General features: G+C 71.1%; 49 protein-coding genes (2 of these 49 only partly in view). 21 read left to right on the forward strand and 28 right to left on the reverse strand.

Translation table 11 applies throughout. The features are described 5' to 3' along the window. Positions 1-125: the 5' portion of an aldehyde dehydrogenase family protein gene (locus tag FHX82_RS04745; RefSeq protein ID WP_145937960.1), read on the reverse strand. Its footprint begins 1321 nt before the window's first position; 125 of the gene's 1446 nt are visible here — the first part of the coding sequence; its start codon is at positions 123-125; the stop codon falls past the left edge of the window. 149 nt (positions 126-274) lie between these two features. On the opposite strand from FHX82_RS04745, the gene guaA reads away from it, so the two are divergent. Next, positions 275-1831: a glutamine-hydrolyzing GMP synthase gene (gene guaA / locus FHX82_RS04750; protein ID WP_145937961.1), complete on the forward strand. Its 1557-nt coding sequence runs from the start codon at positions 275-277 to the stop codon at positions 1829-1831. A gap of 46 nt (positions 1832-1877) precedes the next feature. Here guaA and FHX82_RS04755 read toward each other — a convergent pair whose 3' ends face one another. Beyond that, entirely contained in the window at positions 1878-2102 is a 225-nt protein-coding gene (locus tag FHX82_RS04755) for a hypothetical protein (protein ID WP_145937962.1), read from the reverse strand. Next, positions 2095-3330, reverse strand: a complete 1236-nt coding sequence (locus FHX82_RS04760) for a PspC domain-containing protein (protein ID WP_145937963.1) — start codon at positions 3328-3330, stop codon at positions 2095-2097. Before FHX82_RS04760 ends, FHX82_RS04755 begins: the two co-directional genes overlap by 8 nt. Before the next feature lie 115 nt (positions 3331-3445). Between FHX82_RS04760 and FHX82_RS04765 the strand changes: the two genes are divergently transcribed. Beyond that, positions 3446-4738 (forward strand): ATP-binding protein, encoded by a 1293-nt coding sequence (locus tag FHX82_RS04765; protein WP_145937964.1) that lies wholly within the window; start codon positions 3446-3448, stop codon positions 4736-4738. Beyond that, on the forward strand, positions 4735-5394 hold the full coding sequence (locus FHX82_RS04770) for a response regulator (RefSeq protein WP_145937965.1): 660 nt from the start codon (positions 4735-4737) through the stop codon (positions 5392-5394). Before FHX82_RS04765 ends, FHX82_RS04770 begins: the two co-directional genes overlap by 4 nt. Here FHX82_RS04770 and FHX82_RS04775 read toward each other — a convergent pair. Continuing rightward, the gene (locus tag FHX82_RS04775; protein ID WP_145937966.1) at positions 5294-6250 is read right to left on the reverse strand and encodes a DMT family transporter; all 957 of its coding nucleotides are present in this window, start codon (positions 6248-6250) and stop codon (positions 5294-5296) included. The two genes, FHX82_RS04770 and FHX82_RS04775, sit on opposite strands and share 101 nt — an antisense overlap. Before the next feature lie 138 nt (positions 6251-6388). On the opposite strand from FHX82_RS04775, the gene FHX82_RS04780 reads away from it, so the two are divergent. Beyond that, a complete protein-coding gene (locus tag FHX82_RS04780) occupies positions 6389-7285 on the forward strand; it encodes a LysR family transcriptional regulator (protein WP_145937967.1) in 897 nt (298 codons plus the stop codon). A gap of 4 nt (positions 7286-7289) precedes the next feature. On the opposite strand, the gene FHX82_RS04785 is transcribed toward FHX82_RS04780, so the two are convergent. From FHX82_RS04785 to FHX82_RS04815, 7 genes are all read right to left on the reverse strand, one after another. Next, positions 7290-8255: a serine/threonine-protein kinase gene (locus FHX82_RS04785; RefSeq protein ID WP_145937968.1), complete on the reverse strand. Its 966-nt coding sequence runs from the start codon at positions 8253-8255 to the stop codon at positions 7290-7292. A 46-nt stretch (positions 8256-8301) separates the two neighbouring features. Then, positions 8302-9798 carry a serine/threonine-protein kinase gene (locus FHX82_RS04790; protein ID WP_145937969.1) on the reverse strand — a complete coding sequence of 499 codons (1497 nt, stop codon included), beginning with the start codon at positions 9796-9798 and terminating at the stop codon, positions 8302-8304. Between the two features lie 188 nt (positions 9799-9986). Further along, positions 9987-10829, reverse strand: a complete 843-nt coding sequence (locus FHX82_RS04795) for a hypothetical protein (protein WP_145937970.1) — start codon at positions 10827-10829, stop codon at positions 9987-9989. A 152-nt stretch (positions 10830-10981) separates the two neighbouring features. Beyond that, positions 10982-12091 (reverse strand): hypothetical protein, encoded by a 1110-nt coding sequence (locus tag FHX82_RS04800; RefSeq protein WP_229881532.1) that lies wholly within the window; start codon positions 12089-12091, stop codon positions 10982-10984. A 308-nt stretch (positions 12092-12399) separates the two neighbouring features. Further along, positions 12400-12705, reverse strand: a complete 306-nt coding sequence (locus FHX82_RS04805) for a hypothetical protein (protein ID WP_145937971.1) — start codon at positions 12703-12705, stop codon at positions 12400-12402. 60 nt (positions 12706-12765) lie between these two features. After that, positions 12766-13062, reverse strand: coding sequence for a chorismate mutase (locus tag FHX82_RS04810; RefSeq protein ID WP_145937972.1), 297 nt, complete (start codon positions 13060-13062; stop codon positions 12766-12768). A gap of 163 nt (positions 13063-13225) precedes the next feature. Beyond that, a complete protein-coding gene (locus FHX82_RS04815) occupies positions 13226-13606 on the reverse strand; it encodes a DUF1707 SHOCT-like domain-containing protein (RefSeq protein ID WP_145937973.1) in 381 nt (126 codons plus the stop codon). Between the two features lie 110 nt (positions 13607-13716). On the opposite strand from FHX82_RS04815, the gene pcrA reads away from it, so the two are divergent. Further along, positions 13717-16098, forward strand: a complete 2382-nt coding sequence (pcrA, locus tag FHX82_RS04820; RefSeq protein ID WP_183176476.1) for a DNA helicase PcrA — start codon at positions 13717-13719, stop codon at positions 16096-16098. Positions 16099-17408: 1310 nt separating this feature from the next. Here the strand turns inward: pcrA and FHX82_RS04825 are convergent. Further along, on the reverse strand, positions 17409-18092 hold the full coding sequence (locus FHX82_RS04825) for a M23 family metallopeptidase (protein WP_145939355.1): 684 nt from the start codon (positions 18090-18092) through the stop codon (positions 17409-17411). A 473-nt stretch (positions 18093-18565) separates the two neighbouring features. Between FHX82_RS04825 and FHX82_RS04830 the strand changes: the two genes are divergently transcribed. From FHX82_RS04830 to sucD, 3 genes are all read left to right on the forward strand, one after another. Then, the gene (locus FHX82_RS04830) at positions 18566-20323 is read left to right on the forward strand and encodes a hypothetical protein (RefSeq protein ID WP_145939354.1); all 1758 of its coding nucleotides are present in this window, start codon (positions 18566-18568) and stop codon (positions 20321-20323) included. 146 nt (positions 20324-20469) lie between these two features. Then, entirely contained in the window at positions 20470-21639 is a 1170-nt protein-coding gene (gene sucC, locus FHX82_RS04835; RefSeq protein WP_183176478.1) for an ADP-forming succinate--CoA ligase subunit beta, read from the forward strand. A 4-nt stretch (positions 21640-21643) separates the two neighbouring features. Further along, on the forward strand, positions 21644-22573 hold the full coding sequence (gene sucD, locus FHX82_RS04840) for a succinate--CoA ligase subunit alpha (RefSeq protein WP_183176479.1): 930 nt from the start codon (positions 21644-21646) through the stop codon (positions 22571-22573). On the opposite strand, the gene FHX82_RS04845 is transcribed toward sucD, so the two are convergent. The 5 genes from FHX82_RS04845 to FHX82_RS04865 form a co-directional block, all read right to left on the reverse strand. Beyond that, complete coding sequence (locus tag FHX82_RS04845) at positions 22524-23714, reverse strand: MFS transporter (protein WP_229881502.1); 1191 nt, start codon at positions 23712-23714, stop codon at positions 22524-22526. The genes sucD and FHX82_RS04845 overlap by 50 nt on opposite strands. 541 nt (positions 23715-24255) lie before the next feature. Continuing rightward, positions 24256-24723 (reverse strand): Rv2732c family membrane protein, encoded by a 468-nt coding sequence (locus FHX82_RS04850; protein ID WP_145937478.1) that lies wholly within the window; start codon positions 24721-24723, stop codon positions 24256-24258. 237 nt (positions 24724-24960) lie between these two features. Continuing rightward, the gene (gene miaB / locus FHX82_RS04855; protein ID WP_145937477.1) at positions 24961-26454 is read right to left on the reverse strand and encodes a tRNA (N6-isopentenyl adenosine(37)-C2)-methylthiotransferase MiaB; all 1494 of its coding nucleotides are present in this window, start codon (positions 26452-26454) and stop codon (positions 24961-24963) included. A 606-nt stretch (positions 26455-27060) separates the two neighbouring features. Then, a complete protein-coding gene (locus tag FHX82_RS04860) occupies positions 27061-27408 on the reverse strand; it encodes a type II toxin-antitoxin system PemK/MazF family toxin (RefSeq protein ID WP_145937476.1) in 348 nt (115 codons plus the stop codon). Continuing rightward, a complete protein-coding gene (locus tag FHX82_RS04865) occupies positions 27408-27629 on the reverse strand; it encodes a DUF8778 family protein (protein ID WP_145937475.1) in 222 nt (73 codons plus the stop codon). Before FHX82_RS04865 ends, FHX82_RS04860 begins: the two co-directional genes overlap by 1 nt. A 216-nt stretch (positions 27630-27845) precedes the next feature. Between FHX82_RS04865 and FHX82_RS04870 the strand changes: the two genes are divergently transcribed. The 4 genes from FHX82_RS04870 to FHX82_RS04885 all read left to right on the forward strand — a co-directional run bounded on the left by FHX82_RS04870 (position 27846) and on the right by FHX82_RS04885 (position 31146). Continuing rightward, a complete protein-coding gene (locus FHX82_RS04870; protein ID WP_183176581.1) occupies positions 27846-28574 on the forward strand; it encodes an amino acid ABC transporter ATP-binding protein in 729 nt (242 codons plus the stop codon). A gap of 53 nt (positions 28575-28627) precedes the next feature. Next, positions 28628-29542, forward strand: a complete 915-nt coding sequence (locus FHX82_RS04875) for a glutamate ABC transporter substrate-binding protein (RefSeq protein ID WP_145937473.1) — start codon at positions 28628-28630, stop codon at positions 29540-29542. 87 nt (positions 29543-29629) lie between these two features. Continuing rightward, positions 29630-30277 (forward strand): amino acid ABC transporter permease, encoded by a 648-nt coding sequence (locus FHX82_RS04880; protein ID WP_145937472.1) that lies wholly within the window; start codon positions 29630-29632, stop codon positions 30275-30277. Then, a complete protein-coding gene (locus FHX82_RS04885; RefSeq protein WP_145937471.1) occupies positions 30274-31146 on the forward strand; it encodes an amino acid ABC transporter permease in 873 nt (290 codons plus the stop codon). The genes FHX82_RS04880 and FHX82_RS04885 overlap by 4 nt, the downstream gene beginning before the upstream one ends. Before the next feature lie 54 nt (positions 31147-31200). On the opposite strand, the gene ggh is transcribed toward FHX82_RS04885, so the two are convergent. Next, entirely contained in the window at positions 31201-32586 is a 1386-nt protein-coding gene (gene ggh / locus FHX82_RS04890) for a glucosylglycerate hydrolase (RefSeq protein ID WP_145937470.1), read from the reverse strand. A gap of 252 nt (positions 32587-32838) precedes the next feature. Here ggh and FHX82_RS04895 point away from each other — a divergent pair, with 252 nt between their 5' ends. From FHX82_RS04895 to FHX82_RS04905, 3 genes are all read left to right on the forward strand, one after another. Further along, a complete protein-coding gene (locus tag FHX82_RS04895; RefSeq protein ID WP_145937469.1) occupies positions 32839-33993 on the forward strand; it encodes an ROK family transcriptional regulator in 1155 nt (384 codons plus the stop codon). Between the two features lie 92 nt (positions 33994-34085). Further along, positions 34086-34742, forward strand: coding sequence for a glycoside hydrolase family 75 protein (locus tag FHX82_RS04900; RefSeq protein WP_145937468.1), 657 nt, complete (start codon positions 34086-34088; stop codon positions 34740-34742). A 32-nt stretch (positions 34743-34774) separates the two neighbouring features. Further along, positions 34775-36538 carry a P-loop NTPase fold protein gene (locus tag FHX82_RS04905; protein WP_145937467.1) on the forward strand — a complete coding sequence of 588 codons (1764 nt, stop codon included), beginning with the start codon at positions 34775-34777 and terminating at the stop codon, positions 36536-36538. On the opposite strand, the gene FHX82_RS04910 is transcribed toward FHX82_RS04905, so the two are convergent. The 4 genes from FHX82_RS04910 to FHX82_RS04925 are packed head-to-tail and all read right to left on the reverse strand — an operon-like array spanning position 36539 to position 40333. Continuing rightward, positions 36539-37294, reverse strand: a complete 756-nt coding sequence (locus FHX82_RS04910) for a succinate dehydrogenase/fumarate reductase iron-sulfur subunit (protein ID WP_145937466.1) — start codon at positions 37292-37294, stop codon at positions 36539-36541. Further along, positions 37291-39204 (reverse strand): fumarate reductase/succinate dehydrogenase flavoprotein subunit, encoded by a 1914-nt coding sequence (locus FHX82_RS04915; RefSeq protein ID WP_145937465.1) that lies wholly within the window; start codon positions 39202-39204, stop codon positions 37291-37293. Before FHX82_RS04915 ends, FHX82_RS04910 begins: the two co-directional genes overlap by 4 nt. 14 nt (positions 39205-39218) lie before the next feature. After that, on the reverse strand, positions 39219-40049 hold the full coding sequence (gene sdhC, locus FHX82_RS04920; protein WP_145937464.1) for a succinate dehydrogenase subunit SdhC: 831 nt from the start codon (positions 40047-40049) through the stop codon (positions 39219-39221). After that, positions 40046-40333, reverse strand: coding sequence for an Rv0250c family protein (locus tag FHX82_RS04925; protein ID WP_145937463.1), 288 nt, complete (start codon positions 40331-40333; stop codon positions 40046-40048). The genes sdhC and FHX82_RS04925 overlap by 4 nt, the downstream gene beginning before the upstream one ends. Before the next feature lie 233 nt (positions 40334-40566). Here FHX82_RS04925 and edd point away from each other — a divergent pair, with 233 nt between their 5' ends. The 3 genes from edd to FHX82_RS04940 all read left to right on the forward strand — a co-directional run bounded on the left by edd (position 40567) and on the right by FHX82_RS04940 (position 45197). Then, positions 40567-42411, forward strand: a complete 1845-nt coding sequence (gene edd / locus FHX82_RS04930) for a phosphogluconate dehydratase (RefSeq protein WP_145937462.1) — start codon at positions 40567-40569, stop codon at positions 42409-42411. 34 nt (positions 42412-42445) lie between these two features. Beyond that, entirely contained in the window at positions 42446-43069 is a 624-nt protein-coding gene (gene eda, locus FHX82_RS04935) for a bifunctional 4-hydroxy-2-oxoglutarate aldolase/2-dehydro-3-deoxy-phosphogluconate aldolase (protein ID WP_145937461.1), read from the forward strand. Between the two features lie 685 nt (positions 43070-43754). Next, a complete protein-coding gene (locus FHX82_RS04940) occupies positions 43755-45197 on the forward strand; it encodes a lipase maturation factor family protein (RefSeq protein ID WP_145937460.1) in 1443 nt (480 codons plus the stop codon). Positions 45198-45216: 19 nt separating this feature from the next. On the opposite strand, the gene FHX82_RS04945 is transcribed toward FHX82_RS04940, so the two are convergent. Together FHX82_RS04945 and FHX82_RS04950 are read right to left on the reverse strand one after the other, a co-directional pair. Further along, positions 45217-45948, reverse strand: a complete 732-nt coding sequence (locus tag FHX82_RS04945) for an SDR family NAD(P)-dependent oxidoreductase (RefSeq protein ID WP_145937459.1) — start codon at positions 45946-45948, stop codon at positions 45217-45219. Continuing rightward, the gene (locus FHX82_RS04950; protein ID WP_229881501.1) at positions 45945-47303 is read right to left on the reverse strand and encodes an MFS transporter; all 1359 of its coding nucleotides are present in this window, start codon (positions 47301-47303) and stop codon (positions 45945-45947) included. The genes FHX82_RS04945 and FHX82_RS04950 overlap by 4 nt, the downstream gene beginning before the upstream one ends. A 127-nt stretch (positions 47304-47430) precedes the next feature. Here FHX82_RS04950 and FHX82_RS04955 point away from each other — a divergent pair, with 127 nt between their 5' ends. Beyond that, positions 47431-48183, forward strand: a complete 753-nt coding sequence (locus FHX82_RS04955; protein ID WP_145937457.1) for a TetR/AcrR family transcriptional regulator — start codon at positions 47431-47433, stop codon at positions 48181-48183. Between the two features lie 101 nt (positions 48184-48284). Here the strand turns inward: FHX82_RS04955 and FHX82_RS04960 are convergent, their stop codons facing one another. The 4 genes from FHX82_RS04960 to FHX82_RS04975 all read right to left on the reverse strand — a co-directional run bounded on the left by FHX82_RS04960 (position 48285) and on the right by FHX82_RS04975 (position 52790). Next, positions 48285-48812: a regulatory protein RecX gene (locus FHX82_RS04960; protein WP_145937479.1), complete on the reverse strand. Its 528-nt coding sequence runs from the start codon at positions 48810-48812 to the stop codon at positions 48285-48287. Between the two features lie 621 nt (positions 48813-49433). Continuing rightward, positions 49434-50477, reverse strand: a complete 1044-nt coding sequence (gene recA / locus FHX82_RS04965; protein ID WP_145937456.1) for a recombinase RecA — start codon at positions 50475-50477, stop codon at positions 49434-49436. 207 nt (positions 50478-50684) lie between these two features. After that, a complete protein-coding gene (locus FHX82_RS04970; RefSeq protein WP_145937455.1) occupies positions 50685-50879 on the reverse strand; it encodes a DUF3046 domain-containing protein in 195 nt (64 codons plus the stop codon). 126 nt (positions 50880-51005) lie between these two features. Then, positions 51006-52790: an Hsp70 family protein gene (locus FHX82_RS04975; protein ID WP_145937454.1), complete on the reverse strand. Its 1785-nt coding sequence runs from the start codon at positions 52788-52790 to the stop codon at positions 51006-51008. Between the two features lie 101 nt (positions 52791-52891). Here FHX82_RS04975 and FHX82_RS04980 point away from each other — a divergent pair, with 101 nt between their 5' ends. Together FHX82_RS04980 and def are read left to right on the forward strand one after the other, a co-directional pair. Then, the gene (locus tag FHX82_RS04980; RefSeq protein WP_373308705.1) at positions 52892-57505 is read left to right on the forward strand and encodes an ATP-dependent helicase; all 4614 of its coding nucleotides are present in this window, start codon (positions 52892-52894) and stop codon (positions 57503-57505) included. A gap of 34 nt (positions 57506-57539) precedes the next feature. Beyond that, positions 57540-57671, forward strand: partial view of a peptide deformylase gene (def, locus tag FHX82_RS04985; RefSeq protein ID WP_145937452.1) — the start only. Its footprint extends 369 nt past the window's final position; only the first 132 of its 501 coding nucleotides appear in the window; its start codon is at positions 57540-57542; its stop codon lies beyond the right edge, outside the window.

Below are 57671 nucleotides of genomic sequence, written 5' to 3' on the forward strand. Positions count from 1 at the left end.
CCGGGCACGGCGACGGTCGCCACCTCGCTGCCGTCGAACGGGTGGGTGACTTCGAGCGTGCCGCTGCCCTGCTCCGCCCGGCCGGCGATCCACGCGGGCCGGGGCTCCGGAGTGATGGTGTCCATACCTCCCACGGTAGATCGTGGCGAAGCGCGGGGGCGCGCGGCGGCGCTCGGTTCACGCCGACGCCACCCGCTGCTGGCCCGGGGGCGGGGTGGCACAGCTCACCTGGGACGATAGGGGTGTCGTCTTGTCGCCCCCGAGGAGGTTCCGGGTGCCCAGTCCGAGCGGTCCGGTCATCGTCGTCGACTTCGGCGCGCAGTACGCGCAGCTGATCGCGCGGCGGGTCCGCGAGGCCCAGGTCTACTCCGAGGTCGTGCCGCACACGGCCGGCGTCGAGGAGATCATGGCGAAGGATCCCGCCGCGATCATCCTCTCCGGTGGCCCGGCCAGCGCCTACTCGCCCGACGCGCCGGGCATGGACCCCGAGCTGGCCAGGCAGGGTGTGCCGATCTTCGGCATCTGCTACGGCTTCCAGGTGCTCGCGCAGGTGCTCGGCGGCACGGTGGAGGCGACGGGTTCCCGCGAGTACGGCCGCACCGAGGTCGAGGTGGACGCCGACGGCGGGGTGCTGCACCGCGAGCTGCCCGCGAGGCACCAGGTGTGGATGAGCCACGGCGACAGCGTCACGAAGGCGCCGCCCGGGGCCACGGTCACCGCGTCGTCCGCCCGGACGCCCGTCGCCGCGTTCGAGAACCCGGACGAGCGGTACGCCGGCGTGCAGTACCACCCGGAGGTGTTGCACTCGCCGCACGGCCAGGAGGTCCTGCGCCGCTTCCTGCGCGACATCGCGGGCATCCGTCCCGAGTGGACGACGGCGTCCATTGTGGACGATCAGATCGCGAAGATCCGCGAGCAGATCGGTGACGGACGGGCCATCTGCGGCCTGTCCGGCGGCGTCGACTCGGCGGTCGCGGCGGCGCTGGTGCAGCGCGCGATCGGCGACCGGCTGACGTGCGTGTTCGTCGACCACGGCCTGCTGCGCGCGGGCGAGCGGACCCAGGTGGAGCGGGACTTCGTCGCCGCCACGGGGGTCAACCTGGTGACGGTCGACGCGCGGGAGCGGTTCCTCGACGCGCTGTCGGGCGTCACCGACCCGGAGCAGAAGCGCAAGATCATCGGCCGCGAGTTCATCCGCGTGTTCGAGCAGGCGGAGCGCGATCTCAAGGCCGAGGGCGACTACCGGTTCCTGGTGCAGGGCACGCTCTACCCGGACGTCGTCGAGTCCGGCGGCGGCTCGGGCGCGTCGAACATCAAGAGCCACCACAACGTCGGCGGCCTGCCGGAGGACCTGCAGTTCGAGCTGGTCGAGCCGCTGCGGCTGCTGTTCAAGGACGAGGTGCGCCGGGTCGGGCTGGAGCTGGGCCTGCCGGAGACGATCGTGCACCGGCAGCCGTTCCCCGGGCCGGGGCTGGGCATCCGGATCATCGGCGAGGTGACGGCCGACCGGCTGGAGACGCTGCGCGCGGCCGACGCGATCGCGCGGGAGGAGCTGACGGCGGCGGGCCTCGACCGCGACATCTGGCAGTGCCCGGTGGTGCTGCTCGCGGACGTCCGCAGCGTCGGCGTCCAAGGCGACGGGCGGACGTACGGTCACCCGGTGGTGCTGCGCCCGGTGTCCAGCGAGGACGCCATGACGGCCGACTGGACGCGCCTGCCGTACGACGTGCTGGAGCGGATCTCGACGCGGATCACGAACGAGGTGGCGGAGGTCAACCGCGTCGTGCTGGACGTGACGAGCAAGCCGCCGGGCACCATCGAGTGGGAGTGACGCACGAAGGGCCGGTCCACAGTGGACCGGCCCTTCGTGGTTCCCCCTAGTCCCTGCGTCCTCCACGCAGGGAAGCACCGAGCATGAGCACCCCGAACAGGATCGCGCCGCCCGCCAATACCCATCGCAGGTCGAACGACGGGAGCCACGTCGCGCCGTCCGTCAGGGTGTACGCCGACGCGAACAGCGTCGCGACTCCGATCAGCAGGGTGAACACGTCGACCCCGCGGCGGCGCGGCCGCTGGTCCGTCGTCTCGTCGTACTCAGCCACGGCGCACCTCGATGTCTCCCGCTCCCTGTGACACGTTCAGGTCGATCTGCGGCCCGCCGCGGCCGTCGGTGCCGAGGTCCTCGCCGCGCACCGGCCCGCGGTTGATCCCGTCGCTGCGGCCGCCGAGGCAGTCGACGTTCCCGGCGTCGATCTCGCACGTGTACCGCACGTCCGCGGTCTCCGGCACGACGACCGTCGTCCTCCCCGCACCGGCGCGGACGGTCGTGGTGACGGGCGTCCCCGCGGGCAGGCGCGTCAGGTCCAGTCGCATGTCGCCCGCGGTGTGCTCGTACACCGGCAGCACCTCGGCCGCCGTCGCGGGCGAGGCGTCGACGTCGCCGAACCCGCCCCGGTACTCCGTCACGGGCACCGACGTGAGCACCACCCCGGCGATGGACAGCGGCACCGCGAGCGCGATCAGCCCCCGCCCGCCGCGGACGAACGCGCCCGTCACCAGGCCGATCCCCAGCGTCCCGAGCACCAGGCCGACGATGTGCTGCACGGAGAACCAGTCCACGCCGAGTGCCGCCCCGGCCGCCCCGCCACCGGCCACCAGCAGCGCGGCACCGAACGTCGCGACACCGACCTTCGATCGCTCACGACGGCGGCGGCGTGGTCTGGGTGGCTCCGGCGGCGGGCTGTAGGCGGACTGGGGGTCCGGCAGGTCCCAGGCCAGCGGGGCCGCGCCCAGTGGGTCGGTCACCGCCGGGCCGGATGTGGACGTCGGGTAGGTCATGGTCTCCTCCACGGGTGCGACCGGCCGGTTGTCCTGGCCACGGCTTCGGTGCAGCAGGTAGAGCGCGGTGACCAGCAGGGCAAGGCCGATGATGCCGCCGCCGTCGAACCAGCCCCAGCTGCTGGAGAACGCCCAGCTGGCGAGCGGGAAGAACGCGATGATCAGCACGATCGCGAAGCCCCTCGACACGGAGCTGCGACCCCGGCCGATGAGCGACTCGAACGCCGAGACCTCGTCGCCCTCGCCGGCGAAGAACAGCCAGCCCAGCACGTACAGCACCAGTCCGATCCCGCCGAACACGCCCGCGGCCACGAACGCCACCCGCACGATCACCGGGTCGATGCCGTACCGGTTGCCGATCGCGGCCGCAACGCCGGCCACCTTGCGGCCCCGCGCCGGCCGCCGGGGCCTGCTGGCCCAGAAGTCCTTGATCGTCTCTTCGAAACCGCTCAGGCCGGAGACCTTGCCCTGCTGGTCCGTTCCGCCACTCATGGGAACGAGCATCGGCCATCGCCGGGCCCCGCACATCGGGGAACCTCCCGGATATCCGCGATCAGGGCTTTTCCCTGATGATTCCGGCCCGCTGTCGTGTGACCATGGGGAAACCATGGAAGACGTGCAGGAGAAGGCCGTGACGCGGGTGCCGCCGAGCGCGCTCGCGGAGCCGGAAGGGCCGCCGAAGCTGTACCGGCACCGGGCGAACCGCGCGGTCGCCGGGGTTGCGGCCGGGCTGGCCGAACACCTCGGCGTCCGGGTGCTGTGGGTCCGGGCGGTGTTCGCCGTGCTCGCCGCATTCGGCGGCGCGGGGCTGCTGGCCTACGGGCTGCTTTGGGTGTTCGTGCCGCAGAAGTCCGGTGAGGACGCGTCGCGCCCGAGCTCGCCGAAGGAACGCCAGCAGGCGATCGGCCTGCTCGTGCTGGGCATCGGGCTCGCCGTCGGCGGCAGCACCTTCTCCGGCGCGATCAGCGGCTGGGTCGCCGTGCCGCTGGCCGTCGCGCTGGTCGGTGCCGCGGTGGTGTGGCGTGAGGCCGACGAGTCGCAGCGGCGCCGCTGGCGGGCGGGGGCCCGCTCCGGTGTCGCGGAGGTGGTGCTCGGCGGCGGTGGCTGGTCCGCGGTGGTGCGCATCCTGGCCGGGGTGGCGCTGGTCATCACCGGCATCGGTGTGGTGGTGCTCCGCAGCGGCAGCTTCGACCAGGTGCAGTTCGCGCTCATCGCGGTGGTCGCGACGCTGGTCGGGGTCGCCGTGCTGACGATCCCGTTCTGGCTGCGCATGGTCCGCGACCTCGGCGAGGAGCGCCGCGCCCGCATCCGGACGGAGGAACGCGCGGAGATCGCCGCCCACCTGCACGACTCGGTGCTGCAGACGCTCGCGTTGATCCAGAAGCAGTCCGACGCGCCGAAGGAGGTCGCGCGGCTGGCGCGTGGGCAGGAACGGGAGCTGCGTGGCTGGCTGTACGGGCCTTCGGGGTACGGCGGGAAGAAGGCGCTCACCGAGGACGGCGGCCGCCTGTCCGCGGCGATCGCCACCGCGTGCGGTGAGGTCGAGGACGCCTTCGCGATCTCGGTGTCGCAGGTCGTCGTGGGGGACGCGGACCTGGACGAGCCGCTGTTGGCGCTGGTGCAGGCGGCGCGGGAGGCGATCGTGAACGCGGCCAAGCACGCGGGCGTCGAGGAGGTCAGCGTGTACGCCGAGGCGGAGCCCACAGCGGTCACGGTGTTCGTGCGCGACCGGGGCAAGGGCTTCGACCCGGAGGAGGTGTCGGAGGACCGGCATGGCCTCGCGGACTCGATCCGGGGCAGGATGGAGCGCAACGGCGGTACGGTCCGGCTGCGCACGGCGCCGGGGGACGGAACGGAAGTGCAGCTGGAAATGCCGATCAAGACGGGAAGCAACGCATGACTGAGACACCGGTGACCGTCTTCCTGGTCGACGACCACGCGTTGTTCCGCGCCGGGGTGCGCACGGAGCTGGAGTCGATCACCGACGAGGTGCGCGTGGTCGGCGAGGCGGGCTCGGTGGCCGAGTCGGTCGCGGGCATCGTCCGCACCAAGCCGCAGGTCGTGCTGCTGGACGTGCACATGCCTGACGGCGGTGGCGCGGAGGTGCTGCGGCGGGTGCGACCCGAGCTGCCGGACGTCGTGTTCCTGGCGCTTTCGGTGTCCGACGCCGCGGAGGACGTCATCGCCGTCATCCGTGCCGGCGCCCGTGGTTACGTCACCAAGACGATCTCGTCGAAGGAGCTCGTCCGCGCCATCACGCGGGTCGCCGACGGGGACGCGGTGTTCTCGCCGCGGCTGGCCGGGTTCGTGCTCGACGCGTTCGCCGACCGGCCCGGCTCGGCGCCGATCAGCGACCCCGAGCTGGACCTGCTCACCCCACGCGAGCGGGACGTCCTGCGGCTGCTGGCGCGCGGGTACGCGTACAAGGAGATCGCCTCGGAGCTGTTCATCTCGGTCAAGACGGTTGAGACACACGTGTCGAGCGTGCTTCGCAAGACACAGCTGTCGAACCGGTACGAGCTGTCGCGCTGGGCTTCGGACCGCCGGCTCGTCTGACCCTGGTGAGCGCCACCCCGGCGAGCACCACCACCATGCCGGCGAGCACGCGGAGGTTGAGCTGCTCGTGCAGGAAGACCGTGCCGAGCAGCACCGACACCACGGGCATCAGGTAGCCGACCATCGACGTCGCCACCGCGCCTTCGGTGGCCATCAGCCGGTAGTTCAGCGCGAACGCGATGCCGGTGGAGAAGACGCCGAGCACGAGGATCGCCACCAGGGCGACCGGGCTCAGGTGCACCGGTTCGGCACCGCCCGCCGGCATCGCGAGCACCAGGAACCCGGAGGCGAGCAGCATCTGCGCGCCCGCGAGCGCGACCGGCGAAGACCCGGTGCCGGACAGAAACCGGCTTTCGTAGGCATAGACGAAGCCGTAGCTCGCCGACGCCGCGACGCACGCGAACGCGCCCCAGCTGAGCAGGCCGCTCGCCTGCCACGGCGCGAAGATCACCACCACGCCCAGCAGGCCGACCGCCAACCCGGCCAGCCGCGGTCCGCCGAGGTTGCGGTCGATCCCGAACGCGAACACCGCGACGAGTGTCCACAGTGGAGTGGTCGAGTTGATGACGCCGGTGATGCCGGAGCTCACCGTCTGCTCGCCCACCGCGAACAGCAGGAACGGCAAGGCGTTGTGGAACAGGGCCGCGACCGCGAGGTGCCCCCACAGTCGTCGGGACGGCAGCCGGTCGCGCTGGGCGTAGCAGATCACCACCAGCACGGCGGCGCCCAGCACCAGCCGTGCCAGCACGAGCTGGACCGGCGTGAAGGCCCCCAGCGCCAGCTTGATCCACAGGAAGCTCGATCCCCACATCAGCGCGAGCGCGCCCAGTCGCAACAGTGTTTTCGTCTCTCCCACGCAGCCAGGTTGCCGCCGGGGAGCTGTAAGGACAAGCGAAATAAACTACAGGACACCTACAGGAAAACTGTACGCGCCAGCCCCTCGCCCGACCGCCACCCCTCAACGAGGCGCGTTGCGCCGCAGTACCCTCTCCGAATGCTCGACGTCCGCCGCCTGCAGATCCTGCGGGCCGTGATCACCAGCGGGTCGATCACCGCCGCCGCGCGCAACCTGGGCTACACGCCGTCCGCGATCAGCCAGCAGCTCGCCACGCTCGAACGCGAAGCAGGCGTCGAGCTGCTGGAACGCGTCGGCCGCGGCGTGCGGCCGACCCCGGCCGGGGCGCTGCTGTCGGAGCACGCCGAGACGCTCAGCGCCCAGCTGTGCAAGGCGGAAGCGGAGCTGGCGGAACTCAAGGCGGGGCACACCGGGCGGCTGGCCGTCCGATACTTCGCGACGGCCGGAGCCGCGCTGGTGCCGCCCGCGGTCGCGGCAGTCCGGCGCGAGTTCCCCGGAATCCAGCTGGACCTGAAGCTGCGCGAGCCGTACGAGTCCATCCCCGAGGTCGAGGCGGGCGAGGCCGACGTCGCGATCGTCGTGTGGCTGGGGGAGTGGCGCGTGAAGACGGCGGAGCTGGTCCACCTGCTCGACGACCCGTACCGCGCCGCGCTGCCCCGCACGCACCCGCTGGCCGGCCAGCGCGTGATCGACCTGGCCGACCTGCGTGACGAGCAGTGGGTGGGCACCGAGGGCACGCCCGGCCCGTGCCGCGACACGCTGATCGCCGCCTGCGCGGCCGCGGGTTTCGCGCCGAACTTCGTGCTGGAGTGCGAGGACTACCAGACCGCGCAGGGCTTCGTCGCCGCCGGACTGGGCATCAGCCTCGTGCCGCTGCTCGGCCTCGGCTCGCCGCATCCGGGAGTGGTGCTCAAGCGCATCCGGCGCCCGGAGCCGACCCGTTCGATCCACGCCGCGGTGGCCACTCGCGCCGCGAGCCAGCCCGCGGTCCGCCACCTGCTGGAGACCCTCCGCGCGGCACCCGCCGCGGCCTGAACCGTCAGAGGAACAGCAGCTGCGTGATCCCGATCCCGATCGCCGCCGCGCACAGCACGGCGCCCACGGTGAGGATCAGCGTCCGCACGCGCTGGGGCGTCAGGTGGATCAACGGCTGCTTCGTGACCACGGGCTGCGGCGGCGGGGGCTGCACGGGCCAGACCGCGGGCACCGTCGGCAGGGCGGGCGCGGTCGGCGGGATGAACGCCGTCTGCCTGCCCTGGGTGATGGCCTGGAACGAGGTGATGCTGTCCGACAGCGTCGGCCGCGACAACGGGTCCTCGCGCAGCAGCTTCATCAACGCACCGCTCAGCTGGCCCGCGCGCTGCGGCTGGCGCAGGGGGCCGGTGCCGTCCTCGCCGTACGGCGGCACGCCCTCCACCGCGTGGTACAGCGTGGCGCCGAGGGAGAACGCGTCAGCGGTGGGATCGGGCGGCGCGCCCCGCGTGACCTCCGGCGCCCGGAACGCGGGGTTCGGTCCGCCGCCCGTGATGCCGATGTCGGTGACCTTCACGCCGCCGTCGTCGGCCAGCAGCACGTTGCCCGGTTCGAGGTTGCGGTGCAGGACCCCGACCCGGTGCGCGGCCGAAAGCGCGGACGCCAGCTGGATGCCCAGGTACGCCGCCTGCTCGGGCGTCAGCGCGCCGTGCTCGGTGAGGAAGTCCGTCATGTTGCGGGACGGCACGTACTCCATCGTCAGCCACGCGTCCGGCCCGTCGCGGACCACGTCGTAGACGGTGATCACGCAGTTGTGCAGCACCCGGGTCGCGGCGCGGCCCTCCTGCAGGGCGGTGTTGATCGCCTGCTCCGTCCGCGCGGGGTCGAGGCCGGGCTGGATGTACATCCGTTTCGCGGCGATCGTCCGGTGCAGGAGCAGGTCGTAGGCCAGCCACACGATGCCGGCGCGGCCACGGCCGATCGGCTGGTCCAACCGGTACCGGCCGCCGACCACTGCGCCCTCAGTACCCACAACACCCTCTCGTCGTACCGGTCAGTTACTCGCCCAGCGAGGAGCCTCAGCCGTTGCCCCCACCGGCGCCACCTGAGCCATCGTCGCTCGTGGTGGTGGTGGGACTTGGCTTTGAGCTGGACTGCGCACTCGACGTCGGCTGCTTCTTCGAAGAGCTGGTCGACGTCTCACCCGTGGGTTCCTCGGCCGCGGTGGACCGGTGCGACGAGCTGGTCTTCGTCGACCTGGTCGCCGTCGCCGACTCGGTCTCCGACGGCGCCGCGGACTCCGTGGTGAGCACCGAAGAGCTGGTCGGCGCGGGCGGGGGGACCACCGGCTGGTTGTCGGTGATCTTGCTGTCGCCGTTGTTCGGCCCGTTGAACAGCCAGATGCCCAGCGCGACGAGCGCGATCACGACGACCGCGCCGATCGCCGCGGGCACCTTCCACTTCCCGGGCCGCTCGTCCTCGTCCACGTCGGCGGCCGGCTCCTCGCCGTCGGCGTACCCGGCGGGGACGGCACGCGTACGGCCGTCGTAGTCCTCCGTCGGATAGGCCGCCGTGGCGCCGTAGCCGTCCTCGGCGTAGTCGTCCTCGTAGTCGTCGTAGAAGTCGTCCTGCCGCGTGCCGCCCAGGTTGCCACTGAACGCGCGGGTGGCCGCGGCACCGGCGGCAGCGCCCGCCGCGAGCGCGCCGGGCGAAGCGACCCTCGTCGCGTCCGCGGGGCCGCCCAGCGGGGTCTCCCCGCGCGCCACGGCGGACAGCAGCTCCTCGGACTCCTCGGCCGTCGGCCGGTGCTTGACGTCCGGGTGCAGCATGACGGCGAGCACGCTGGCCAGTGGCCCGGACTGCCGGGGCGGGTTGATCTGCCCCGCCGCAACGGCGTGCAGCAGGCTCAACGTGTTCTCGCTGAGCCCGAACGGCGGCTGCCCCTCGCACGCGGCGTACAGCGTCGAGCCGAGGGAGAACACGTCGGACTCCGGCCCCGGTTCGCCACCGATGGCCACCTCGGGCGCCAGGTACGCGGGGGTGCCCGCGATCATGCCGGTCTTCGTGACCGTGACGTCGTCCTTGGCCCGCGAGATGCCGAAGTCGGTGATCTTCACGACGCCGTTGTCACCGAGCAGGATGTTGCCCGGCTTGATGTCGCGGTGCACGATGCCGACCGCGTGCGCCTCCTTGAGCGCGGCCGCGATCTGGGTGCCGATGCTCGCCACCTCCGGCGGCGGCAGCGTCTTGCGCTCGCGCAGCAGGTCGGCGAGGCTCGTGGACGGCAGGTACTCCATCACCAGGCACGGGTGCCCGTTGTCGTCGGTGACCACGTCGAACACGGTGATGGCGTTGGGGTGGTGCAGGCGGGCCGCGATCCGCCCCTCGCGCATGGTGCGCTGCTTGGCGTCCTCCGCCTCGTGCGGGTCCAGCCCCGGCTGGAGCAGGAGCTGCTTGATCGCGACGGTGCGGGCGAGGACCTCGTCGTGGGCCTGCCAGACCGCACCCATGGCTCCGGTGCCGATCCGCCGGACCACGCGGTAGCGGCCGGCGACCAGGCGGCCTTCGTCGCTCACGCGACCTCCTTCGGGGCTGTCTTGCAGGGCGCGGCACAGTTCCGCCTGCCCGGAGCGTATGCACATGTCCCGATCCCGCGGGACCGGTTCAGCCGAAGCCAGCTCGTGACAAGGCTAGGGTGCTCACTCTTCGCACATACACTCGGCACGCTTCGGGGCGCCTGTCGGTTGCCTGCTATGGCGGAAGACTACAGCTGCTCCGCGGACAGCAGGACGGCCTTGGAGATCACGTTCCGCTTCCCTCCGGTCACCGTGAGCACCTGCGTGACCCGCAGCTGCGTGCCGTCGTGCTGGTGCATCGTCACGACCGCGCGGACCGTGCCGTCGGGCTGCACCTCGACGTCGTTCACGTCGACCCCCGTCATGGAGCTCCACGCGCGGACGAGGTCGCCCGGCTCGTCCCCGGCGAGGTCGGCAGTGAGCATGGCCAGCGCGTCCTCCGGGTGCGGCGACACCATGCGCTGGTAGAACTGCTCGACCAGCGACACCTTGTCGTCGTCGGTCGCCTGCGCGGAGCTGGTGGCCGAGGTAGTGCCCGCCGGGCCGTTCGCGGTCGGCTGCGTCTGCGCGACCGGAACCTGCGAGGTGGCGACCACGTCGTCCCGGTGGCTCGGCGCCGTACTGCCGGTGGACCGGGACGAGCCCTGGACGTTGGGCACGAAACCGCCGAGCGCGGCAGCCCCGGTGATCTGCGGGGCGGCGGGAGCCGCGGCCGCACCGGTGTCCGGCCGCTGGCGGGTCAGCATGGCGGACGCCACGACCGCGCCCACGAGCAGGGACGCCGCGGTGGTGAGGCCCGCGAGCTTCGCGACCTTGGACAGCCTGCTCTCCGGCTCGCGCGGGGGTTCGTCCTCGCGCTTCGCCTGGACGCGGGGCGGCGGCAGGAAGGTGCGTGGTTCGCGCACGGGCTCGGTGGCGAGGTAGGTGTCTTCGACCAGCTCGAAGTCGAGCTCCTGTGCCGACAGGAGGTCCTCGACGGTGAGGGCGTCCGGCGTGCGCCGGGATCGCCGCCGATCGTGCACGACTCTCATGGCCTCTGTTCCGGTAGATCGGGTTCTCTGCTCGTTCATCAGCCAACCGGGGCAAGTCGTTACCGGCCACCCTGGATCGGTGGACAGCCGCCAGGACACGACGAACGGCATCCCGCGTCACCCGACTGGCGCAACGGCAGGTCCGGCCGGGGTCAGCTGCCGTCGCTCGCGATCTTGCCGCCTTCGAAGGTGAGTGTGCGCTGGACGGTGTCGGCGGTGCCGTTCTTGCGCACCAGCTTCACCGTGCAGACCGTGGTGCCGTCGTACTGGTGCACCTGCACGTGCTGGACCTGGAAGTAGGCCACGTCGGCGTACTTCTGTTCGAGCCCCTCGGCACCCTCCTGCTGCAGCTCGCCCGTGGTCATGGCGTACGCCGCCTGCGGGTCCTCGGTCACCGTGTCGAGGTAGCGCTGGGAGTTCTGCGCCAGCACCTTCGGGTCGCCCTGAGGGATCCGGAACCGGAACGGGTCGGCGTCGTAGGGCGCCGAGGTCGGGGCGGGCTTGACCGGAACCGGCGTGGTGGTGGGCTCCTGGCCCGCGGGCGTGCCCGAGGTGGTGCGGGTGGGCGTGACCGGGCTGTTCACGGAGCCTTCGGAGGTGGTGCCATCCGGCTCGCGGATGCTTTCGGGCAGCGGCGCCGTGGTCTCTGCCGACGAGGACGTGCTGCTCTCGCCGGCCGGCCGCCCGTTGGAGGGCTCGCTCGAGTAGCCGCCGCCGTCGGGCGCGGGCACGACCCGCTCCCCGCCGAGCGTCGGCAGGCCGCCGCCGAGCCCGGGGATCCACGCGTCGCCCGCCTGGTCCGGAGTGGGCTTGCCGACCAGCGCGGACCCGGCGAACAGGAGGGCCAGGACGACGCCGCCCGAGGACGCGGTGGCGAACCACGCGGCCTTGCGCCACGTGCGGGGCGGCGTGACCGACGCGGGCACGGACCCGAGGTCGAACGACCCCAGCCCGGTCTCCGGCGGCGCGACGTACACCCGCACGTCGTCGTCCTCGGCGTTCTCGTCGTGCGGGGTGGGCGGCGTCAGCGTGACCTTGGTGCGCCGGGGTGGCCTGCGCGGCGGCGTGACCGGTTCCGGCAGCGGCAGCTCGCCGTGCGCCGCCGGGAAGGCGGCGGAGGTGGTCTCCAGCGGGGACAGCGGGGGCAGTGAGCCGCGGGCAGGGGGGTCGGCAGGCGTGAACGACGCGTGCCTGCCCCCGGCCGCGCGCGGCGGCACCTGGGGAGTCCAGGTGCCCGCACCTCGCCGGTGCCGGCCGGTCACAAGGGGAAGGTGTTCGATCGATTCGGCCCCGCCTGTCATGCCGGGTGGACCCCTCCCCCCGGGCCTCGTGACGCCGGCAGGAAAGCGGTTAAGCCGGATGGAGCAACATGCACACGGGAAAATGCACGTTCATCTGCACGCGCACGGCGAGACGCCGAGCAGGTGCCGTCGATCGCGCGAAGTTCCACGCCTCAAGGGTAAAAGGCTTCAGCCGCAACGGGAGCACGGGCTCCCAAGTTCACCCTGACGGGGTCGCGTTTCGCCGACACTGCGACTTGCAGTGTGTAACCGCGCCCCGCCGCGGTGTTTTAGCCGCCGGTACGGTACTTCTCCTGGGTGGACTGCAGGGCCTTCACCGCCACCGCCCCGCTCCCGGCGGCCAGCAGGATGGCGATGACGTCCATCGTCGGCCCGCCCGCGGTGAACAGCCACGCGAGCAGCGAGGCCGCGGTGGTCCCGCCGGCGATGCCCCACCGGCTGCGCACGTACTGCGCCACCGGAGCACCGCCGGCCCGCTTGTTGGCGGCGTTGTTGAGCAGCGCCAGATATCCGACGTGGCCGAGCGCGGCGAGCACACTGGCTATCGCGACCACGACCGCGATGAGGTTAATCATGCGTCCAGTGTGCCCGCCCGCGGCGCTTCGGGGGTCGGGGAAAATCCCTGAACGGAACGCCTACCGGCCGAGGCGGCCGCGCCCCAGGTTCAGCAGCGCCATCGCGAGCTGGCGGCCGTCGGGGCCGAGCTCCCGGTAGCGGGCGAGCACGTCCATCTCGCGGTTGTAGACGATGCGGGTGCCGCCCGCGGCCATCCGCGCGCGGCCGATCGTCTGCGAGACCTCGACGCGGCGCTTGACCAGGCGCAGGATCTCCGAGTCGAGCCAGTTGATCTCCTTGCGCAGCTCGGCGATCTCCTCGGCCGAGGCCACCGGCTCCGCCGAGGAGACGCGGTCGTCGTCTGTCTGTGCGTTCATCTGGACCTCCGATCGGTCCGGACTTCCACCCGGTCCCAGAGCCGACGAAAGCCCCGGGTCCGTGGACTCCGGGGCTTGGTGGTGATTGCGGGCGACACTACGCGATCACGGGAGCCGGAGTCCGGTCCCGTAGAAAAATCGGTACGCGTGGTGCCGCATGCGCTCAGTATGGCACAACTCGTCCCCGGTTCCGGAGCGCCGCGTGACCCATGAGACTCAGCGAGAGCCAGAACAGCGGCGCGACGGGCCAGAAGAACGGCGCCCCGGACGCGGCCCAGGCCACCACGAGCAGCACCGCCAGTACCGCGACCGCCGCGGCGTGCACACGCAGCGGCGCGGGGAAGCGCGGCCGCGGCACCGGTTCGGGTGGCAGGTCGGCCACGAAGGCGGCCAGCTCGTGGACGTAGGTGGTGGCATAAACCGCGCCCAGCCGTTGTTCTGTTTCGTCGAGTGTCAGGCGGCCTTCGCCGCTCGCGCGCTGGATCCGGGCGGCGGTGCGCTCGCGATCGGCGTCCGAGGCGCGGATCCCCTTCGGTGTCGTCATACCCTCGATGCTCCGCACCGGCACGGGGCTCGGCATCGGCCGCCGGGCGACATCCGCGGCTACGTCCGGTGCGGTAGACCGTCAGTCCCCCCGAGTAGCGTGGATCCCCGATGAGCACCCTCTTCGATCTCCCCGCCGAAAAGCCGGCGGCCGCCCCCGCCGGCCGCCATGCCGACCTGCTCGCGGACCTCAACCCCGCCCAGCGCGAAGCCGTCACCCACGCCGGTGTGCCGCTGCTGGTCGTGGCCGGGGCCGGTTCGGGCAAGACCAGGGTGCTGACCAGGCGGATCGCCTGGCTGCTGGCCCAACGCGGCGCGCAGCCCGGCGAGATCATGGCCATCACCTTCACCAACAAGGCCGCGGCCGAGATGCGCGAGCGGGTCGCGAGCCTCGTGGGCCGCCGCGCCAACGCGATGTGGGTGTCGACGTTCCACTCGATGTGCGTGCGGCTGCTGCGGCGCGAGGCCAAGACGCTCGGCATGTCGTCGAACTTCTCCATCTACGACTCCGACGACACCAAACGGCTCATCACGCTGGTGGCGCGCGATCTCGACGTCGACCCCAAGCGGTATCCGGCCCGCACGCTCGCGGTGCACATCTCGAACCTGAAGAACGAGCTGGTCGACCCGGAGAGCGCCAAGGAGAAGGCGGCCAACGACCTGGAGCGGCGCGTCGCGGAGGTCTACGTCGAGTACCAGCGGCGGCTGTCGCTCGCCAACGCGATGGACTTCGACGACCTGATCATGCGCACGGTCGAGCTGCTGCAGGTCTTCCCGGACGTCGCCGAGCACTACCGGCGCCGGTTCCGGCACGTGCTGGTCGACGAGTACCAGGACACCAACCACGCGCAGTACACGCTGGTCCGCGAGCTGGTGGGCACGCACCGGTCGGAGTCCGGCGTGGAGCCCGCGGAGCTGTGCGTGGTGGGTGACGCGGACCAGTCGATCTACGCGTTCCGCGGCGCGACGATCCGCAACATCGAGGAGTTCGAGCGGGATTTCCCGAACGCGCGCACGATCCTGCTGGAGCAGAACTACCGCTCTACGCAGACGATCCTGTCCGCCGCGAACGCCGTGATCTCGCGGAACCCGAACCGGCGGGACAAGCGGCTGTGGACCGACTCGGGTGACGGCGAGAAGATCGGCGGCTACGTCGCGGACAACGAGCACGACGAGGCGGCGTTCGTCGCGGGCGAGATTGACGCGCTGGCCGACCGCGGCGAGGCGAAGTACTCGGACGTGGCGGTGTTCTACCGCACCAACAATCAGTCGCGGGTGTTCGAGGAGATCTTCATCCGGCTGGGGTTGCCGTACCGGGTGGTCGGCGGTGTCCGTTTCTACGAGCGGCGCGAGGTCCGGGACATGCTGGCGTATCTGCGGGTCATCGCCAACCCGGAGGACACGGTGAGCCTGCGCCGGGTGCTGAACGTGCCCAAGCGCGGCATCGGCGACAGGGCGGAGGCCGTGGTCGCCACCCACGCCGAGCGGGAGCGGATCTCGTTCAACGCGGCGTTGCGTGAGGCGGTCGAGGGCAAGGTTCCGCTGCTCAACCCGCGTTCGGCCAAGGCGATCACGGGGTTCGTGGAGCTGCTCGACGGGCTGCGCGAGCTGGCCGACGAGGGCGCCGAGGTGGCGGACGTGCTGGAGGCAGTGCTGGAGCGCACCGGGTACCGCGCGGAGCTGGAGGAGTCGGACGACCCGCAGGACGCGTCGCGGGTCGAGAACCTGACGGAGCTCGTGACGGTGGCGCGGGAGTTCACCGAGGCGGCCGCCGAGCAGCCGCCGGCGGAGGACGGCCTGCCGGAGCCGGGGTCGCTGCCCGCGTTCCTGGAGCGGGTGTCGCTGGTGGCGGACGCGGACTCGATCCCGTCGCCCGACGGTGAGGACGAGGAAGAGGACTCCGGGGTGGTCACGCTGATGACCGTGCACACCGCCAAGGGCCTCGAGTACCCGGTGGTGTTCTGCACGGGCTGGGAGGACGGGGTCTTTCCGCACCTGCGGGCGCTGGGGGAGCCGGCGGAGCTGGCGGAGGAGCGGCGCCTGGCGTACGTGGCGATCACGCGGGCGCGGGAGCGGCTGTACCTGTCGCGGGCGATCACGCGCTCGGCGTGGGGGCAGCCGATGACCAACCCGGCGTCGCGGTTCTTCGACGAGATCCCGGCCGACTTGATCGACTGGCGCCGGGAGGAGCCGGAGTCGTACGGCTCGCCCCGGACGGCGACCACGTGGGGCAGCAGGCGCTCCTTCGGCGGTGATTCGGCACAGGCCGGTGTGGCGGCGCGGGGCATGCGCTCGACGCCGTTCAAGGGCTGGCAGAACACGGTGGCACTGAAGCTCGACGTGGGTGACAGGGTCAGCCACGACAAGTACGGCCTCGGCACGGTGGTCGAAGCACAAGGCGAAGGCGCCCGAGCCACCGCGACGATCGACTTCGGCGCGGCGGGCAAGGTGAAGCTGATGCTCATCGGCAGCGTCCCGATGGTGAAGCTGTAGGCCCCCTGCGGGGGTTGGGTGGGTCCGACGCGACGGGGCGGCTATGGCGGAGCTGTCATCGGTGAATCGCCCGGGCTACCCGGGCGGCCCTCGCGGCGAGGTTGCGCGGCAGGCCATCGGGGTGGGGTCGCTATGGGAGCTGTCGCGGTGGGCCGCGCGGCAGGCCCTCGCGGCGGGGCCCTCGCGGTGGGGCGATCACGGCAGCCCTCGCGGCGGGGCTGCACGGCAGGCCCTCACGGTGGGGTCGCCACGGAAGCCGTGGCGGCGGGGCCGCGTAGCAGCAGTCCTCGCGGTGGGCCCACCACAGCGGCCATCTCGGGGGCCCACCACAGCGGCCATCTCGGTGGGGTCGCCACAGCGGCTCTCGCGGCGGGGCTGCGCGGCAGGCCTCGGGGCGGGGTCGCCATGGGCGCCGTGGCGGCGGGGTCGCGCGGCAGGCCCTCGCGGCAGCCGTCGCACGGGAGCGTCGCGGCGGCGTCGCATGGAGGCCATCGCGGCGGCGCCGCATGGCAGGCCCTCGCGGCGGGGCCGCGCGGCAGCAGACCCTCGCGGTGGGGTCGCCACAGCGGCCCTCGCGGCGGGGTCGCGCGACACGCCACTGCGGCCGGGCCCTCGCGGCGGCGCCGTGCGGCAGGCCACCGCGGCGGGGCTCTCGCGGCGCTTTCGCAACGGCGGGAGGCCGAGGCGTGTCCCACCGTGGGCCGAGCTGGTCGTACGGCAGGCAGGGGCGCGGCTGCTGCGGCACTGCCTCGTCGTCTGGCGGCTTCGTATAGCCTGCTGTGCGTCAACCCGCCCGTGCTTCGCCTAAGAGCAGTCCAGCACGGCGCGCCCACTCCGCCGCAGCCGCGCCCCATGCCCCTCCGCGCGCCTCCCAACGCCCGGAGCTACCGCCCCTCCACCGAAGCGCGAGCGGACGTGAGAATCTCTCGCGATTCGAGGGCACCCGTTCAGTCGATTCGACGCCGTAAAGGCCGCCACGACCGTTTCAGGCCGCGGCTTGAGGTAACCCTGCGACGGTGCCTGCCGCATCCGCGCGTGTCGCCACTCCGAGGGCCGTCATGGCCTGCGTGGAGCGCGCATCACTCGATCGGGCACACCCTCGGCCGCTCGCGGCTTCCAGCCACATCGTGGCCCCGGAATTGTCGGACCCCTCCGCTATACCTGTACTCGAACACCGGTTCGAGCAGAAGGAGGCTCCGATGCAGCACATCCGCCAGTTCATCCGCCGAAGCGCGGCCTGGTTCGCGCGCCTGCGACCACTCGGGAAGGCGCACCACCGGCGACGGTCCCGAGCGGATCGGCGACCCGAACTACACGTACACGCCCCGCGCGGCGAGCCACGGCCGCGGGTCGATCTTCTTCGTGCCGTTCAGCCAGACCTCGAAGTGCAGATGGGGTCCGGTCGCCTGGCCGCGCTCGCCGATCTCGGCGATCTGCTGACCGCACTTGACCTTCTGCCCCTCGTGCACCGAGAAGCTGTTCATGTGCCCGTACACCTGGATGGTGCCGTCGTCCAGCTGGATCCGCACCCACAGCCCGAAGCCGCTGGCCGGCCCGGCGTCGATCACCGTGCCGTCGGAGGCGGCGTAGATGGGCGTGCCGATCGCGTTGGCGATGTCGATGCCGTAGTGGGTCGTCCCCCACCGGGCGCCGAAGCCCGAGGTGAACGTGCCGTGCGCGGGCAGGCAGGTCTTGGGGCGCGAGGCCTCGTCGGCGGCGGCTTTCGCGGCGGCGGCGTCACGCGCCTCGCGGTTCTGCGTCACCTGGAGGCTGGCGTCGAGCTTCTGCACCTCGGCCGAAGCGTCGGTGTAGTGCGCGGCGGGCACCAGCTCAGGGGCGCCGGCGGGGGCGTCGCCACCGAGGGCGAAGTTGGCGCTCGCGTCCGTGGTGTTGGCCAGCGGCGCCACGCCTTCGGCCTCGGCGGTGCCGAACGACTGCAGGGTCTGGCCTGCCGCGGCGGCGGCGAAAGCACCAGCGGCGACGGCGGCGACCACCACTCGCCCGCGCAGGGCCGAAGACGGGGTCGGGAATCGGTGTCCACCCCGGACACGGACGACCGCACCCTCCAGTGCGCCATCGAGTTCCGGGGAAGGGGCTTCGCCGCTGGGGGAGCGGTGTCGAGCCAAGACGGGAGCCTTCCGTTACTCGGGGGAGCCAGATCGCGAACCCGGGCGGGGGACCCGGTGAGCAACCTCGGGGGTGGTTGCTCGTCGTCCGCTTCGTGACCTGACCGTAATGGGGACCGGGGGACAGTAACGAAAGGAGGTCCTTCTGGGCAAGGTGTCGTCGTGGCCTGGGCTGAAAGTGTGAGCGGCGCGAGCGCTCTAGCAGCAGTGATGACGCAGAGTCGAGGAATGATTACGCCGTCTGTGTGACATGGGTAACGTTTACTGCTCAGCCTCGCCGGGCACCAAGTGTCGCGGGCGGGCCGGTGAACCGGCGTCGTCCTTGCTAGCGTTCCGTGGCAATGACCCGGACTCGCTGGACAGTCGCCGCCCGGTTCTCGCGGACCGATCCGCACCCGGCGGACGCCCTCGACGGGCAGTCGACCAAGACGTTGCTCCCCGCGCTGGTGCTAGGCGCTCTCGCCACCCTGCTGCTGGCCCTCGGGTCGGTGCTCCCGGTGGTCGACGGCGCGGTCCGCGGCTACCCCAGTGCGCCTCTGCTGATCGTGCTCGCCGTGGCTCCACTCGCGCTCGCGGGTGCGTTCCTGCTGAGTGGGCGCGTGGCTGCTGCGGCCGGGGTGTTCGCGGGGGTTGCCGCGCTCGTGCCCGGACGTGCGGTGCTGGACCTGCAGTTCATCGCCGACCCGTCGGCGGCGTCGCGTCCTGAGCTGTACCGGCCGGAGGTGTTCGCCCTGCCCGGGGCGGGCGTCGGCCTCTGGTTGCTGCTCGCGGGGCACGTGGCAACAGTGGCCGCCGGGATCGTCGCGGTCCGGGCGCTCGGGCCGCGGCCGGACTCCGGCTCCACGGAACGTGGGCTGCTGCCGGTCGGGCTGGTGGCCGCGGGTGTCGCGGCGATCGGCGTGATGATGGCGCCGTTCTCCGGGAACGACGCCTTCCTGCCGGTGGGCAGTGCGTTCGAGCGGCCGACCCTGGTGCTGACCGGGTGCCTGCTGCTGGCGTTCGCGTTGCCCGCCGCCGCCGGGCTCGCGATCAGTTCGGGTTCGGCCGCACTGAGCATGGGCGGGCTGCTCGGGCTCGGGCTAGCCGCTGCCACGGTCGCGTTGCCGGAGCTCGTCTCCGGTGCGGTCGTGACGGGCCTCGGGGTCTCGGCCGGGCCGGTCGTGGTGCTGGTCGGTGCGCTCGGGCTCGTGGTCGTCGCGTTTCTGCCGTCCGAGGGACAGCCGGTGGCCGTGAGCGACGACGAGGCGGGCGAGGCAAAGCTGCCGGGCTCGCCGCGGCTGCAGCGGGTCGCCGGGGTGCTGGGCGTCCTGACGATGCTCGCCGCGATCGCGGGCACCTTCACCGATCAGGTGATCGTGACCGGTGAGCTCGGCGGGCCGCAGAGCCCCTCGCGCTGGTTGCTGCTGGTCGCCGGGCTGCTCGTCGGCGTGCTGGGCGTGGCGATGTTCGTGCCGCGGCTCGCGCCGGTCCTGCGTCCGGTGCTGTCGGTGGCCTGGGTGGGCGTGCCACTCGCCGCCACGGCGGTGCTGACCACGGCGATCACCGCCAGCGAGCTCGGTGCCGGGTTGTCGCCGGGGCCGGGGGTGCTGTGGACGTCCGTCGCCGCTGCCACCGCGGTCGCGGTCGCCGTCGTGTCGGTCATCGCCGGAATGGTGGAGCGGGACGACAGCGACGAGAGCCTCGACGTCCTGCTCGGGCCGAACATGATCACGCCGCTGGTGGCGGGCGGGATCCTCGCGGTCGGAGGGTTCGGCACGCCGTCGATCGTCGCGCCGGACTACGTCGAGCCCGCCCTGTGGTCGAACTTCGGCACCCCGTCGTGGGGGCTGCTGCTCGCGCTGCTGACCGTGCTCGGCGCGTGCTTCCTCGCGCCCCGCAGCCGCCCCGCCCGTGCGACGGCGCTGCTCGCCGGGGCGACGTGCGTGGCCGCGCTCCGCGTCCTCGCGCTGCCCCTGACCGGGGACCAGATTCCCGGTGCGCACGCCGGCGTCGGGTGGTGGATCGCGCTGGGTTGTGTCGTGGCTCTCGCGATCGCGACCGTTCTTGCCCCGCGTGGGACGACTCACACCCGAAAAACACCCTCTGGATCCATACGGTGACAGAGTTCACCGGGTGCGGCGCCCCGCGTCTTCCCCCAGGTCGCTAGGGTCGTTCCCGTCCGGCAGCATGGTTTGCAACAAGCACGCATCTGGACCGCCTCATCGCAGGTCAACACAGTGGCGTGTGTCGTCAGGAGACTGGAGTAGTGGACCTCTACGAATACCAGGCGAAGGATCTCTTCGCCGCCCACGGTGTGCCGGTTCTGCCCGGTGCCGTTGCGAGTACCCCGGAAGAAGCGCAGGCCGCCGCCGAGAGGATCGGTGGTCAGGTTGTGGTCAAGGCGCAGGTGAAGACCGGTGGTCGTGGTAAGGCCGGTGGTGTGAAGCTGGCCCAGGACCCGGCCGAGGCCAAGGAGAAGGCTCAGGCGATCCTTGGTTTGGACATCAAGGGTCACGTCACGCATCGGGTGTTGGTGACCGAGGCGTCGGATATCGCGCAGGAGTACTACTTCTCCTTCCTGCTCGATCGCGCGAACCGCACCTTCCTGGCGATGGCCTCGGCCGAGGGGGGTATGGAGATCGAGCAGCTCGCGGTCGAGCGCCCCGACGCGCTGGCCAAGGTGCCGGTCGATGCGATCGCCGGGGTCGACAAGGCCAAGGCGCTGGAGATCCTGACCCAGGGCAATTTCCCCGAGGTGATCCGCGAGCAGGCCGCCGAGGTGGTGGTGAAGCTGTGGGAGACCTTCGTCGCCGAGGACGCCACCCTGGTCGAGGTCAACCCGCTGGTGCGTGACCCGCAGGACAAGATCGTGGCCCTGGATGGCAAGGTCACGCTGGATGAGAACGCCTCGTTCCGCCACCCCGGGCATGAGGAGTTGGTGGACAAGCAGGCCGAGGACCCGCTGGAGGCCAAGGCCAAGGCGAAGAACCTCAACTACGTCAAGCTCGATGGTGAGGTCGGCATCATCGGCAACGGTGCCGGGCTGGTCATGTCCACCCTGGACGTCGTGGCCTACGCCGGGGAGAAACACGGTGGGGTGAAGCCGGCGAACTTCCTCGACATCGGGGGCGGCGCCTCCGCGGAGGTGATGGCCGCCGGGCTGGACGTCATCCTCAACGACCCCGCGGTCAAGTCGGTGTTCGTCAACGTGTTCGGTGGGATCACCGCCTGTGACGCGGTCGCGACCGGCATCGTCGAAGCGCTGAAGATCCTGGGTGAGGAGGCCACCAAGCCGCTGGTGGTGCGTCTGGACGGGAACAATGTCGAGGAGGGCCGCCGGATCCTCAACGAGGCGAACCACCCGCTGGTGACGCAGGTGGACACCATGGACAACGCGGCGGACAAGGCTGCCGAACTCGCGGCGGCAGGAGCGTAGAACAATGTCGATCTTCCTTGACTCTGACAGCAAGATCATCGTTCAGGGCATCACCGGGTCCGAGGGCACCAAACACGCGACCAAGATGCTGCAGGCCGGCGCGAACATCGTCGGCGGGGTGAACGCCCGCAAGGCCGGGCAGACCGTGACTCTCGCCGGGAAGGACCTCACCGTGTTCGGCACGGTCGAGGAGGCCATCAAGGAAACCGGCGCCGACGTGTCGGTCATCTTCGTGCCGCCGCGCTTCGCCAAAGACGCGGTGATCGAGGCCATCGACGCGCAGATCCCGCTCGCGGTGGTGATCACCGAGGGCATCCCGGTGCACGATTCGGCCTACTTCTGGGCCCACGCCGTGGCGAAGGGCAACAAAACCCGGATCATCGGGCCGAACTGCCCCGGCGTCATCTCCCCCGGTAAGTCGAACGCGGGCATCATCCCGGCCAACATCACCGGCCCCGGCAAGATCGGTCTCGTCTCCAAGTCCGGGACGCTGACGTATCAGATGATGTACGAGCTGCGCGACATCGGCTTCTCCACCGCCGTCGGCATCGGCGGGGACCCGGTCATCGGCACCACCCACATCGACGCCCTCGAAGCGTTCCAGGCCGATCCCGAGACCGAGGTCATCGTCATGATCGGCGAAATCGGCGGCGACGCCGAAGAACGCGCCGCGGCCTACATCAAGGACAACGTCACCAAACCCGTCGTCGGCTACGTCGCCGGGTTCACCGCCCCCGAAGGCAAAACCATGGGCCACGCCGGCGCCATCGTGTCCGGCTCCGCCGGCACCGCCCAAGCCAAGAAGGAAGCCCTCGAAGCCGCCGGCGTCAAGGTCGGCAAGACACCATCCGAAACCGCCGCACTCGCCCGGAAAGCGCTTTCAGTCACCAACTCGCCAGAATCGGCCGTCCCGGTTGACGGAGCACCGAGATGAGCGTGGCGGCCACCAGGCCGAGCAGTGCGGTCACGCCGAAGCCCGCGGTGCCAACATAGGCGGCGAGCAGTACGCCGAGCAGTCCGCCGACGGCCTTGGCGCCGTAGAAGAAGCTCGGCAGGGCAAGGCGTTCGCCGAAGTGGCCCTGCACGATTCCCGGCAGCAGTGCATAACACGCGCCAGCGGCGGCACCGGCGAGACAGGCTCCGACGGTCGGCGCCACCAATACCAGCAGCTGCGCGACTCCTGCGGTCGCCAACGCTCCACAAAGGACCGTACGACGACCGAACCTCACGCCCGCCCAGGCAGCGCCGACGCGAGTGAGCCCGCTGGTAGCGGCGAACAGTCCCGCGGCGAGCAGTCCGTGGAACGCGGCCAGGTACGCGATGTCGAAGAGCGCCACCGCGGCCGCTCCCGCCACGGCGAGGTACAGCAGCCACGCCACCGGGCAGCGGAGCGCCTCGGCGACCGAGTACTGCCGGATCGCGGGGCGGTTGTGCCGCAGGTCGCGGTTCAGGGTCTTGTCGAGCGCCCACTGGCGGGGGTCGAGGTGCCGGGGCCACCAGTCGTCGGGCGGGGTACGCAGGATCAGTGCCGCGCCGAGCGCCAGGACGAGCACGACGGCGGCCGCGGGCGTCGGTCCCGTGAGCAGGAAGGGAATCGAGCCGTAGGCGAAGGCTCCGGTCACCACGGCGACCAGCGACGGCCGCTCGGGATACCAGCGCGCGACGGTGCTCTGGCAGGTGCCGTAGACCAGCCCGGCGCCGGCGCCCCCGAGCACGGCGTGACTGGCCAGCACGACGGGAAACTCCCGCGCGGCGGCCAGTGCCACGAACCCCGCCGCGCACAGCACCCCGCCGACGGCCAGGGTCACGGCAGGTGGCAGCCGCGTGGCGACGAAGACGGTGGCGCTCTGGCAAACCGTCCAGACGGCGAGGACCCAGCAGCCCTGCTGCCAGGTCCAGCCACGCTCGGCGACGAGCCCGGGCAGCAGCGCGCCGTAGCCGTACTGCCCGGCCCCGGCCGCGAGCATCACCGCCCACGCCGCGACGAGCACCCAGACCCGCGGTCTCCCCAGCAGGAGGCGGTCCGTCTCGCCGATGCGGTAGCGCCTGCCGTAGAAGTCCTGGATAAGTTGCATACAGTATGTCGTATACGGTGATGGTTGCGTTCGGGTCGCGAAAGGGCAACTGCTGGGACTCGGTGCTGGGCGGGGTGGATGGGGCCGGTTGTGTTGGGTGCGGCGGTGAGAGCTTCCGCGGCCTCGCCCGGCCGGACTTGGGGTCGGCCACGATGGGGAGCACGCCTCAAGGCGGCCAGCTCGGCCGATCCGGTCAGGGCGGTCAGGGCGGTCAGGGCGGTCAGGGCGGCAGGGCGACCAGCGCCGCCAACGCGACCAGCACGGCCAGCCCGGTCAGCGCGGTCAGCGCGGCCAGGGCGGCCTACCCGGTCAGCGCGGCCAGCCCGGCCAACGCGGTCAGGGCGGCAGGGCGGCAGGGCGACCAGCGCCGCCAACGCGACCAGCCCGGCCAGCACGGTCAGCACGGTCAGCACGGTCAGCACGGTCAGCACGGTCAGGAGCAGCGTCCCACGGCGCAGGGCCGGGGCCGGACCGCTGACTCCGCCACCGTCGAGGCCACAAGGCCGCAGGTCATGACGGGTTCGACCGGGGCAGGCCGCGGTCAGGAGCGGGAGAAGGCGGTGCGCAGCCAGTTGGCCGCCAGCAGGATGATCGCCACGAGGGCGAGGACCAGGCCGATCCCGGGACCGCCGCCGGCAACGCCGTTCGCTCCGGCCGACTGCTGCGACCACACCGCGAGCAGGCCGTCGACCGAGGAGAACCAGCCGCCGATGGCGCACACCCACGTCATCCACCACAGGCGCGTGCTCAGGGCCAGCGCGGAGCACAGCACACCGATCACCGTGGACGTCGCGGCGAACAGTTGCGGGATCGCCCCGGCCCGGCCCAAGAGCACCTGCCAGCCCACGTGCCCGCCCGCCCACGGCAGCAACTGCGCGATCAGCAGCACGAACACCAGCACCGACAGGATGAACCCGCGCCGCCCCAGCTCGACCGTGCGGGCGGCCTTCCTGCCGATCTCGTCGACGTCCGCACCCAGCCGGTCGACGTCCGTCTCGTGCTCGGTCATGCGCTCCACCCGCCTGTCGCCACGTGCGGGCTGGGGGCGCCGCACTCCATCCGCTGCTGGGACCTCAGCACGGCTGCCCGCGCCACCGGGCGAACGACCCAGCTGCGCGCCGCCACGGGCGAGCGCCGGAGAAGCCGCACTCCGTCCAGCCGGGGCGCCAGCGTGGCTGTCCGCCCAAACCTTCCCTGCTCGGTCATCCGGCCCACCGGCCCGTCGCCGCGCGCTTCGTCACGGTGGTCATGCGCCGCACCCGCCCGTGACCGGTTGCTGCGTCTTCGGGACGCCGAAGGACGGGAGGCCGAGGCTGACGCCGTCGGTTTTCGGGCGCAGGCCCGCTTCCACGTTGTCCCCCGCGCGGGTGCGGCGGTGCGTCAGAACGTCACCGTCCGCGACCAGGTGGTGCGGGGCGCCGTAGGTGACCACCGTCTCGACCACGTCACCCGGCCGCACGGCGCGGTCGACCGCGGGGCCTGCCGGGGTGAAGTGCACGAGCCTGCCGTCGCGGGCGCGGCCGCTCATCCGCTGCGTTTCGGCGTCCTTGCGGCCCTCGCCGGTGGCGACGAGCAGCTCCACCTTCTGCCCGACGAGCTTCTTGTTCTCCTGCCACGCGATGTCGTTCTGCAGCTCGACGAGCCGGTCGTAGCGCTCCTGCACGACCTCCTTCGGCAGCTGCCCCGGCATCTCCGCCGCGGGAGTACCCGGGCGCTTCGAGTACTGGAACGTGAAGGCGCTCGAGAACCGCGCCTGCCGCACGACGTCGAGCGTCGCCTGGAAATCCTCTTCGGTCTCGCCAGGGAAGCCGACGATGATGTCGGTGGTGATGGCCGCGTCCGGCATCGCCGCGCGCACCTTGTCCAGAATGGACAGGTAGCGGCTCGACCGGTACGACCGCCGCATCTCCTTCAGCACCCGGTCCGAGCCCGACTGCAGGGGCATGTGCAGCTGGTGGCACACGTTCGGCGTCTCGGCCATCGCGTCGATCACGTCGTCGGTGAACGCCGCCGGGTGCGGCGACGTGAAGCGCAGGCGCTCCAGCCCGTCCACGGAACCGCAGGCACGCAACAGTTTCGAGAACGCCTGCCGGTCGCCGAACTCGACGCCGTAGGAGTTGACGTTCTGACCCAGCAGCGTCACTTCGAGCACACCCTCGGCGACGAGCGCCTCGACCTCGGCCAGCACCTCACCCGGACGGCGGTCGCGCTCCTTGCCCCGCAGCGACGGCACGATGCAGAACGTGCACGTGTTGTTGCAGCCCACCGAAATCGACACCCAGCCCGAATAGGCCGAGTCGCGGCGGGCGGGCAGCGTCGAGGGGAACGTTTCGAGCGACTCGAGGATCTCCACCTCGGCCTCGGCGTTGTGCCGGGCGCGTTCGAGCAGCACCGGGAGCGAACCGAGGTTGTGCGTGCCGAACACGACATCCACCCACGGCGCCCGCTTGACGATCTCGCCGCGATCCTTCTGCGCGAGGCAGCCACCCACCGCGATCTGCATGCCGGGGTTCGCGTCCTTCGCCGGGCGCAGGTGCCCGAGAGTGCCGTACAGCTTGTTGTCCGCGTTCTCGCGCACGGCGCACGTGTTGAACACGACGAGGTCCGGCGCGGCTCCTTCGAGAGCCGGCACGTAGCCCGCTTCCTCCAGCTGCCCGGCGAGGCGCTCGGAGTCGTGCACGTTCATCTGACAGCCGAACGTGCGAATTTGGTAGGTTTTGCCGACCTCTGTCGTACTCATCGCCTACCAGGGTAAACCCGGAAAAGCACGGCCGATTCCGGGGCACCACCAGGCGCGGCGGGTGGCCGGAGTGGCGGGCGTTGAGCGGGAGCTGGGGGCGCGGCCAACGACGACCTGGGTGCATCGGTTGGCGGCGGCCCGAGGGCGCACGGGGCCGAGCGGGTGGCACATCAACGCCGAAGGGGTGTCCTCGCGTGGGACAGGCGGCAGGCGTTGAGCGGGAGCTGGGGGGCGGCCAACGACCTGAGTGCATCGGGCCGGTGGCGCATCGACGCCGAAGGGGCGCCCTCGCATGGGACAGGTGGCGCACGCGTGCAAAAGCGGCGGCGCGGGATGCAGTGACGCGAGGTGGTGCGCAGGGCAGGCGGCGCGCACCAATGCGAGACGGCCCGTCGATGTGAGGGCGGCGGCACACCCCGGTGGTGTGGGCAACCCGCACGAGAGGGTGGCTCGTCCGCGCGACGGGCGAAGTAACAAGGCGGCGGTACGGGTGACCTCCGCAAGGACTTCTCAAGGTCCGCGAGCCGCGTAGAGGATGGAGCACGGCCCCCTAAGCCCAGGAGACCCGACAACCCCGGGAGTCAGGTCGCAGCCCGACTGCCCGGATCACAACCCCAGGTGCACGCGCAGCGCCTGGTCCAGCTTCGCCATCACCGCGGGCGGTACCTGGCCCGTCTTCCTCCCTATCCGCTCCACCGACACCGAGCGGACCTGCTCCGCCTGGGCTTTCGAGTCCACCTTCAGCCCGCAGGCGCTCGCGGGCAGCAGGACCTGGAACGGATACACCCGGGTGGTGTTCGACGTCACCGGTACGACCGTCACGACCCCCCGGCCGAGCCGGGACGCTGCCGCGTTCGCTCCGTCGTTGCTGACGATCACCGCTGGGCGCGTCTTGCTCGCCTCGGCGCCTCGCACCGGTTCGAGGTCCACGAGCCGGATCTCCGCACGCCGCATCACCGACCCGTCAGCCCGTCACCCGCGGCGGACTCCCACAGCGCGGCGTCCTCGATCTCCCATTCCTCCCACGCGTCGGCATAGGACTCCTCCAGCTGCGAGGCACGCAGCAGCTCGATGGCCCTGTGCAACACGGCGGACCGGGACCCCGCCTGTGTCTCCGCCGCGTACTCGTCCAGGAAGGCGACGTCCTCCTCCCCCAGACTCACACTCAGCTTCATACCCAGCATGCTACCCCCTTTGCTACCCGCATGCTACCTCTTCGCGACCCGGCCCGCACCCCTGCTCATCTCCTACTAAGGTTCCTGCCGGGTGCGCAGATGACACCTAGGTTGCTTTTGGTCCGTTTTGCGGGCGTCAACCGCCACTTCGGTGTTAGATCGCCGGATGGGCAGGGGTGTATGGAGGGATCGATGACCACAGCGACGTCGCCGGCGATGATCAAGGCGACTGGCGTCAACAAGTTCTTCGGCGAGCTGCACGTGCTGAAGGACATCAACCTGGAGGTTCCGCGCGGCCAGGTCGTCGTCGTGCTCGGTCCTTCGGGTTCGGGCAAGTCCACGCTCTGCCGCGCGATCAACCGGCTCGAGCCGATCAACTCGGGGGAGATCTCCGTCGACGGCAAGCCGCTGCCCGCCGAGGGCAAGGCGCTCGCCGCGCTGCGCGCCGACGTCGGCATGGTCTTCCAGTCGTTCAACCTGTTCGCGCACAAGAGCATCGTGGAGAACGTCATGCTCGCGCCGGTGAAGGTGCGCAAGCAGTCCTCCGCCGAGGCGCGCAAGACCGCGATGGAACTGCTGGAGCGCGTGGGCATCGCCAACCAGGCGGAGAAGTACCCGGCTCAGCTGTCCGGCGGGCAGCAGCAGCGCGCCGCGATCGCCCGCGCGCTCGCGATGAAGCCGAAGGTGATGCTGTTCGACGAGCCGACCTCCGCGCTGGACCCGGAAATGGTCCAGGAGGTGCTCGACACGATGACGGGCCTGGCGGCCGACGGCATGACCATGCTCGTCGTCACCCACGAGATGGGTTTCGCGCGCCGCGCCGCGCACCGGGTGGTGTTCATGGCCGACGGTGAGATCGTCGAGGACGCCACGCCGGACGAGTTCTTCACCCAGCCGAAGTCCGAACGTGCGAAGGACTTCCTCGGCAAGATCCTTACCCACTAGCAGGTTCGCGGCGCGACGTGCGCCGCACCGACCCAGGAAGCAGGAGAGTTCGAATGAGGATCCGCACCCTGGCGGCAGGGCTGCTGGTCGGCGCGCTCGCGCTGACCGCCTGCGGCAAGGAGGGCACGCCGTCCAGCGGCGGCACCGGGGACACCGGGGGCAACGCCGCGGCGCTGCCGTCGTACACGGTGGCGCAGGGCGTCGACATTCCCGGCTCGGCCACCTTCGCGAAGATCAAGGGCAAGGGCGGCCTGACCATCGGTGTCAAGGACGACCAGCCCGGCCTCGGCGCGAAGGACCCGACCACCGGCAAGTACTCCGGGTTCGACATCGAGATCGCGAAGCTCGTCGCGGCCGGCCTCGGCTACGACGAGAGCAAGATCACGTACCAGACCGTCGACTCCGGTGCGCGCGAGGCGGCCATCGCCAACGGCACCGTCGACTACTACGTCGGCACGTACACGATCACCGACAAGCGCAAGGCGCAGGTGTCGTTCGCGGGCCCGTACTTCCAGGCGGGCCAGGATCTGCTGGTGCGCAAGGACGACAACTCCATCACCGGCAAGGACACCCTGAAGGGCAAGAAGGTCTGCTCGGTGACGGGGTCCACCCCGATCCAGCGGGTGCGCGACCAGCAGCTGACCGAGCCCGGCAACATCGTCGAGTTCCAGAAGTACTCGCAGTGCGTCGACAAGCTGCTCACCAAGGACGTCGACGCCGTCACCACCGACGACGCGATCCTCAAGGGCTTCGCGGCGCAGGACCCGGACAACCTGAAGGTGGTCGGCCAGCCGTTCTCGCAGGAGCCGTACGGCATCGGCCTGAACAAGGACGACTCGGCGCTGCGCAACAAGATCGATGACCTGCTGCAGGCCGCGCTCGACGACGGCACGTGGCAGAAGATCTACGACGCCACCCTGGGCAAGTCCGGTTCGACCGCGACCAAGCCCACCATCCAGCGCTACTGATCCGCGAGTGTGGCCGGTGAGCGCTCACGGTGGGCGGTCACCGGCCACACCTCTATCTCCCACTCGACCCGCGGCGGGGAAGGCCCGATGGACGTCCTGCTCGACAATCTGGACCTCTATGGTCCGTTCTTCCTGACCACGATCAAGCTCTTCGTCATCTCGGCGGTGGCGAGCCTGGTCTTCGGCACGTTCCTGGCGATGCTGCGCGTGAGCCCGGTGCCGGTGTTCCGCGTCGTCGGCACCGCCTACGTGACGATCCTGCGCAACACCCCGCTGACGCTGGTGTTCGCGTTCCTGGTGTTCGCGTACCCGCTGCTGGACGTGCTGAAGCTCAGCTACTTCACCTCGGCCGTGGTGGCGCTGACCATCTACACGTCCGCGTTCATCTGCGAGGTAGTGCGCTCCGGCATCAACACGGTGCCGGTCGGCCAGGCGGAGGCGGCGCGGGCGCTGGGCCTGTCGTTCACCCAGGTCCTCGGCCAGGTGGTGCTGCCGCAGGCGGTGCGCTCGGTGGTCCCGCCGCTGATGAGCATGCTCATCGCGCTGCTGAAGAACACCACCATCGCCGCTGGGTTCAACGTGGTCGAGGCCGGCGCGATCCGCCAGTACCTCGCCGAGCGCGGCGACAACCAGCTGGTCGGCCTGCTGTGGGTCGCGCTCGGGTTCATCATCCTGGTCGCGCTCCTGTCGCTGGTCCAGCGTGCCTTCGAGAAGCGGTGGAGCGTGGCCCGATGACCAACGTCCTCTTCGACATCCCCGGGCCGCGCGCCCGGGTGCGCTACCGGCTGCTGGCCGTCGTCGGGGCGCTGGTGGTCGCCGCGATCATCGCGTTCGTGATCTACCGCTTCTACGACAGCGGCCAGTTCTCCGCGCGCCGCTGGGAGTGGCTGGAGTACACGCAGGTCCAGCGCGACCTCGGCAACGCCGTGCTGTTCACCCTCAAGGCGTTCGCGCTGGGCGCGGTGCTCGCACTGGTGTTCGGCGCGATCTTCGCCGCCGGACGGCTTTCCGACCACGCGTGGCTGCGCGGGATCTCGACGTTCGTGGTCGAGCTGTTCCGCGCCATCCCGCTGCTGGTCCTGATGTTCCTGTTCTTCTACGGCCTGCCGGCGCTCGGCGTCACGATTTCGCCGTTCCTGTCCGTGGTGCTGGGCCTGACGCTGTACAACGGCTCGGTGCTGGCGGAGGTGTTCCGCGCCGGCATCCTCGCGCTGCCCAAGGGCCAGAGCGAGGCGGCCTACGCGCTGGGCATGAACAAGACGCAGGTGATGACGCTCGTCCTGATCCCGCAGGCGATCCGCTCGATGCTGCCGACGATCATCAGCCAGCTGGTGGTGCTGCTCAAGGACACCGCGCTCGGGTTCGTGGTGACGTACCAGGAACTGCTGTACTACGCGCGCTACATCGGCACGCAGGGCGAGTTCAGCCGCCCGATCGTCCCATCGACGCTCGTGGTCGCGGCGATCTACATCGTGCTGTGCCTGCTGCTCACCGCGCTCGCGACGTACCTGGAGCGGCGCAACCGCCGCAGCAAGAAGCACCTCCCGGCGGCGGACACCAAGGCCCAGGAGATCGCGCTCGAAGCCGACCTCCGCGCGGGCTGACCGGACCGCGGAAAGGGGCGGCACCGGACCAGCGGTGCCGCCCCTTTTTCGTGCTCAGAACGCGCAGAGCCAGTCCAGCACCACGGCCGCCGTCCAGGACTGGTCCGTGCTGCCGAGTGGTTCGCCGGTGAAGGGTTCGTAGTACTCGCCGAACGAGCCGTCCTCGGTGAGGCGGATGCCGCCGTCACGCAGTTTCCGCGCCCGGTCCTGCCAGCCGCGGCGCTCGAAGGCCCACGAGAACAACCACACCACCACCGGCCATTGTGGACCGCGCCAGTACTGGCGGGGGTTGAAGCCCGGGCGCATCGGCGAGACCGACGGTGGCACCGGCGCCAGCAGGTCCGGGTTGCCCGCCCAGCGGTCACTGTCCAAAAGCGACAGCAGTTTCAGCTGCACGTCGTCCGGTGCCCCGCCGCACAGCAGCGGGGAGAACCCGGCGATCGTCTGCGTGTCCAGCCAGCGGCCGGTGCGCAGGTCGCGGTCGCGGGCCATGCCCGAAACCGAATGGCAGCTCCCGGCGACCGCGGCGCGCGCCTTGGCGGCCCAGTCCGCGAGATCCGCCAGCTGCTCCGGCTCCTGCCCGAACTCGGTGCCCAGCTCCAGCAGCACGTCGCACGACACGGCGAACAACGCTGTGATGAACACGTCGCCGACGAGGAAGCTGGAGTTCTCGACGATCGTGCGCTGGTCGTAGCCCGCCCGGCGCATCTCCTCGATGAGCCAGAGGTACCGGTCGTACTCGCGGTCGGTGGGCCGCTCGGCCGGGTCGCCGACGAGGCGGACGTCCTTGCGCACGTATGGCGGCAGGGCCGCGCCGGGGTGCACGGCGTCGTACGGCACGTCCCAGCGCGGCGAATTGTCCATTCCGGACTCCCAGCCGTGCACGATCGCGATGAGCCCGCTCGACCCCGGCGTACGGTACTCGACGAGCCAGCGGTGCCACGCGTACAGCTTCGGCCAGATGCGGCGGGCGAAACGCTCCGCGTCGATCCGGTCGTGCGGCCCGGAGCGCCGGGCGATGTCGAGCACCCGGCGCACCGCGATGGCGTGCACCGGCGGCTGGCAGATGCCGGACGTGCGCACGTCGCGCGGGCCGTCCTGCGCCACGTCGGTCCCCCAGCGGTCGGGCCCCGGGAAGTACGCGTCGTCGTCGGTGAACACGATGTGCGGCACCATGCCGTTGCGCCACTGGGCGGCGAACAGCGTGTCCAGCTCCGCGATGGCGCGCTGCACGTCGAGCCGGGCGAGGCCGATGGAGATGAACGCGGCGTCCCAGCTCCACATGTGCGGGTACAGCCGGGGCGCGGCCGTGATGACGGCTCCGGTGTCGTTGTCCCGCAACACCCGGGCCGCCCTGGCCGCGAGGGCAGGCTCGGTGAAGCGGACCGGTCTTCTGCCGCCGGATGCGCTCTCCGTCGTCCTCGTGGTGTCCACCGTCATTCCTGGGCCTCCAACAACCGGGTCTCGGCCACGGCGACGGGCCGTAACTGCGTCGACAGGAACACCATTCCACCCGCGCCGGTGGTCGAGAAGCCCACGCAACCCGCTGCCAGCGAAGCTGGTCCGGCCACGACGAACCCCCGCAGGAGCGTCGGGCCGCGGGCCGCGCGCATCTGACTCTCTCCGCATCCGGGGCCGGTTAGACTTCTGTCAGGTCATTGAACATAAGTCCCGCCGGGAGAAGCTGTCAACATGCGTACGCCGCCACCGACCTCCCCCGGGCACATCCTGGCCGTGCTCCGCGCCGAGGGTCCGCTGACGCGGCAGGAGCTGCAGGACCGCATCGGCCTGTCGCGCGCGACGATGGTGGAGCGGCTCGAGATCCTGCAGCGGCTGGACCTCCTGCGGCAGACGGGCGTGCGTGCTTCCAACGGTGGCCGCCCGGCGCAGGTGCTGGCGGCCAACGACGTCGGGCGCACCGCACTGGTCGCCGACGTGGGGCAGCGGCACGCGACCGTCGCCGTCGTCGACCTGCGTGGCACCGTGTTCGCCCAGGTGCACCGCCCGCTGCCCGCGGGTCACCTGCCCGGCGAGACGCTGACGTACCTGCTCGACACCGGCCGGCAGCTGCTCGACCGGACGGGGCGCGCGGACAGCCTCTCCGCGGTCGGGCTCAGCGTGCCCGGCCAGATCGACCACGACCGCGGCACCACGAGCGCGCCACCTGCCATGCGCGAGTGGACGGGACTGCCGTTGCGCGACCGGTTCACCGAAGCACTGGCGGTGCCGGTGTTCCTGGAGAACGACGCGAACGCGCTGGCGTTCGGCGCGTACTGCGACCTCGGACGGCCGGACGCGGCGCTCGTCGGCGTGAAGGTCGGCACGGGCATCGGCGCCGGGTTGGTGATCTCCGGGCGCACGCACCGCGGCGAGACGGCGTCGGCGGGCGAGATCGGACACCTCCGCATCGAGGGCCACGACGAACGCTGCGACTGCGGGCGGCGGGGCTGCGTCTCGGCGATCGCCAGCGGCCAGGCGGTGATCCGGCAGCTGCGGCCGACGGGCGTCCGGACCGCGGAGGACGTCGTGCGGCGCGTGCGGGCCGGGAACGTCGAGGCGATCCGCGTGACCGCGGCAGCGGGCAGGCTCGTCGGCACGGTGCTCGCCACGGTGGTCACCATCGTCAACCCGCGCTACCTGCGCGTCGGCGGGGCGATCGGCGTGCTGCCCCCGTTCCTCGACTCGCTGCGCGACGCCGTGCGGGCCAACGCGCAGACCACGGCGCTGGCGGGCGTGAACGTGGCCGCGTGCACCCTCGGCGTCAACACCACACTGGTGGGACTGTCCGGTCTGGTCGCCGACGAGCTGCTCGCCCCGGCCGCGGTCGACGCCCTGGCCGGTGCCTGAATTCCTACGAAAGTTCCTTGTGCGCCCGCGCGAGGGCACGGCATCCTGGGCACCCCTGAAAGTTAAGAAACTTTCCTAATTAGGGAGCCGCCATGCGAAAGAAGGTCTTCCTCGTCGTGCTCACGCTCTTCGTGAGCCTCTTCCCGACCGCGATGGCCCAGGCCGCAGCGCCCACCGCGGCCCAACTGCTGGCCAAAACCCAGAGCTGCAGCCAGATCTCGAATGGAAAGTACAAGACGGACGAGGAGACCAGCAGCACCGTCTCCGTGTGCGGCGCCAACGGAGCGGTGTTCTGGCACGCCGACATGGACATCGACTGTGACGGGCAGCGCACCACCCAGTGCAACGAGGACACCGACTGCTGCTTCTACCCCGACACGGCGTTCCACACCTCGACCGACCAGCCCCTGAACGCGGCCCAGCTGCCGTACATCGTCGTGCCGAGTTCGAGCAGCATCTGGAACTACTCGTCCTCCGGGCTCCGGGGTGGCGGCTCGTGCGCGGTGATCTACAACGGGAAGGTCGAGTACGCGGTCATCGGGGACACCGGCCCGACGGACATCATCGGCGAAGCGTCCTACGCGACCGCGAAGGCGCTGGGCATCGATCCCGACCCGAGCACCGGCGGCACCGACTCGGGCGTGACGTACATCTGCTTCAAGAACTCGACCGTCTCGCCCATCGAGGACCACGCGAAGGCCACCTCGACCGGGCAGAGCCTGGCCACGACGTTCCTGCAGAACAACTGACGTCCTGAAGCGGAAAGCGGTATAACCCTGCGGTGACCGTTTTCGACGACGATGGGTACACCGTGGCCGAGTCCGCTCGCCCGGCGTTCGCCGTCCTCAACGACTCCCCGGTCGGCGAGGGTGGCAACGAGGACCTGCTGGAGTCGACGGTCACCGCGGGGAACCTCGCGGAGCTGATCCTCGCCTCCCGCGCCGCCGCGCCGTTCACGGTCGCGATCGACGCCGGCTGGGGCATGGGCAAGAGCAGCCTGCTGCGCCGCCTCGACGCGGAGCTCGGCAAGGACCCGGCCGTCAGCACGGTGTGGTTCAACGCCTGGACCTCCGAACGCGCCGACGCCGTCGAGGGGCTCATCAAGTCGGTGCTGCTGAGCTTCGACCGCAACGTCCTGCGGCGCGCCGTCCGCGGGACGTTGCGGCGCAAGCACGTGGTCGGCGCGGTGCGCGCGGTCTCGCTGGTCGCGTCGAGCTTCTTCGGGCTGGGCGCCGCGGTCGACGCGATGTGGCGCACGCTCGCCGTGGATGCCAAGGCGCGCAACGAGATCAAGGCCGTCGTCCACGAGATGGCGCAGAACTGGCTGGCCAAGGGCTCGTCCGGCCGGGGACGGCTGCTGGTGGTGTTCATCGACGACCTCGACCGCTGCTCGGACCAGCGGATCTTCGAGGTGTGCGAGACGATCAAGCTGTACCTGGACGTGCCGGGCGTCGTGTTCGTCCTCGCGTGCGACCAGGCGGTGCTGTGGCAGGCCGTCGGCCGCGACCGGGTGGCCGACGGGGTGCGGTACCTGGAGAAGATCATCCAGGTCAGCTATCCCATTCCGCCGCCCAGCTCGATCCTGGCGCGGAACCTCGTGGACGGCTACCTGCTGCGCTCGGGCACGGCGCACCTGTTCGACGACGCGATGAAGAAGCTGCTCATCGAGCGGACGGGCCGCAACCCGCGCCGGATCAAGCGGCTGATCAACAGCTTCGTGCTGGAGCACCACCTCGGCCGCATCGGAGGCGACCTGGGCACCGAGAACCTGGTGAAGATCATCCTGCTGCGGCACTTCTACCCCGAGTTCTACAACATGGTGGTGCTGTCCCCGGAAGGTGACCTGGCGCAGCGGTTCCTCGACTACCACGACTTCCGGGAGTACGTCCGGCACGGCACGCGACCCGATCCGGGGCGCCGGGCGCGGCTGTTCGCGGTCACCGGGGTCAAGCCGCCCGCGAACGAGACGAAAGCCGAGCTGACGGAGGCCCTGGAGGAGGTCGTCCAGGAGCTGCCGGTGAGCTTTCCGGAACTGGCCAAGGACAGGGAGTTCGTCGCGTTGCTGCGCAGTCTGCCGATGGCCACCGCCCAATGGCGCCGGCTGCGCGCGCCGCTCGTCGCGGACTCGGCGCCGTACCCTCCCACCTCGGTTCAGGAACCCCAGCGCACGGACCGTTTTTTCGGGCTGCGCGTGCTGTGGATCGACGACGAATCCGAGGGCCCCGCATATCTGATGAACACCCTCAGAGCGGGCGGCGCGCGCGTCGAGGCGGCCAGGAACCGGGAGGAGGCGGTCGAAATCCTGCCCCGGCTGCGCCCGAACGCGCTGGTGTCCGACATCCGCCGCGAGGACGACCCGCAGGCCGGGTTCACCGATCTGCGCTACCTGCGGGAGCAGGGCCTGTACCAGGGACCGGCGTTCTTCTACACCGGACAGGTCACCCCGGCCCGGCTGGCACAGGCCGAGCAGCTCGGCGCGGACGGCGTCACCACCGACCCCGGCGAGGTCCTCGCGTGGCTGACGAGGATCGCCGAGCGGCTGTGACTACTTCTTCCCGCGCCGGAACAGGTTGGTGCCCAGCCAGACCAGCGGGTCGTACCGCTTGTCCGCCACCCGCTCCTTCATCGGGATCAACGCGTTGTCCGTGATGTGGATGTTCTCGGGGCACACCTCGGAACAGCACTTCGTGATGTTGCAGTAGCCCAGCCCGTGCTCGCTCTGCGCCGCCTCGCGCCGGTCGGCCACGTCGAGCGGGTGCATCTCCAGCTCGGCGATCCGCATGAGGTAGCGCGGGCCCGCGAAGTGCTCCTTGTTCTCCTCGTGGTCGCGCACGACGTGGCACGTGTTCTGGCACAGGAAGCACTCGATGCACTTGCGGAACTCCTGCGAGCGCTCGACGTCGACCTGCTGCATCCGGTACTCGCCGGGCGCCAGCTCCGGCGGCGGCGTGAACGAGGGGATCTCGCGCGCCTTGGTGTAGTTGAACGACACGTCGGTCACCAGGTCGCGGATCACCGGGAACGTGCGCAGCGGCGTCACGGTGATCACCTCGTCCTCGTCGAACACCGACATCCGCGTCATGCACAGCAGCCGCGGGCGCCCGTTGACCTCCGCCGAGCAGGAGCCGCACTTGCCCGCCTTGCAGTTCCACCGCACGGCGAGGTCCGACGCCTGCGTGGCCTGCAGCCGGTGGATGATGTCCAGCACGACCTCGCCGTCGTTGACCTCGACGGTGAAGTCCCGCAGCTCGCCGCCCGCCGCGTCGCCGCGCCACACCCGGAAGTTCGCCTTGTAGCTCACGCCGTCCTCCCCGGGTGCGAAGCCAGTTCCTCGTCGGTGTAGTACTTCTCCAGCTCGCCCAGTTCGAACAGCTCCAGCAGGTCCTGGCGCATCGGCTCCTGGTCCTTCGCCGTGACGGTGACGCTCGGCGCCAGCGGATCGTCCGTCGTCGTCTCGCACACCAGCAGCTTGTTGCGCCAGTGCGAATCCATCTGCGGGTGGTCGTCCCGCGTGTGCCCACCGCGGCTTTCCGTGCGCAGCAACGCCGCGCGCGCCACGCACTCGCTCACCAGCAACATGTTGCGCAGGTCCACGGCGAGGTGCCAGCCCGGGTTGAACTGCCGGTGCCCCTCCACCAGCACGTTCCCGATGCGTTCCTTGATCTCGTCCAGCTTCGCGAGCGCCCGCTCGATCTCCTCGGCCTTGCGGATGATGCCGACGAGGTCGTTCATCGTCTGCTGCAGCTCGTTCTGCAGCGTGTACGGGTTCTCTTCGACACCTTGGCGCGGCGGGTCGAACGGCACCAGCGCCGTCCGGGCCGCCCTGTCCACATCGGACTGGCCGACCTTCGGTCGCGTGTCGAGAGATTCCACATAGGACGCTGCACCGAGCCCGGCGCGTCGGCCGAACACCAGCAGGTCGGACAGGGAGTTGCCGCCCAGCCGGTTCGACCCGTGCATCCCGCCCGAGCACTCCCCCGCCGCGAACAGTCCCGGCACGCTGGACGACGCGGTGTCGGGATCGACCTCGATGCCGCCCATCACGTAGTGGCACGTCGGGCCGACCTCCATCGGCTCCGCCGTGATGTCGACGTCGGCCAGCTCCTTGAACTGGTGGTACATCGACGGCAGGCGCCGCTTGATCTCCTCGGGCGTGAGCCGGCTCGCGATGTCGAGGTACACCCCGCCGTGCGGGGACCCGCGCTCGGCCTTGACCTCGGAGTTGATCGCGCGCGCCACCTCGTCGCGCGGCAGCAGGTCCGGCGTGCGGCGGTTGTTGTCGGCGTCGGTGTACCAGCGGTCGGCTTCTTCCTCGCTGTCCGCGTACTGGCCCTTGAACACGTCGGGCACGTACTCGAACATGAACCGCTTGCCCTCGGAGTTCTTCAGCACCCCGCCGTCGCCACGCACGCCCTCGGTGACGAGGATGCCCTTCACGCTCGGCGGCCAGACCATCCCGGTGGGGTGGAACTGGACGAACTCCATGTTGATCAGGGTCGCGCCCGCCCGCAGCGCCAGCGCGTGCCCGTCGCCGGTGTACTCCCAGGAGTTCGAGGTCACCTTGAACGACTTGCCGATCCCGCCGGTCGCGAGCACCACCGCCGGTGCCTGGAACAGGATGAACCGTCCGCTTTCGCGCCAGTAGCCGAACGCGCCCGCGATGCGGTCACCGTCCTTGAGCAGGTCGGTGATCGTGCACTCGGCGAAGACCTTGAGCTTGGCCTCGTAGTCGCCGTAGCGCTGCTTGTCCTCCTGTTGCAGCGAAACGATCTTCTGCTGCATCGTGCGGATCAGTTCGAGCCCGGTGCGGTCGCCGACGTGCGCCAGCCGCGGATACGTGTGCCCGCCGAAGTTGCGCTGGCTGATCCGCCCGTCCGCGGTGCGGTCGAACAGCGCGCCGTAGGTCTCCAGCTCCCACACCCGGTCCGGCGCCTCCTTGGCGTGCAGCTCCGCCATCCGCCAGTTGTTGAGGAACTTGCCGCCGCGCATCGTGTCGCGGAAGTGCACCTGCCAGTTGTCGTTCGGGTTCGCGTTGCCCATCGACGCGGCGCACCCGCCTTCGGCCATCACCGTGTGCGCCTTGCCGAACAGGGACTTGCACACCACCGCGACGGACAGCCCGCGCTGGCGGGCCTCGATGACGGCTCGCAGACCGGCGCCACCCGCGCCGATCACCACCACGTCGTAGTCGAGCCGCTCGACCTCGGTCATTCAGCCGCCACCTTCTAGTTCACGAAACGGGGATCGGGAAACACGCCACTCGACACGAGCATCACGTACAGGTCGGTGAGCACGAGGGTGCCGAGCGTCGTCCAGGCCAGCAGCATGTGCCGGTTGTTGAGCTTGGTGACCTGCGTCCACATCCAGTACCGCACGGGATGCTTCGAAAAGTGCTTGAGCCGCCCGCCGGTGATGTGCCGGCAGGAGTGACACGACAGCGTGTACGCCCACAGCAGCACGACGTTGGCGACGATGATGACGTTGCCCAGCCCGAAGCCGAACCCGCCGGTGCGGCCGTGGAAGGCGAGGACCGCGTCGTAGGTGTTGACCACCGAGACGATCATCGCGACGTAGAAGAAGTAGCGGTGCACGTTCTGCACGATGAGCGGCAGGCGCGTCTCGCCGGTGTAGCGCGCGTGGGGTTCGGCCACCGCGCAGGCCGGCGGCGAGAACCACACCGACCGGTAGTACGCCTTGCGGTAGTAGTAGCACGTCAGCCGGAACCCGAGCAGGAACGGCAGGACGAGGGCGCCCAGCGGGATCCAGGACGGGAAGTCGCCGAACCAGTGTCCGAAGTGGCTCGAACCGGCCACGCACGAGGTGGAGACGCACGGCGAGTAGAACGGCGTCAGGTAGTGGTACTCGGGCACCCAGTAGGCGGTGCGGACGAAGGCGCGGATCGTCGCGTAGACGACGAACGTGGCCAGCCCGAGCGTGGTGAGCAGCGGCGGAAGCCACCAGCGGTCCGTGCGCAGGGTGCGCTCGGCGATGCGGGCGCGCCGGGGCGCCCGCACGCCGGTGCCCGTGCCGACCTCGTTGTCAGCGGGCGCGCTCACCGGTGGTCACGGTGGTAGCCGCCAACCCCTTCGTCGTCGGCCCCCTGCCACAGCGCGGGGTCGTAGGGGTCGTCGGAGATCTTGACCACCTGCGCGGGGTCGACCGGCTTGTGCTGCACGGGGATCGGGTTCTCCAGGTCGCTCACGTCGATGTCGAGCCGGTCCACGTCGTTGACCAGGCGCCGGACGGCCGCGGCGTCGCCGTAGCGGGAGCGCAGGACGCCAAGGCACTGGCGCAGCTGGCCGATGGTCCGGCGGATTTCCGCGAGCTCGGTGGTGGACATCGGGTACCTCCGTGGTGGGTCGGCGGCGCGGCCGTCACCTAGCGACTCTGCCGCGCACGTTTCAATGTGACAAGTAGCACATAGTGACTCACGTACGTGATCGGCGTCACCTTGAACGATCTTCTTAATCGATTTTGTTCGGGTGGGATCTGGAGTTAGCGTGGGCACTGTCACGAACCTGACGACGTCAGCGCCGCCGTCTCCAGGCCCCAGCCGAGACCCGTGAGGCGGTAATGCACCCAGTCGTCGAGGAAGTCACGCGCCGCATCGCCGAGCGCAGCGCCGAGACCCGCGCCGCGTACCTGTCCCGCATGGCCGCGGCCCGCTCCGAAGGTCCCGTGCGGGCCGGCATGGCATGCAGCAACCTCGCCCACGGCTTCGCGGCGTGCGGCGGCAGCGACCGGCTCGCGATCCGCGGGCTGCGCAAGCCGGGCGTCGCGATCGTGTCGGCGTACAACGACCTGCTGTCGGCGCACCAGCCGCTGCACGAGTACCCGGAGTGGATCAAGGACGCCACCCGTTCGGCGGGTGGCGTGGCGCAGTTCGCCGGTGGCGTGCCCGCGATGTGCGACGGGATCACGCAGGGCCGCGCGGGCATGGAGCTGTCGCTGTTCAGCCGCGAGGTGATCGCGATGGCCACCGGGATCGCGTTGTCGCACGAGATGTTCGACGGCGCGCTGCTGCTCGGGGTGTGCGACAAGATCGTGCCGGGGCTGCTGATCGGCGCGCTCGCGTTCGGTCACCTGCCCGCGATCCTCGTGCCCGCCGGGCCGATGGCGTCCGGCCTGCCGAACAAGGAGAAGGCCCGCGTGCGGCAGCTGTTCGCCGAGGGCCGCGCCACGCGGGAGGACCTGCTGGAGGCGGAGTCGGCGTCGTACCACTCGGCCGGGACCTGCACGTTCTACGGCACGGCGAACTCGAACCAGCTCGTCGTCGAGGTGATGGGCCTGCACCTGCCGGGCGCGAGCTTCGTGCCGCCGGGCACCCCGCTGCGGCGGGCGCTGACCGAGGAGGCGGGGCGGCGGATCGTGGCCCTGTCGCGGGAGGAGTACACACCGCTGGCGGAGGTGGTCAGCGAGCGTTCGGTGGTGAACGGCGTCGTGTCGCTGCTGGCCACCGGCGGGTCGACGAACCACACGATGCACCTGGTGGCGATCGCCGCGGCGGCGGGCATCCAGCTGACCTGGGACGACTTCGCGGACCTGTCGTCGGTGGTGCCGCTGCTGGCGAGCGTCTACCCGAACGGCAGCGCCGACATCAACCACTTCCACGCGGCAGGCGGGGTGCAGTTCCTGGTCGGCACGCTGCTGGACGCGGGGCTGCTGCACGAGGACGTGCGGACGGTCGCCGGGGACGGGCTTTCGCGCTACCGCAGCGAGCCGGTGTTGTCGGAGGACGGCCTGGTGTGGCGCGAGGTACCGACGCGGAGCCTGGATCCCGACGTGCTGCGCCCGGTGTCGGAGCCGTTCGCGGCGGACGGCGGGCTGCGGATGCTGAGCGGCAACCTCGGGCGGGCGGTGATCAAGGTGTCGGCGGTGGCGCCGGAGCACCGGGTGGTGCGGGCGCCGGCGCGGGTGTTCACGTCGCAGCAGGCGTTCGACGAGGCGTTCCGGGCGGGTGAGCTGGACCGGGACGTGGCGGTGGTGATCCGCAACCAGGGTCCGCAGGCGAACGGGATGCCGGAGCTGCACGGGCTGACCCCGGCGCTGGGGTCGTTGATGGACAGGGGTTTTCGCGTCGCGCTGATCACGGACGGGCGCATGTCGGGTGCCTCGGGCAAGATCCCGTCGGCCATCCAGGTGACGCCGGAGGCCGCCGCGGGCGGTGCGCTGGCGCGGGTGGAGGATGGCGACGTGGTGGTGCTCGACGCCGAGGCGGGCACGCTGGACGTGCTGGTGGAGGCGGCGGAGCTGGCGGCGCGCCCGGTGCGCGACTCGGCGCCGGACGAGGCGTCGTGGCAGGGCACCGGCCGGGAGCTGTTCACGGCACTGCGCCGGGCGGTCGGCCCGGCGGATCAGGGCGCCAGCGTGTTCGGCGCGATGACCCCGGGCCACTTCGGCGCCCCGGCGCGGGTCTGAGGATTTCGACGGGCCCGGTACGAGGAGGATTTCGGTGAGCAACGGACACGAGCTGCTGGAACTGTCGCCGGTGATGCCGGTGGTGGTGGTCGACGACGCGGCGGACGCGGTGCCGGTCGCGAAAGCGTTGTCGGCGGGCGGGATCCGGGTGATCGAGCTGACGCTGCGGACGCCCGTGGCGCTGGACGCGATCGAGCGGGTGGCGTCGCAGGTGCCGGAGGCGGTGGTCGGCGCGGGCACGGTGACGACGCCGGAGCAGGCGAAGCAGGCGGCCGACGCGGGGGCGAAGTTCCTGGTGACGCCGGGTTGCACCGACAGAGTGCTGGAGGCCGCCTTCGGCACGGGACTGCCCTTCCTGCCGGGCGCGGGCACGGTCTCGGAGGCGATGCGCCTGGCCGAACTGGGCCTGACGGCGCTGAAGTTCTTCCCGGCCGAGCCGAGCGGCGGAGTCCAGTTTTTGAAGGCGATCGCGGGTCCGCTCCCACAGCTGCGCTTCTGCCCGACGGGAGGCATCACCGCGGAAACCGCGCGGTCCTACCTGGCCCTACCAACAGTCGGCTGCGTGGGCGGCTCGTGGCTCACCCCCAAGGACGCCTTGGCCGCCAAGGACTTCGACCGCATTACGGCCCTGGCGCAGGAGGCTTCGGCGCTGGGTTGAGGGCTGGGGGTTGGGCGCATGTGTCCCGCCCCGCGCCCGGCTCCGGCTCCGGCTCCGGCTCCGCGCAGGAGGCACCGACGCTGGGCTGAGGCTGGACGACACCCCGCGTTCCCACCCGCACTGCTCCCGCGCAGAAGGTCCAGGCTCCGGCTCCGACACCCGGCCGGGCTCCCGCGCTCCGGGCCGACGCTCCGGCTCCGGGCCCCGGCCGAGCTCCCGCTCCGGGCCGACGCTCCGCCACCCGGCCAAGGCCCCGGCTCCCGGTCAAGGCCCCGGCTCCTGGCTTCCGGCTACCGGCTACCGGCTACCGGCTACCGGCTACCGGCTACCGGCTACCGGCTACCGGCTACCGGCTACCGGCTACCGGCTACCGGCTACCGGCTACCGGCTACCGGCTGAGGCTCCCGCGCCAGGACGACGCTCCGCCATCCGGTCAAGGCCCCGGCTCCCGGCTCCCGCTCCGGGCCGAGACTCAGGCGGCGCCCGGCGCCCGGCGCCAAAACCCGCTCCCCTTTGCGCAGCAGGCACCGGCGCCAGGCCGACACGGCTGCCACCCCGCGCCCTCCACCCGCACTGGCCCGAGGCCCAGCACGCGCCCTCGTCGGACGTCGCCAAGTCGACTTGTCCGCTTCGCTTCCTGGGCAAGAACCCGGCGGGGGCGGTGCGCCGGCACTAGCCTGACCGCGTGCGATGGGAGTGGTTCACCGATCCGGACTACTGGGCGTCGAAGCTGGCGTTCCAGCGGATGCTCGCCGCGCTGTACCTCGTCGCGTTTCTCGTTGCGGTGAACCAGTTCCGGGCGTTGCTGGGCACCCACGGGCTGCTGCCGATCCCGCGGTTCGTGGCGCGGGTGCCGTTCCGGCGTGCGCCGAGTGTTTTCCACCTGTACTACTCGGACACCTTCTTCGCGATCGTCGCGTGGGCGGGCGCGGTCGTGTCGGCGGTGCTGGTCCTCGGGCTCACCGACACGGCGCCGGTGTGGGTGTCGCTCGTGGTGTGGGCCCTGCCGTGGGTGCTGTACCAGTCGATCGTCAACGTGGGACAGACGTGGTACTCGTTCGGCTGGGAGTCGCTGCTCCTCGAAACCGGGTTCCTCGCGATCTTCCTCGGCCCGGCGGACATGGCGGCGCCCGTTCCGGTGCTGTGGCTGCTGCTGTGGGTGCTGTTCCGGCTCGAGTTCGGCGCCGGGCTGATCAAGATGCGCGGCGACCGGTGCTGGCGCGACCTGACCTGCCTGTACTACCACCACGAAACCCAGCCGATGCCCGGCCCGCTCAGCTGGTACTTCCACCACCTGCCCAAGCCGCTGCACAAGGTCGAGGTGCTGGCCAGCCACTTCACGCAACTGGTCGTGCCGTTCGCGTTGTTCGCCCCGCAGCCGGCGGCGGGGATCGCGGCGCTCGTCATGATCGTCACGCAGCTGTGGCTCGTGGCGAGCGGAAACTTCTCATGGCTGAACTTCCTCACGATCACGCTCGCGGTGTCCGCATTGGACAGTCACCTGCTGCCGTTCCGGGCGCCGGCACCGGCGGAACCACCGCTGTGGTTCCGGATCGTCGTGCTCGCCGTGACGGCGCTCGTGCTCGTGCTGAGCTATCGCCCCGCGCGCAACCTGGTCTCCCGGATGCAACTGATGAACTACAGCTTCGACCGCCTGCACCTGGTCAACACGTACGGCGCGTTCGGCAGCATCAGCAAGACGCGCCACGAAATCGTGATCGAGGCGACGGACGAGCCGGAGCTCACGCCGGACACGGTGTGGCAGGAGTACGAGTTCAAGGGCAAGCCGGGCGATCCCCATCGGTGCCCCCGGCAGTTCGCGCCGTACCACCTGCGGCTGGACTGGATGATGTGGTTCGCCTCGTTGTCCTCCCGCTACAGCGAAGCGTGGCTGCCACCGCTCGCCGGAAAGCTGCTCGCCGCCGACCCGGTGACGTTGAAACTCCTGCGGCGCGACCCCTTCCACGGCGAACGCCCGACGTTCCTGCGGGCGCGACTGTTCCGCTACCGCTTCACAACCCCGGCGGAACGGCGCCAAACCGGGGCATGGTGGGTGCGCGAGCCGATCGGCCAAGCGATCAAGGAAGCCCGGCTCGGCCCCGACGGCAAAGTCGTCGCCGTCCAGTGATCCGCTCGCGCACCGGTTTTCAGATCAGGGGGCGGCCGTCGCGGAAGAGCCCGCCGGTGGGACCGTCGTGCGGCAGGGTCGCGGCCCACACGATGCCGCGGGCGCTGTCGGCGGCGGGACGGGCCTCGTCCTCGTCGCCGCGCTCGGGGTGTGTGGCGGTTTCCCCCGGATCGACGGCGTTGACGAGAATCCGGGTGTCCTTCAGCGCCCGGGCGAGCACGGCGGTGAGGACGTTGAGGGCGTGCTTGGCGAAGGAGTGCGCCGGGGCCCGCAGTTCGGCGCCCAGGTCGAGACCGGTGGCGATCTGCAACGCGGAGACGCTGGAGACGTTGACGATGCGGGCGGCGGGCGCCGCGGTGAGCAGCGGCAGCAACGTCTGGACCAGCTTCCAGGGCCCGAGCACGTCGATGTCCAGAGCCGACCGGACCGCGTCGAGGTCGGCGTCGAGCGCGGAAAGAGTGGCGAAGTCGACCACGTCGCTGGCGTTGTTGACCAGCACGTCGAGGTGACCGAAGGACCGGGTGAGGTACTCGGCGGCCGCGGCCATGCTGGTCGCATCGACCAGGTCCAGGCGCAACGCGGTGGCTGCGTGGCCGGCGGCGCGGAGCTGTGCGGCAAGGGGCTCGGCTCGGGCGAGGTCGCGGGCGGTGAGGATCACGTGGTAACCCTGCTCGGCTAGTTGGCGGGCAACCGCGAACCCGATGCCTGCTGGGCGGCTGGTTCCGGTGATCAGGGCGATCTTCATTGTCATGACTGCACTCTTTCGGTGTGCTTGGGGAGGAACCCGACCAGCAACAGCGCCAGGAAGTAGCCGCCGGCGCAGATGCCGAACACGAGTTCGGCGGCGGCGAGGTAGGACGTTCCGGCGCGGGCGAAGAACACGGTGCCGAGCGCGGCGACACCGATCGCGCCGGCGAACTGCTGGGCGGCGTTGAGCACACCCGCACCGGTACCGACCTCCTCGGTGGTGGCATCGCCGAGGATGAAGTCGAACAGGGGGATGAACAGCAGCCCGGAACCGAAGCCGGTCACGAACAGCGCTGGTGCCAGCGTCCACCCGGTGAGGGCCGCACCCCAGTGCGCGGTGGACCACCAGAGCGCGAGGAGGCCGACGACGGTGACGGACAGGCCCAGGTGCAGGCCGGCGCGTCCGAGCTTCTCCGCGAGCACCGCGCCGGAGGCCAGGGTGGCGACCGCGGTGCCCGCGGCCCAGGGGATCAGCGCGAAGCCGGTGTGCAGCGGTGTCCAGCCCAGACCTGACTGGAGCAGCAGGTTGACGACCAGGACGAACGCGCTGAGCGAGGCGTAGGACCCGCCGACGATCAGCAGGCCGACGACGAAACTGCGCCGGCCGAACAGCGACGGGGTGATGACCGGGTGACTGCTGCGGCGTTCGGACACCGCGAACAGCCCGAAGGCCACCAGCGCGGCGATCATCATCACGTAGGTCCACGCGGGCCAGCCCAGGTCGCGTCCCTGGATGAGCGGCACGATCAGCAGCGCCGAGCCCGCCGTGAGCAGGCCCACGCCCAGCAGGTCGAGACGTGCGCCGCGGTCCTCACCGCTGTGCCGTGGCAGCACCCACCACCCGAGCGCGGCGGCGAGGAGGCCGAACGGCACGTTGATCAGGAAGATCGAACGCCACTGGCTGCCGAACAGGTCCAGGTGCAGCAGCCACCCGGCGAGGATCGGGCCGGCCACCGTGGCGAGGCCCATGATCGGCCCGAAGGGCATCAGCGCCCTGCGCAGGTGCTCGGGCGGGAACACGATCTTCACCAGTGCCATGCCCTGCGGGATCATCACCGCCCCGAACAGACCTTGGAACAGGCGGGCGACGATCAGGAAACCGGCGCCGGGCGCGAGACCGCAGGCCAGCGACGCGACCGTGAAGCCGGCCATGCCGAGCAGGAACAGCCGGCGGCGGCCGAGCAGGTCCCCCAGCCTGCCGGAGGTGACCAGGCCGAGCGCGAAGGCCGCGGTGTAAGCCGACAGCACCCACTGCAGCGTCATCGGGCCGCCACCGAGGTCGGCGCGGATCGAGGGACCGGCGAGGTTGGCGACGCTGGTGTCGATGAGGTCCATGAGTTCGGCGACGACCACGACCACCAGGACCAGCCAAGCCTGCCCGAGGGGAAGCGGAGCTGCCCGGGGCAACTTTGACGAACTAAGTTCGATAGACATGAACTAAGTTCTTACATGGCGAACTAAGTTCGTGTCAAGGTAGGATGACTTCGTGCCCACCGATCCCAGGCAGCGCCGCGCCGCCCGTCACGCCCCGTCCCCCGCGGCTTCCCCGTCGGCTGCACCACGGAAAACGCCGATCACGGTCGAGCGCATCACCGACGCAGCACTGCAGGTCATCGCCACCGAGGGCTACGACGCGCTGACGATCCGCCGGGTCGCCGCCGTGCTCGGCACCGGGCCGTCCTCGTTGTACGCGCACATCGTCAACAAGGAAGACCTCGACGACCTGATCGTCGGCAGGCTCTGCGCCGCGATCCAGCTGCCCGAGCCCGATCCGGCTTCGTGGCGGGAGCAGATCCTCGACGTGTATGCCCAGCTACGCGACCAGTACCTGAAGTACCCCGGCGTCTCCCGCGCCGCACTGGCGATGGTCCCCACCCACCTGGAAACGCTGCGGGTCAGCGAGGGAATTCTGGCGATCCTGCTCGCCGGGGGCATCGAACCGCAGACCGCGGCCTGGGCGCTCGACGCGCTCACGCTCTACGTGAACGCCTACGCCCTGGAGCGCTCGCTCGTCCAGCAACGGCAGTCGCACCACGACGACAACTGGGTCCTCAGCCGCGAGGAACTCGTGGACCGGTTCACCGCCCTGCCCGCCGACCGGTTCCCTCACACCCGGCGCCACGCGGCCGAACTGACCTCCGGCTCCGGGCACGAACGGTTCGACTTCACGATCACCCTGATCATCGACCGCTTGGCACCACGCCCCAGCGCGACGATCACACCATCGACGTCCGCCTGACGTGGCACCCGAGGCCCTTGGCCAGTCGGGCAGAGAGCCTCGGCCCGACGATGCACGGCCGTCAGGGGCTCCCCCTGCCGCCACGCGACAGACCCCGGGCGTCAGTCGGTGACGGCGTCGTCCAGCGGGGTGGAGTCGGCGCCTGCGTCGCGGAGTTCCTCGCGGATCACCGAGTACGCCAGGCCCTGCGGATAGCCCTTGCGGGCGAGGGTGCCCAGCAGTCGGCGGACGGCTGTCTGCTCGTCGAGCGTCGTCATGGTCCGCAAGCGCTTGCGGACCAGCTCGCGGGCGCGTTGCTCCTCCGACTCACGGTCGATCTCCTCCGCTGCCTGCGAAGCGACCTCCCCGTCGACCCCCTTGCGCTTGAGCTCCGCGACGAGCGCGCTCCGGGCCAGCCCCTGCGTGGTGTGCCGTGACCGCACCCACTGCTCGGCGAACGCGGCGTCGTCCACCAGGCCGGAGCTGTCGAGCTTGCCGATCAGGCGCTCACTGAGCTCCTCGTCGAACCCCTTGCGGCGCAGCGCCTGCCGCAGCTCGTCCTTCGTCCTGGCGCGGATGGCGAGCAGGTCGAAGCAGACCTCCTTCGCCTTCTTCCACGCCTCCTCCGGCGACAACTCGGCCGGATCGATCTTCGCCATGTTCCTCCATTGATCAGCGCCGTGTCTCAGGCGGTCGAAGCGATGGCGGCGCCTTCCCGGTGTTCGGCGGGAATAGCCGAGGCGGCAAGCCCCAGCGATCGGGCCGCTCGAAAGCACTACGCCGACGTGCGCCCCGGGAAACAACCCGGCGAGATTTCCTCGACGCCCCACGACCACGACCGGCAACAGCAGCCGGACGGCATCCGGCCTCGGACCGCGAGCCGCACCCACCAACCGCACCCCCGGACAACTCCCGGCGGGACGGCAACGCGGCATCCGGCCTCAAGCCGAGAACCGAACGCCGACACCGAGCCGATCCCGTCGAGCGTGACGAGGACGGCACGCTACCGGTGCAGCGGTCCGACGACGACTGGCGGCTCCCCCGGCACGACAGCAGCGCGCCGTTCGGCTTCCAGCCGCGAGCCCGGCAGTCACGACCGTCGACGCGCCGACGGGAAACACGGCATGCGGCCAAGGGCCGAACCCCAAACGGCCACCGGTCCGCCACGGCGGCGTGACGGCAGCGCGGCATGCGGCCTCGGGCCGACGCCGGGCTTCCGTCCTCCGCCGTGGGAGCGGGGCTGCGCGGTCAGGCCCGCGAACACCCCGCCGTCAGAACTCCACCGGGGCCGGGGCGGCGTCTTCGGCGTCGACCTGTGCGCCGATGCCCAGCTTCTCCTTGATCCGCTTCTCGATCTCGTTCGCGATGTCCGGGTTGTCACGCAGGAACTTCCGCGCGTTCTCCTTGCCCTGGCCCAGCTGGTCGCCCTCGTAGGTGTACCAGGCACCGGACTTGCGCAGAATGCCCTGGTCGACCCCCATGTCGATCAGCGAGCCCTCGCGCGACACGCCCTGGCCGTAGAGGATGTCGAACTCGGCCTGCTTGAACGGCGGCGCGACCTTGTTCTTCACGACCTTGACGCGGGTGCGGTTGCCGACGGCCTCGCCGCTGTCCTTCAGCGTCTCGATGCGGCGCACGTCGAGCCGCACGGAGGCGTAGAACTTCAGCGCCTTGCCACCGGTGGTGGTCTCGGGCGAGCCGAACATCACGCCGACCTTCTCGCGCAGCTGGTTGATGAAGATCGCGGTGGTGCCGGAGTTGGACAGCGCACCGGTGATCTTCCGCAGCGCCTGGCTCATCAGCCGGGCCTGCAGACCCACGTGCGAGTCACCCATCTCGCCCTCGATCTCGGCGCGGGGCACCAGCGCGGCCACCGAGTCGATGACCAGGATGTCCAGCGCGCCGGAACGGATGAGCATGTCGGCGATCTCCAGCGCCTGCTCACCGGTGTCGGGCTGGGAGACCAGCAGCGCGTCGGTGTCGACGCCCAGCGCCTTGGCGTACTCCGGGTCGAGCGCGTGCTCGGCGTCGATGAACGCCGCGATGCCGCCGGCCTTCTGCGCGTTGGCCACCGCATGCAGGGCCACCGTGGTCTTACCGGAGGACTCCGGGCCGTAGATCTCGACGACCCGGCCGCGGGGCAGGCCCCCGATGCCGAGTGCGACGTCCAGTGCGATGGCGCCGGTCGGGATCACCTCGATCGGCACGTGCCCCTTGTCGCCGAGGCGCATCAGGGAGCCTTTGCCGTACTGCTTGTCGATCTGCGCGAGCGCGAGTTCGAGGGCCTTGTCCTTGTCGGGTGCTGCTGCGGGCATTGAAATCCACCTCGTGGGTCGGAAGCCTCGGGGGCTTGTCTCGGTTCTTGAGCTGTTGGGCCCGACACTACGGGCGGGGTCCGACAATTCCTGATCGCCGCGGCTGATCTGTGGACAGCTGACCCCGATGTGGACAACACGATAGCCGAACACCTGTTCGAGGCAAGAACTGACACACCTTCAGGGACGACTTTCCTGGTCGCGAGCTCACCGGCGCTCGGCGGGCACGTCGAACGCCGCGCACACCTCGCGCCAGATCTCCTTGGCCGGGACCCCCGCGGCCAGCGCCTGCTCGACGGTCCGCCCGCCCAGCCCGCTGAACACGTGGTCCTTCGCCAGCACCTCGGCCCGGCCGGGGCCGAACTCGTCGGCCATCATCCTTCGGAAGACGGTTATTCGCATCGTTCCCAGCGTAACGGGGCTACCGTCGGGACATGACCTCGACCGCGCTCACCCTCGCCTCGATCGCGGTGCTCGTGGCCGCGCTCGTGGTCGCACTGCGCGCGTTGCGGAACATGCGCAAGTGAGTCACGTGCCGGGCTGGACGGTCCGCTCGAAGTAGTCGGCCAGCTCTGAGGCGCTCGACGCGGTCTGCCCGCTGCCCGCCCGCTGGTAGACCACCCCCGCCAGCGGCCGGTCGGTGACCGTGAACACCAGCACCGCCGAGGTCTTCCCGCCCGCCGCGGAGTACGTGCCGCTCAGCGCGTTGCCCCGCCACGGCGCCTGCACCTGGTCCCCGCCGACCGAGCTGAGCAGCCGCCCGGTGTACTCCTTCAGCGCGGCGGCGGAGTTGGCGTGCACGTACGTGATCTGCGCGCCCGCCAGCGCGGGGGCGGAACAGGTGGTCAGCACGCCGAGGTCCTGCCCCTCCGGCGGCGCGATGTCGCCGCTGCCCGCGCCCGCCGCGCACTGCGAGGTGGTCGCGATGCTCCCGGCCAGCTGGCGCAGGCAACCCGTGAAGCCCTGGGCGTCGACCTGGCCCGGCTTGCCGCACTCCTCGGCGCTGTAGGTCGTCGCGGCCGAACCCGCGGGCCACAGCAGGTACGTCAGCCCGGCGGCGAGCAGGACCACGACCGCCACCGCGACCGCGATCAGCGGCTTCTTCCGGCTGCGCTTCGGCGGCGCAGGGGCCGGGTAGCTGGGAAAACTCGCCGGGTACGGGAACCGCGGGGCGGCAGGCGGCGGCACGTACTGCGGGCCCGCCGCCACCTGCCCGTCGACGTTCTGGGTCCGCATGCTGATGCCGTCCGGCGACACGTGGTGCGCGCCGAACGCCACGGCCGTCTCCGGCTGGTCGAGGCTGACGGGCACCACGCCGAGCTTTTCGGCGATCATCGACCCGACCAGCGGCAGCCTGCTCGACCCGCCGACGAGGTAGATCCCCGCGAGCCGGTCCGGGGTCAGCCCGGCCGACGCCACGGTCCTGGCCAGCAGCTCCACGCTGCGCAGCAACGCCGGGCGCACGAGCGCCTCCAGCTCGCCGCGCGTGACCAGCACGTCGGTGAACGGCTCCGGCATCGGCACCTCGGTCTGCGGCAGCCGCGAGAGCGCCTCCTTCGCCGCTTTCACGTCCTCCTGCAGGGCGCGGCGGGTGCGGCGGTCGGCGGTGGACTCCGGGCGCAGCAGGCGCTGCCACCGCTGCGGGTCGCGGTGGGAGACCTCGCGTCCGACGTGCACCATCAGCGCCTGGTCCACGTCGAGTCCGCCCAGGTCGGGCAGGCCGTCCTCGGCGAGCACGGTGAAGCCGTTCTGCGTGGCGCCCACGACGGCGACGTCGAAGGTGCCCGCGCCCAGGTCATAGACGGCGAGCGCCTGACCGGGCGCGAGGGCTCGGCCGGGGAAGGACGCGAAGTGCGCCGCGGCGGCCACCGGTTCGGGCACCAGCTGGACCGGTCCGGTGAACCCGGCGAGCCGGGCGGAGGTGAGCAGCACGTTGCGTCGCAGCGGCCCCCACTCGGCCGGGTGAGTCAGCCTCAGCTGATCGGGCTGTTCGCCGCCGAGCTGGCGGGTGGTCTCCTCCAGCACCCGGCGCAGCACCGCGGCCAGCGTCTCGTTGACCGGCACGACGTCCTGGCCGAGCAGCAGCGTCTGCTCGTCGACCCGGCGCTTGGGGTTGGGCTCGAACCGGGCCGGGTCGAGGCGGGCGCGGCGCTCGGCGTCCCGGCCGACCAGCAGCGTGCCGTCCTCCCCCGCGAACACCGCCGACGGCATAGTGGCCGAACCGTCGACCTCGACCACGCGCGGCGGCATGCCGTGTGCCGACAGGACGGCGACGGTGTTGGACGTCCCCAGATCCACCGACAGGATCCGCACGGCTCTCCCCTCACGATCGGCCCAGGTCGAGCGTGATGCTGCCATGCGAGCGGCGGTCCCGGAGGCGGACCCGCGCAAAATTGTCGGTGGGTCGCGTCATGATGGAAAACGTGACAGACGTGCTCGACTCCTTCTCCCCCGTGACCAGGGACTGGTTCGCGGGGGCGTTCGCCGCGCCCACGGAGGCACAGGCCGGGGCGTGGCGGGCGGCGCAGGCGGGCGAGCACGCGCTGGTCGTGGCGCCGACGGGGTCGGGCAAGACCCTCGCGGCGTTCCTGTGGGCGCTGGACCGGCTCGCCGTCGGGCCGCCGCCCGAGACCCCGGCCCAGCGCTGCCGGGTGCTCTACGTCTCCCCGCTCAAGGCGCTCGCCGTCGACGTGCAGCGGAACCTGCGGGCTCCGCTCGCCGGCATGTCGCAGGCGGCCCGGCGGCTGGGGCGGACGCCACCGGACATCGCGGTGGGCATGCGCACGGGGGACACGCCGGCCGCCGACAGACGGTCCTTCGCCCGCACGCCGCCGGACATCCTGGTCACCACGCCGGAGTCACTGTTCCTGATCCTGACCTCGTCGGCGCGCGAATCGCTGCGCGGGGTGGAGACGGTGATCGTCGACGAGGTGCACGCGGTGGCGGGCACCAAGCGCGGGGCGCACCTCGCGCTGTCACTCGAACGGCTGGACGCGCTGCTGCCCCGCCCGGCACAGCGCATCGGTCTGTCGGCGACGGTCCGGCCGGTCGACGAGGTGAGCGCGTTCCTCGGCGGCGGGCGGCCGGTGCGGGTGGTGCAGCCCAAGCCGTCGAAGACCATCGAGGTGCGGGTCGAGGTTCCGGTCGAGGACATGGCCAATCTCGACGGCCCGCCGCCCTCTCCGCTGGACTCTCTGCCGCTGCCGTCGGAGGGCGGGATTGGCACCAACGAGGAGATCGCGGGGGCGGCCGTGCGCAGGCCGTCGATCTGGCCCGCGGTCGAGGAACGCGTGCTCGAACTGATCCGCGAGCACCGGTCCACGATCGTCTTCGCCAACTCCCGGCGGCTCACCGAAAGGCTCACCGCCCGGCTCAACGAGCTCGCCGCCGAGCACACGGAACTCGAGCCGGGGCAACGGTTTCCGGCGGAGGCCATCGGCGAGTCCGGGCACACCACGGGCGCCGAGGTCACCGTGGCGCGGGCGCACCACGGGTCGATGTCGCGGGAGCAGCGCACCCACGTCGAGGAGGAGCTGAAGTCGGGGCGACTGCCCTGCGTGGTCGCGACGTCCTCGCTGGAGCTGGGCATCGACATGGGCGCGGTCGACCTCGTGGTGCAGATCGAGGCGCCGCCCACCGTCGCGTCCGGGCTGCAGCGCGTGGGCCGGGCCGGGCACCACGTCGGGGCCGTGTCCACCGGGGTGATGTTCCCGAAGTTCCGCGGTGACCTCGTGTCGTGCGCGGTGGTGTCCGAGCGCATGACGAGCGGGGCCATCGAGGCGGTGCGGTACCCGCGGAACCCGCTGGACGTGCTGGCGCAGCAGGTCGTGTCCATGGTGGCGCTCGAACCGTGGACGGTGGCGGAGCTGGGCGCGCTCGTGCGCCGGGCGGCGCCGTTCGCCGCGCTGCCCGACGACGCGCTGCTCGCGGTGCTCGACATGCTCGCCGGGCGGTATCCGAGCGAGGAGTTCGGCGAGCTGCGGCCACGGATCACGTGGGACCGCGTGACGGGCGAGCTGCGCGGGCGGCCGGGCGCGCAGCGGCTCGCGGTCACCTCCGGCGGCACGATCCCCGACCGCGGGCTGTTCACGGTCATGACGCCGGGCAGCGAGGGCCAGTCCGGGTCGCGGGTCGGCGAGCTGGACGAGGAGATGGTCTACGAGTCCCGGGTCGGGGACACGATCCTGCTCGGCACGTCGTCGTGGCGCATCACCGACATCACGCACGACAGGGTGATCGTCGTGCCCGCGCCGGGTGAGCCCGCCCGCATGCCGTTCTGGAAGGGCGACGCGCCGGGACGGCCGCTCGAACTGGGGCGTGCACTGGGCGCGTTCGTGCGCGAGGTGTCCAGTGCGGACGCCAGCAAGGCCCGGGCGCGGGCCGAGGCGGCGGGGCTCGACCAGCGGGCGTGCGACAACCTGCTGACGTACCTGGAGGAGCAGCGGGCCGCGACCCGGCACGTGCCCAACGACCGCACGATCCTGCTCGAACGGTTCCGCGACGAGCTGGGCGACTGGCGGATCGTGCTGCACTCCCCGTTCGGCGCGCAGGTCAACGCGCCGTGGGCGCTGGCGATCGCGGCGCGGCTGAGGGAGAACCGCGGGGTCGACGCCCAGGTCATGCACTCCGACGACGGCATCGTGCTGCGCCTGCCCGACGCGCTCGACGACGACGGCGGCGAGGTGACGATCGGGGCGGACGACGTGCTGATCGACCCCGAGGAGGTCGAGCAGCTGATCGTCGCCGAGGTCGGCGGGTCGGCGTTGTTCGCCGCCCGGTTCCGGGAATGCGCCGCGCGCTCGCTCCTGCTGCCCCGCCGGGACCCGCGGCGGCGCACTCCGCTGTGGCAGCAACGGCAGCGGGCCTCGCAGCTGCTGGCGGTCGCGGCGAAGTACGAGCGGTTCCCGGTGGTGCTCGAAGCGATGCGCGAGTGCCTGCAGGACGTCTACGACGTGGGCGGGCTGCGGGAGCTGATGACGGACGTGCGGTCCCGGCGCGTCCGGCTCGTTGAGGTGGAGACACCGTCGGCGTCGCCGTTCGCGCGCAGCCTGATGTTCGGCTACGTCGGCATGTTCCTGTACGAGACGGACGCGCCGCTGGCCGAGCGCAGGGCCGCGGCGCTGGCGCTGGACTCGGCGCTGCTCGCCGAGCTGCTCGGCACGGAGGCGATCCGGGAGCTGCTCGATCCCGAGGTCGTCGTCGAGGTCGAGCGGTCGCTGCAGCGGCTGGAGCCGGACAGGCACGCCCGCAACGCCGAGGACGCGGCGGACCTGTTGCGGTTCCTCGGCGACCTGTCGGTGGCCGACGCCGAAGCGCGCGGGATCGAGCAGGCATGGCTCACCGATCTCGTCGGGCAGCGGCGCGCGATTGCCGTGCGGATCGCCGGTGAGGAGCGGTATCTCGCGATCGAGGACGCCGGCCGGGTCCGGGACGCGCTGGGAGTCGCGTTGCCGATCGGCGTGCCGGAGGCGTTCACCGAACCGGTCGCCGATCCGCTCGGTGACCTGCTGGCCCGTTACGCCCGGACGCACGGCCCGTTTCCCGCGCAGCAGGCGGCGGAGCGGTTCGGGCTCGGTGCCGCGGTGGTGTCGGGGGTGCTGGACCGGCTGACCGCAGAGGGCCGGCTGGTGCGCGGCGAGCTGAGTCCCGAGACGCGTGGCGCGGGGGTGGAGTACTGCGACTCCGCGGTGCTGCGCCGTCTGCGGCGGGCATCGCTGGCCCGGTTGCGGGCCGAGGTCGAGCCCGTGGAACCGGCGGCGCTGGGCCGGTTCCTGCCGTCGTGGCACGGCGTCGGGGCGCGGATGCGCGCGGCGCCGACGGCGGACGACGTGCTGTCGGTGGTGGAGCAGCTCGCCGGTGCGCCGCTGCCGGCGAGCGCGGTGGAGTCGCTGATCCTGCCGAGCAGGCTGCCCGGGTACTACCCGGCGCTGCTGGACGAGCTGACCACGGCGGGCGAGGTGACGTGGGCGGGCTGTGGTTCGCTGGCGGGCGGCGACGGCTGGGTGGCGCTGGCGCCCAGTGACGTCGCCGACCTGCTGCTGCCGGAGATCGAGGAGAACGCGCCCACCAGTCCGCTGCACGAGGCGATACTGTCCACTTTGGAGGGCGGGGCGCTGTTCTTCCGGCAGCTGGTGGACCGCGTGACGATGCTGGTGGACAAGGCGCCCAACGACGGTGATGTGGTGGCCGCGCTGTGGGACCTGGTGTGGGCCGGGCACGTCACCGGCGACACGCTGGGGCCGTTGCGGGCGCTCGTGTCCGGCCGGGGCGCGGCGCACAAGCCACGGCAGTCGGCGCCGCGCGGCCGGTACGCGCGGATGCGGGCGGGCAGGCCCGCGATGCCGTCCCGCAGCGGTCCGCCGACGGTCGCGGGCCGGTGGGGGCTCACGCCGTTGCGCGAGAGCGACCCGACGAGGCGGACGTACGCGCGCACGGAGGCGTTCCTCGAACGGCACGGCGTGCTCACCCGGGGCGCGCTCGAGACCGAGCGGGTCAGCGGCGGTTTCTCCGGGATCTACAAGGTGTTGCGCGGCATGGAGGACTCCGGGCAGGTGATCCGGGGATATGTCGTCGAAGGGCTCGGCGCGGCGCAGTTCGCGGCCCGCGGCGCGGTGGACCGGTTGCGTGCGCTGTCCGACACCGCGGGCGGGCGGCGGCGCGTCGACGCGGTGGTGCTCGCGGCCACCGACCCGGCGCAGCCGTACGGCGCGGCGCTCGCATGGCCGGCCGCAGTCGGCGACACGAAACACCGGGCCGCCCGCAAGGCGGGGGCGCTCGTGGTGCTGGCCGACGGGCTGCCCGTGTTGTACGTCGAGCGCGGGGGCAAGTCGCTGCTGTCGTTCACCGAGGACGACGAGGCGCTGCGGGCGGCGGCCCACGCGCTGTCGCGCGCGGTGCGGGAGGGCTGGCTGGGGCAGCTGGCCGTGCAGCGTGCGGACGGGGAGCACGCGCTGACGTCGGCGCTGGCGGATGTGCTGCGGGACGCCGGTTTCCGGGCGACGCCGAAGGGGCTGCGGCTGCGGGCCTAGACTTTCGGTCCGGCAGAGAGGACGGGTGGCCACGATGGCGATGCGGGAACTGCGGTACTTCGGGGATCCGGTGCTGAAGACGGTGTGCGATCCGGTGACCCGGTTCGACAAGGGGCTGCGGCAGCTGGTGACCGATCTGCTGGACTCCGTCAAGCCCGGCGGGCGC

The sequence above is a fragment of the Amycolatopsis bartoniae genome (genome assembly GCF_014191255.1).
Classification (GTDB): domain Bacteria; phylum Actinomycetota; class Actinomycetes; order Mycobacteriales; family Pseudonocardiaceae; genus Amycolatopsis_E; species Amycolatopsis_E bartoniae.

Coding starts and splice junctions, on each gene's coding strand:
- FHX82_RS04770 (WP_145937965.1), top strand. CDS start 4,735: ATGACTGAGACACCGGTGACCGTCTTCCTGGTCGACGACCACGCGTTG.
- miaB (WP_145937477.1), bottom strand. CDS start 26,454: ATGAGTACGACAGAGGTCGGCAAAACCTACCAAATTCGCACGTTCGGC.
- FHX82_RS04970 (WP_145937455.1), bottom strand. CDS start 50,879: ATGCGAATAACCGTCTTCCGAAGGATGATGGCCGACGAGTTCGGCCCC.
- FHX82_RS04900 (WP_145937468.1), top strand. CDS start 34,086: ATGCGAAAGAAGGTCTTCCTCGTCGTGCTCACGCTCTTCGTGAGCCTC.
- FHX82_RS04845 (WP_229881502.1), bottom strand. CDS start 23,714: ATGCAACTTATCCAGGACTTCTACGGCAGGCGCTACCGCATCGGCGAG.
- FHX82_RS04860 (WP_145937476.1), bottom strand. CDS start 27,408: ATGCGGCGTGCGGAGATCCGGCTCGTGGACCTCGAACCGGTGCGAGGC.
- edd (WP_145937462.1), top strand. CDS start 40,567: ATGCACCCAGTCGTCGAGGAAGTCACGCGCCGCATCGCCGAGCGCAGC.
- FHX82_RS04875 (WP_145937473.1), top strand. CDS start 28,628: ATGAGGATCCGCACCCTGGCGGCAGGGCTGCTGGTCGGCGCGCTCGCG.
- FHX82_RS04915 (WP_145937465.1), bottom strand. CDS start 39,204: ATGACCGAGGTCGAGCGGCTCGACTACGACGTGGTGGTGATCGGCGCG.
- FHX82_RS04885 (WP_145937471.1), top strand. CDS start 30,274: ATGACCAACGTCCTCTTCGACATCCCCGGGCCGCGCGCCCGGGTGCGC.
- FHX82_RS04980 (WP_373308705.1), top strand. CDS start 52,892: ATGGAAAACGTGACAGACGTGCTCGACTCCTTCTCCCCCGTGACCAGG.
- FHX82_RS04765 (WP_145937964.1), top strand. CDS start 3,446: ATGGAAGACGTGCAGGAGAAGGCCGTGACGCGGGTGCCGCCGAGCGCG.
- FHX82_RS04945 (WP_145937459.1), bottom strand. CDS start 45,948: ATGACAATGAAGATCGCCCTGATCACCGGAACCAGCCGCCCAGCAGGC.
- FHX82_RS04895 (WP_145937469.1), top strand. CDS start 32,839: ATGCGTACGCCGCCACCGACCTCCCCCGGGCACATCCTGGCCGTGCTC.
- FHX82_RS04830 (WP_145939354.1), top strand. CDS start 18,566: ATGACCCGGACTCGCTGGACAGTCGCCGCCCGGTTCTCGCGGACCGAT.
- FHX82_RS04870 (WP_183176581.1), top strand. CDS start 27,846: ATGATCAAGGCGACTGGCGTCAACAAGTTCTTCGGCGAGCTGCACGTG.
- sucD (WP_183176479.1), top strand. CDS start 21,644: ATGTCGATCTTCCTTGACTCTGACAGCAAGATCATCGTTCAGGGCATC.
- ggh (WP_145937470.1), bottom strand. CDS start 32,586: ATGACGGTGGACACCACGAGGACGACGGAGAGCGCATCCGGCGGCAGA.
- FHX82_RS04850 (WP_145937478.1), bottom strand. CDS start 24,723: ATGACCGAGCACGAGACGGACGTCGACCGGCTGGGTGCGGACGTCGAC.
- FHX82_RS04865 (WP_145937475.1), bottom strand. CDS start 27,629: ATGAAGCTGAGTGTGAGTCTGGGGGAGGAGGACGTCGCCTTCCTGGAC.
- FHX82_RS04795 (WP_145937970.1), bottom strand. CDS start 10,829: ATGAGAGTCGTGCACGATCGGCGGCGATCCCGGCGCACGCCGGACGCC.
- FHX82_RS04780 (WP_145937967.1), top strand. CDS start 6,389: ATGCTCGACGTCCGCCGCCTGCAGATCCTGCGGGCCGTGATCACCAGC.
- FHX82_RS04925 (WP_145937463.1), bottom strand. CDS start 40,333: ATGTCCACCACCGAGCTCGCGGAAATCCGCCGGACCATCGGCCAGCTG.
- FHX82_RS04805 (WP_145937971.1), bottom strand. CDS start 12,705: ATGATTAACCTCATCGCGGTCGTGGTCGCGATAGCCAGTGTGCTCGCC.
- FHX82_RS04760 (WP_145937963.1), bottom strand. CDS start 3,330: ATGAGTGGCGGAACGGACCAGCAGGGCAAGGTCTCCGGCCTGAGCGGT.
- pcrA (WP_183176476.1), top strand. CDS start 13,717: ATGAGCACCCTCTTCGATCTCCCCGCCGAAAAGCCGGCGGCCGCCCCC.
- recA (WP_145937456.1), bottom strand. CDS start 50,477: ATGCCCGCAGCAGCACCCGACAAGGACAAGGCCCTCGAACTCGCGCTC.
- FHX82_RS04815 (WP_145937973.1), bottom strand. CDS start 13,606: ATGACGACACCGAAGGGGATCCGCGCCTCGGACGCCGATCGCGAGCGC.
- FHX82_RS04810 (WP_145937972.1), bottom strand. CDS start 13,062: ATGAACGCACAGACAGACGACGACCGCGTCTCCTCGGCGGAGCCGGTG.
- FHX82_RS04880 (WP_145937472.1), top strand. CDS start 29,630: ATGGACGTCCTGCTCGACAATCTGGACCTCTATGGTCCGTTCTTCCTG.